The sequence below is a fragment of the Pseudomonas rhizozeae genome (genome assembly GCF_031583775.1).
GTDB lineage: Bacteria > Pseudomonadota > Gammaproteobacteria > Pseudomonadales > Pseudomonadaceae > Aquipseudomonas.
Genome location: NZ_JAVLSB010000047.1, coordinates 169,521 through 226,479, shown reverse-complemented (window position 1 = coordinate 226,479; position 56,959 = coordinate 169,521). Strand labels below are relative to the sequence as shown.

Annotated in this window: 52 protein-coding genes (2 of these 52 only partly in view); 20 read left to right on the top strand and 32 right to left on the bottom strand. The window is 61.0% G+C overall.

What is annotated here, in order from left to right; genetic code table 11:
- Positions 1-122, bottom strand: the beginning of a protein-coding gene (locus RG836_RS16595; RefSeq protein ID WP_310847518.1) for a TIGR00645 family protein. It extends 367 nt beyond the left edge of the window; only the first 122 of its 489 coding nucleotides appear in the window; the start codon lies at positions 120-122; the stop codon falls past the left edge of the window.
- Positions 123-280: 158 nt separating this feature from the next.
- Between RG836_RS16595 and RG836_RS16590 the strand changes: the two genes are divergently transcribed.
- Positions 281-2,107, top strand: coding sequence for a hypothetical protein (locus RG836_RS16590; RefSeq protein WP_310847515.1), 1,827 nt, complete (start codon positions 281-283; stop codon positions 2,105-2,107).
- Positions 2,108-2,119: 12 nt separating this feature from the next.
- Here RG836_RS16590 and RG836_RS16585 read toward each other — a convergent pair whose 3' ends face one another.
- From RG836_RS16585 to RG836_RS16575, 3 genes are all read right to left on the bottom strand, one after another.
- The gene (locus RG836_RS16585; RefSeq protein ID WP_310847512.1) at positions 2,120-2,449 is read right to left on the bottom strand and encodes a PA4575 family protein; all 330 of its coding nucleotides are present in this window, start codon (positions 2,447-2,449) and stop codon (positions 2,120-2,122) included.
- A gap of 34 nt (positions 2,450-2,483) precedes the next feature.
- On the bottom strand, positions 2,484-2,633 hold the full coding sequence (locus RG836_RS16580; RefSeq protein ID WP_310847509.1) for a hypothetical protein: 150 nt from the start codon (positions 2,631-2,633) through the stop codon (positions 2,484-2,486).
- A 112-nt stretch (positions 2,634-2,745) separates the two neighbouring features.
- Positions 2,746-5,184 (bottom strand): Lon protease family protein, encoded by a 2,439-nt coding sequence (locus RG836_RS16575; RefSeq protein ID WP_310847507.1) that lies wholly within the window; start codon positions 5,182-5,184, stop codon positions 2,746-2,748.
- A 276-nt stretch (positions 5,185-5,460) separates the two neighbouring features.
- Between RG836_RS16575 and RG836_RS16570 the strand changes: the two genes are divergently transcribed.
- The 3 genes from RG836_RS16570 (at position 5,461) to RG836_RS16560 (ending at position 8,481) form a co-directional block, all read left to right on the top strand.
- The gene (locus RG836_RS16570; protein WP_310847506.1) at positions 5,461-5,949 is read left to right on the top strand and encodes a DUF3015 domain-containing protein; all 489 of its coding nucleotides are present in this window, start codon (positions 5,461-5,463) and stop codon (positions 5,947-5,949) included.
- Positions 5,950-6,042: 93 nt separating this feature from the next.
- On the top strand, positions 6,043-7,896 hold the full coding sequence (locus RG836_RS16565; RefSeq protein WP_310847504.1) for an Lnb N-terminal periplasmic domain-containing protein: 1,854 nt from the start codon (positions 6,043-6,045) through the stop codon (positions 7,894-7,896).
- 90 nt (positions 7,897-7,986) lie between these two features.
- On the top strand, positions 7,987-8,481 hold the full coding sequence (locus RG836_RS16560) for a GreA/GreB family elongation factor (protein ID WP_310847502.1): 495 nt from the start codon (positions 7,987-7,989) through the stop codon (positions 8,479-8,481).
- A 242-nt stretch (positions 8,482-8,723) separates the two neighbouring features.
- Here RG836_RS16560 and RG836_RS16555 read toward each other — a convergent pair whose 3' ends face one another.
- Together RG836_RS16555 and ettA are read right to left on the bottom strand one after the other, a co-directional pair.
- The gene (locus RG836_RS16555) at positions 8,724-9,182 is read right to left on the bottom strand and encodes an REP-associated tyrosine transposase (RefSeq protein ID WP_310847738.1); all 459 of its coding nucleotides are present in this window, start codon (positions 9,180-9,182) and stop codon (positions 8,724-8,726) included.
- A 388-nt stretch (positions 9,183-9,570) separates the two neighbouring features.
- Positions 9,571-11,235, bottom strand: a complete 1,665-nt coding sequence (gene ettA / locus RG836_RS16550; RefSeq protein ID WP_310847501.1) for an energy-dependent translational throttle protein EttA — start codon at positions 11,233-11,235, stop codon at positions 9,571-9,573.
- Between the two features lie 284 nt (positions 11,236-11,519).
- Between ettA and RG836_RS16545 the strand changes: the two genes are divergently transcribed.
- Both RG836_RS16545 and glyA read left to right on the top strand, forming a co-directional pair.
- Positions 11,520-15,368, top strand: a complete 3,849-nt coding sequence (locus RG836_RS16545; protein ID WP_310847500.1) for a sensor domain-containing protein — start codon at positions 11,520-11,522, stop codon at positions 15,366-15,368.
- A 248-nt stretch (positions 15,369-15,616) separates the two neighbouring features.
- Positions 15,617-16,870 carry a serine hydroxymethyltransferase gene (gene glyA, locus RG836_RS16540; protein ID WP_310847499.1) on the top strand — a complete coding sequence of 418 codons (1,254 nt, stop codon included), beginning with the start codon at positions 15,617-15,619 and terminating at the stop codon, positions 16,868-16,870.
- A 158-nt stretch (positions 16,871-17,028) separates the two neighbouring features.
- Here the strand turns inward: glyA and yjiA are convergent, their stop codons facing one another.
- The 3 genes from yjiA to RG836_RS16525 form a co-directional block, all read right to left on the bottom strand.
- Positions 17,029-18,000 carry a GTPase gene (gene yjiA / locus RG836_RS16535; RefSeq protein ID WP_310847497.1) on the bottom strand — a complete coding sequence of 324 codons (972 nt, stop codon included), beginning with the start codon at positions 17,998-18,000 and terminating at the stop codon, positions 17,029-17,031.
- A 158-nt stretch (positions 18,001-18,158) separates the two neighbouring features.
- Positions 18,159-18,356: a YbdD/YjiX family protein gene (locus RG836_RS16530; protein WP_042561171.1), complete on the bottom strand. Its 198-nt coding sequence runs from the start codon at positions 18,354-18,356 to the stop codon at positions 18,159-18,161.
- 14 nt (positions 18,357-18,370) lie between these two features.
- Positions 18,371-20,437, bottom strand: a complete 2,067-nt coding sequence (locus RG836_RS16525) for a carbon starvation CstA family protein (RefSeq protein WP_310847491.1) — start codon at positions 20,435-20,437, stop codon at positions 18,371-18,373.
- Between the two features lie 162 nt (positions 20,438-20,599).
- Here RG836_RS16525 and RG836_RS16520 point away from each other — a divergent pair, with 162 nt between their 5' ends.
- Positions 20,600-20,968, top strand: a complete 369-nt coding sequence (locus RG836_RS16520) for a PilZ domain-containing protein (protein ID WP_310847489.1) — start codon at positions 20,600-20,602, stop codon at positions 20,966-20,968.
- A 117-nt stretch (positions 20,969-21,085) separates the two neighbouring features.
- On the opposite strand, the gene radA is transcribed toward RG836_RS16520, so the two are convergent.
- Positions 21,086-22,453, bottom strand: a complete 1,368-nt coding sequence (gene radA, locus RG836_RS16515; RefSeq protein WP_310847487.1) for a DNA repair protein RadA — start codon at positions 22,451-22,453, stop codon at positions 21,086-21,088.
- 559 nt (positions 22,454-23,012) lie between these two features.
- Between radA and mscL the strand changes: the two genes are divergently transcribed.
- Positions 23,013-23,432: a large-conductance mechanosensitive channel protein MscL gene (mscL, locus tag RG836_RS16510; protein WP_310847484.1), complete on the top strand. Its 420-nt coding sequence runs from the start codon at positions 23,013-23,015 to the stop codon at positions 23,430-23,432.
- A 36-nt stretch (positions 23,433-23,468) separates the two neighbouring features.
- On the opposite strand, the gene RG836_RS16505 is transcribed toward mscL, so the two are convergent.
- Positions 23,469-24,245, bottom strand: coding sequence for a ferredoxin--NADP reductase (locus RG836_RS16505; protein WP_310847481.1), 777 nt, complete (start codon positions 24,243-24,245; stop codon positions 23,469-23,471).
- A 306-nt stretch (positions 24,246-24,551) separates the two neighbouring features.
- On the opposite strand from RG836_RS16505, the gene RG836_RS16500 reads away from it, so the two are divergent.
- Positions 24,552-25,268 carry an autoinducer binding domain-containing protein gene (locus RG836_RS16500; RefSeq protein ID WP_310847479.1) on the top strand — a complete coding sequence of 239 codons (717 nt, stop codon included), beginning with the start codon at positions 24,552-24,554 and terminating at the stop codon, positions 25,266-25,268.
- 141 nt (positions 25,269-25,409) lie between these two features.
- Positions 25,410-26,534, top strand: coding sequence for a methyltransferase (locus RG836_RS16495; RefSeq protein WP_310847477.1), 1,125 nt, complete (start codon positions 25,410-25,412; stop codon positions 26,532-26,534).
- 48 nt (positions 26,535-26,582) lie between these two features.
- Here RG836_RS16495 and RG836_RS16490 read toward each other — a convergent pair whose 3' ends face one another.
- The 3 genes from RG836_RS16490 to RG836_RS16480 are packed head-to-tail and all read right to left on the bottom strand — an operon-like array spanning position 26,583 to position 29,222.
- On the bottom strand, positions 26,583-26,750 hold the full coding sequence (locus tag RG836_RS16490; protein WP_310847474.1) for a DUF2474 domain-containing protein: 168 nt from the start codon (positions 26,748-26,750) through the stop codon (positions 26,583-26,585).
- Positions 26,751-26,771: 21 nt separating this feature from the next.
- Positions 26,772-27,779: a cytochrome d ubiquinol oxidase subunit II gene (gene cydB, locus RG836_RS16485; protein WP_310847472.1), complete on the bottom strand. Its 1,008-nt coding sequence runs from the start codon at positions 27,777-27,779 to the stop codon at positions 26,772-26,774.
- Positions 27,780-27,782: 3 nt separating this feature from the next.
- Positions 27,783-29,222: a cytochrome ubiquinol oxidase subunit I gene (locus RG836_RS16480; protein ID WP_310847470.1), complete on the bottom strand. Its 1,440-nt coding sequence runs from the start codon at positions 29,220-29,222 to the stop codon at positions 27,783-27,785.
- Between the two features lie 373 nt (positions 29,223-29,595).
- Here RG836_RS16480 and RG836_RS16475 point away from each other — a divergent pair, with 373 nt between their 5' ends.
- Complete coding sequence (locus RG836_RS16475; protein ID WP_310847468.1) at positions 29,596-30,834, top strand: MFS transporter; 1,239 nt, start codon at positions 29,596-29,598, stop codon at positions 30,832-30,834.
- On the opposite strand, the gene RG836_RS16470 is transcribed toward RG836_RS16475, so the two are convergent.
- The 5 genes from RG836_RS16470 to RG836_RS16450 form a co-directional block, all read right to left on the bottom strand.
- Positions 30,831-33,032 carry a xanthine dehydrogenase family protein molybdopterin-binding subunit gene (locus RG836_RS16470; RefSeq protein WP_310847466.1) on the bottom strand — a complete coding sequence of 734 codons (2,202 nt, stop codon included), beginning with the start codon at positions 33,030-33,032 and terminating at the stop codon, positions 30,831-30,833. The two genes, RG836_RS16475 and RG836_RS16470, sit on opposite strands and share 4 nt — an antisense overlap.
- Entirely contained in the window at positions 33,032-34,018 is a 987-nt protein-coding gene (locus RG836_RS16465) for an FAD binding domain-containing protein (protein WP_310847465.1), read from the bottom strand. Before RG836_RS16465 ends, RG836_RS16470 begins: the two co-directional genes overlap by 1 nt.
- A complete protein-coding gene (locus RG836_RS16460) occupies positions 34,015-34,548 on the bottom strand; it encodes a (2Fe-2S)-binding protein (RefSeq protein WP_310847462.1) in 534 nt (177 codons plus the stop codon). The genes RG836_RS16465 and RG836_RS16460 overlap by 4 nt, the downstream gene beginning before the upstream one ends.
- Before the next feature lie 157 nt (positions 34,549-34,705).
- A complete protein-coding gene (locus RG836_RS16455) occupies positions 34,706-35,257 on the bottom strand; it encodes a DJ-1 family glyoxalase III (RefSeq protein WP_310847459.1) in 552 nt (183 codons plus the stop codon).
- 67 nt (positions 35,258-35,324) lie between these two features.
- The gene (locus tag RG836_RS16450; RefSeq protein WP_310847457.1) at positions 35,325-35,759 is read right to left on the bottom strand and encodes a DUF4879 domain-containing protein; all 435 of its coding nucleotides are present in this window, start codon (positions 35,757-35,759) and stop codon (positions 35,325-35,327) included.
- A gap of 223 nt (positions 35,760-35,982) precedes the next feature.
- Here RG836_RS16450 and RG836_RS16445 point away from each other — a divergent pair, with 223 nt between their 5' ends.
- Both RG836_RS16445 and trmA read left to right on the top strand, forming a co-directional pair.
- On the top strand, positions 35,983-37,278 hold the full coding sequence (locus RG836_RS16445) for an NCS2 family permease (RefSeq protein ID WP_310847455.1): 1,296 nt from the start codon (positions 35,983-35,985) through the stop codon (positions 37,276-37,278).
- Positions 37,275-38,354 (top strand): tRNA (uridine(54)-C5)-methyltransferase TrmA, encoded by a 1,080-nt coding sequence (trmA, locus tag RG836_RS16440; protein ID WP_310847453.1) that lies wholly within the window; start codon positions 37,275-37,277, stop codon positions 38,352-38,354. The genes RG836_RS16445 and trmA overlap by 4 nt, the downstream gene beginning before the upstream one ends.
- Positions 38,355-38,514: 160 nt before the next feature.
- Here the strand turns inward: trmA and RG836_RS16435 are convergent, their stop codons facing one another.
- Both RG836_RS16435 and RG836_RS16430 read right to left on the bottom strand, forming a co-directional pair.
- Positions 38,515-38,958: a DUF2442 domain-containing protein gene (locus tag RG836_RS16435; RefSeq protein ID WP_310847451.1), complete on the bottom strand. Its 444-nt coding sequence runs from the start codon at positions 38,956-38,958 to the stop codon at positions 38,515-38,517.
- Positions 38,955-39,383, bottom strand: coding sequence for a DUF4160 domain-containing protein (locus tag RG836_RS16430; protein WP_310847449.1), 429 nt, complete (start codon positions 39,381-39,383; stop codon positions 38,955-38,957). The genes RG836_RS16435 and RG836_RS16430 overlap by 4 nt, the downstream gene beginning before the upstream one ends.
- A gap of 278 nt (positions 39,384-39,661) precedes the next feature.
- Here RG836_RS16430 and RG836_RS16425 point away from each other — a divergent pair, with 278 nt between their 5' ends.
- Positions 39,662-40,585, top strand: a complete 924-nt coding sequence (locus RG836_RS16425) for a LysR family transcriptional regulator (protein WP_310847447.1) — start codon at positions 39,662-39,664, stop codon at positions 40,583-40,585.
- Between the two features lie 6 nt (positions 40,586-40,591).
- Here the strand turns inward: RG836_RS16425 and RG836_RS16420 are convergent, their stop codons facing one another.
- Both RG836_RS16420 and RG836_RS16415 read right to left on the bottom strand, forming a co-directional pair.
- Entirely contained in the window at positions 40,592-41,269 is a 678-nt protein-coding gene (locus tag RG836_RS16420; protein ID WP_310847445.1) for a TetR/AcrR family transcriptional regulator, read from the bottom strand.
- 111 nt (positions 41,270-41,380) lie between these two features.
- Positions 41,381-42,259 (bottom strand): DMT family transporter, encoded by an 879-nt coding sequence (locus tag RG836_RS16415; protein WP_310847443.1) that lies wholly within the window; start codon positions 42,257-42,259, stop codon positions 41,381-41,383.
- 292 nt (positions 42,260-42,551) lie between these two features.
- Here RG836_RS16415 and ypfJ point away from each other — a divergent pair, with 292 nt between their 5' ends.
- Together ypfJ and RG836_RS16405 are read left to right on the top strand one after the other, a co-directional pair.
- The gene (gene ypfJ, locus RG836_RS16410; protein ID WP_310847441.1) at positions 42,552-43,442 is read left to right on the top strand and encodes a KPN_02809 family neutral zinc metallopeptidase; all 891 of its coding nucleotides are present in this window, start codon (positions 42,552-42,554) and stop codon (positions 43,440-43,442) included.
- Positions 43,443-43,458: 16 nt separating this feature from the next.
- On the top strand, positions 43,459-44,418 hold the full coding sequence (locus tag RG836_RS16405; RefSeq protein ID WP_310847437.1) for an alpha/beta hydrolase: 960 nt from the start codon (positions 43,459-43,461) through the stop codon (positions 44,416-44,418).
- 34 nt (positions 44,419-44,452) lie between these two features.
- Here the strand turns inward: RG836_RS16405 and RG836_RS16400 are convergent, their stop codons facing one another.
- From RG836_RS16400 to RG836_RS16390, 3 genes are all read right to left on the bottom strand, one after another.
- Positions 44,453-45,046: an HAD family hydrolase gene (locus tag RG836_RS16400; RefSeq protein WP_310847434.1), complete on the bottom strand. Its 594-nt coding sequence runs from the start codon at positions 45,044-45,046 to the stop codon at positions 44,453-44,455.
- A complete protein-coding gene (gene tesB, locus RG836_RS16395) occupies positions 45,043-45,912 on the bottom strand; it encodes an acyl-CoA thioesterase II (RefSeq protein ID WP_310847431.1) in 870 nt (289 codons plus the stop codon). The genes RG836_RS16400 and tesB overlap by 4 nt, the downstream gene beginning before the upstream one ends.
- A 106-nt stretch (positions 45,913-46,018) precedes the next feature.
- The gene (locus RG836_RS16390; protein WP_310847429.1) at positions 46,019-46,588 is read right to left on the bottom strand and encodes a GNAT family N-acetyltransferase; all 570 of its coding nucleotides are present in this window, start codon (positions 46,586-46,588) and stop codon (positions 46,019-46,021) included.
- Between the two features lie 88 nt (positions 46,589-46,676).
- On the opposite strand from RG836_RS16390, the gene RG836_RS16385 reads away from it, so the two are divergent.
- Both RG836_RS16385 and RG836_RS16380 read left to right on the top strand, forming a co-directional pair.
- A complete protein-coding gene (locus tag RG836_RS16385) occupies positions 46,677-47,597 on the top strand; it encodes a histone deacetylase family protein (protein ID WP_310847427.1) in 921 nt (306 codons plus the stop codon).
- Between the two features lie 299 nt (positions 47,598-47,896).
- Positions 47,897-49,138 (top strand): TIGR03862 family flavoprotein, encoded by a 1,242-nt coding sequence (locus RG836_RS16380; protein WP_310847424.1) that lies wholly within the window; start codon positions 47,897-47,899, stop codon positions 49,136-49,138.
- A gap of 75 nt (positions 49,139-49,213) precedes the next feature.
- Here RG836_RS16380 and RG836_RS16375 read toward each other — a convergent pair whose 3' ends face one another.
- The 5 genes from RG836_RS16375 to RG836_RS16355 all read right to left on the bottom strand — a co-directional run bounded on the left by RG836_RS16375 (position 49,214) and on the right by RG836_RS16355 (position 53,691).
- Positions 49,214-50,548 carry a DEAD/DEAH box helicase gene (locus RG836_RS16375; RefSeq protein WP_310847420.1) on the bottom strand — a complete coding sequence of 445 codons (1,335 nt, stop codon included), beginning with the start codon at positions 50,546-50,548 and terminating at the stop codon, positions 49,214-49,216.
- 52 nt (positions 50,549-50,600) lie between these two features.
- Positions 50,601-51,530, bottom strand: a complete 930-nt coding sequence (gene yedA / locus RG836_RS16370) for a drug/metabolite exporter YedA (protein ID WP_310847418.1) — start codon at positions 51,528-51,530, stop codon at positions 50,601-50,603.
- A 125-nt stretch (positions 51,531-51,655) separates the two neighbouring features.
- A complete protein-coding gene (locus tag RG836_RS16365) occupies positions 51,656-52,267 on the bottom strand; it encodes a 3'-5' exonuclease (RefSeq protein WP_310847416.1) in 612 nt (203 codons plus the stop codon).
- A 23-nt stretch (positions 52,268-52,290) separates the two neighbouring features.
- On the bottom strand, positions 52,291-52,770 hold the full coding sequence (locus tag RG836_RS16360) for an NYN domain-containing protein (RefSeq protein WP_310847414.1): 480 nt from the start codon (positions 52,768-52,770) through the stop codon (positions 52,291-52,293).
- A 159-nt stretch (positions 52,771-52,929) separates the two neighbouring features.
- On the bottom strand, positions 52,930-53,691 hold the full coding sequence (locus RG836_RS16355) for a DUF2076 domain-containing protein (RefSeq protein WP_310847411.1): 762 nt from the start codon (positions 53,689-53,691) through the stop codon (positions 52,930-52,932).
- 178 nt (positions 53,692-53,869) lie between these two features.
- On the opposite strand from RG836_RS16355, the gene RG836_RS16350 reads away from it, so the two are divergent.
- Both RG836_RS16350 and RG836_RS16345 read left to right on the top strand, forming a co-directional pair.
- A complete protein-coding gene (locus tag RG836_RS16350) occupies positions 53,870-54,544 on the top strand; it encodes a YciC family protein (RefSeq protein WP_310847409.1) in 675 nt (224 codons plus the stop codon).
- Positions 54,545-54,619: 75 nt separating this feature from the next.
- On the top strand, positions 54,620-55,699 hold the full coding sequence (locus RG836_RS16345) for an endonuclease/exonuclease/phosphatase family protein (RefSeq protein WP_310847408.1): 1,080 nt from the start codon (positions 54,620-54,622) through the stop codon (positions 55,697-55,699).
- 169 nt (positions 55,700-55,868) lie between these two features.
- On the opposite strand, the gene hrpB is transcribed toward RG836_RS16345, so the two are convergent.
- A protein-coding gene (gene hrpB, locus RG836_RS16340; RefSeq protein ID WP_310847405.1) for an ATP-dependent helicase HrpB crosses the window boundary here: on the bottom strand, positions 55,869-56,959 show its 3' portion. It continues 1,426 nt past the right edge of the window; the window shows 1,091 of its 2,517 coding nt (coding positions 1,427-2,517); the start codon falls outside the window, past its right edge; it ends in the stop codon at positions 55,869-55,871.

Below are 56,959 nucleotides of genomic sequence, written 5' to 3'. Positions count from 1 at the left end.
ATATGAAAAACTTCCTGGAAGAATTTCAGCGCCAACGCCAACAAGCCCAGCGACAGACCGAAATAAATCGGTGCCAGCAGCCAGCGGGAGGCGTACATCGCGTTTTCGATAAAGCGTTCCATGAAATCTCACACAAGGGTCGGAAATGGCGGCGAGTATAACAGCCGCTTTCCTACACCCGAAACCGCTGGGAAATCCACAACCTGCGCGTATGTCACAAGGTTTTTCTGCTAGTGTCGAAGCCATTGACAGGTCAGCGACGTCGGACGGGAAGACTGGAATGGATGTGCGATTACCGTTTATGGGTGTGAGTCTGGGTGTGATGCTGCTGGTGGGCTGCTCACCCAGCGAAGAAAAAAAACAAGTCAGCCTCGAAGATAAAACAACACGATTCGAACAATCACTGGATGCAATCAAGGACGAAAAACTCAAGGACGCCGTGGCCGAGCTCGGCGGCTCGCTGCTGTTGCTCGAGCGCGCGCAGTTGAAACTGCAGAGCAAACCACTGGAAACCGAGTACGGCAGCGACGCCATGGCGCTGCTCAAGCACTACCCGACGCCGCAGGCCTTGGTCGACACCTATATCGGCGGGTTGTTTGTGCTGCGCAAGACTTCCAGCTCCGATTACCTGACCGATCTGTCGCCGGTGTTCCCGTTCAACTTCAACACGCCGACTCAGTTTCCGTTCCCCCATGGTTTGGAGTGGCAGTCGGTCACGCTGAGCAACAAACGGGTGATCCCGTTCCAGCCGGAATGGTCCGAGACCGACCCCGGCATCCAACTCAGCCCGTCGAGCGCGAATGTCGAGAGCCCTGACGACCTGACGGTGACCTACCCCTACATCGATGGCCTGGACGTCGACCCCAAGACCCAGCCGCAACCCGTCCTGCTACAGGGCAAAGTCGAGGTGATTGCCCCGCGCAGGATCGCTTCCTTCAACCTGAGCAAGGGCGACATCGGCCAGACGCGCTCGGACGACAACATCAGCGTGAAACTGCTGGGCCTGGAAAAAAACATTGCCGAAATCGAGGTCAGCAATAGCGCACCATTGGCGGACGAGGTGGCTGGCACCGCGCTTAATCCGCTGATCGTCCAGGCCAAGGACAGCACCGGGCAGTGGCTGAGCCGCGCCGGTTCGATCAACGAAAACGCCGCGCAAGTCGCGTTCTACGAAAAACAATTGGCCAAGATGCAGGCGCAAACCGTTTGGAGCGACGCGTTCGAACAGCAGCTCAAGGCCGAACAACTGGCCTTCGACCAGCAGCAGGGCCGGCATTACAGCAAGGTGTACTTCAACGGCACCCTGGAATCGGTGGAGGTCAACGTGCTCGACTTCTCCCAGGCCACGGTGACGCGCAAAGACCTGCAACTCCCGGTGCGGCACTTCGACCCCAACACTACCGAAAAAACCATCGAGCCCTTGCCGATGCCCGTGGTGGTATACGACGACCAGGCGCCCGCCTGGCTCAAAGGCGCAACGCTCAGCGAAGACCAACTGAAGGGTAACGTCAGCATCAGCCAATCAGTGGAGGACGCCACCGCCGCGCGCATAGAGTTCGATCATCTCAAGACGTTCAACGACGAATTGCTCGGCACCTCGTTCAATCCTGGCGCGGCGCCCCTGACTTTCTTCACCGCAAATGATCAGGGCAAGCGGGGCGAACCCATTGAGCTGCCGCCGGAAGCCTATGAGATCGACCCATTGCAGGGCACCATCACCTACGATTTGACGCTGTTTCCGGAAACCCCGGCCTTCGCGGTGGGTTCGATGCCGCTGTTTCTGGCACGGATTGCCCGTCAGGACCTCGACCTGCAGCAGTTACCCAAGGGCCTGGAGCTCAAGGGCAATGCGCTGGTGGTCGATGAGAAAGAGTTTCCCGCGCAGGAATGGCGCTTTTTTGCCAAGGACGACAGCGGTAATTACCTGAAGGAAGTGCTGTCAGTCAGCCACGATGCCGAATTGCACGGGCCGTCGCTGTTCAACGTGCATTATTTCTACGGCCAGCCAACCCGCCTGGAAAGTTATCAACGCACCGACCTCGACACTGTGCAATACGGCTTCCAGGTCAAGCTGGACAAGGCTGACACCGCCAACCTGGTCCAGTGAAACGCACTGATCTCAGTGTTCGACACCGCCCAGGCTGCGCCCGCGCCCGCCGTTGATCTCCCGCAACTGGGCTTGCAGGTGCAGGCTCCAGATCTGCGGGTCATCGGCCAGCTCATAGCCGTGCAGCGTCAGGCTTTCAACAATGGTGTCGAGAATTGACTCGGCCACGAACGGCCCGTGAAACGGTCCTTGGGCCTTGATGGCGGAAGGTTGCTCACCGGCCATCCCGGCGGCGAACAGCAGGGTCCACATGCCTGTATCGCCGGCCAGTGGCTTGATGGCACATTCGATACGGGTCACGAGACCCAGGCATTGACGGGTGAGGCAGAGGTTGCGCGACATGGCGGCGACCCTCGATTTACCGGTTATTCAACCTTCACGGGAAGGCTGTTTCGATCCAGTGATTCTGTCGATCCTTGAGCTGAGGATAGAAGAAAAGTCGGTAGCGCAACGCCATCAGCACCAGAATGCGCCGAATGGTCATTGTGTGAATATTGACGTCAGGGTGATGGCGTTTGCGGGTCATGCCATAGAACAATTGTGGGAACGAGCCTGCTCGCGAAGGCGATGTACCAGGCAGACTGAGGGACCGCTTTCGCGAGCAGGCTCGCTCCCACAAGGTGTTGCGTCATGGCGGATTACGCGGGTTTAGCCTCCACCAACGCCTCTTGTGCCAATTCCTTTTCCGCTTCTTTCAAATCTTCCTCGCTGATCATTTCCGCAATCACTCGCAGGCGTTCGACCACGCGAGCGTTGACGCTGCCCTCGGGAAACTCGCCGTTTTCGTCCGGCGCGCCGGCCGGCTCACCGACCAACAAACTCAGCGCTTCGTCAGCCTGGCGCACGGCGTAGACGTGGAACTGCCCGGCGCGCACGGCGGCCAGCACTTTCTCGTCGAGCATCAGGGTCGCGACGTTGGCGTGGGGGATGATCGCCCCTTGCTCGCCGGTCAGCCCGCGCGCTTCGCAGAGGCGGAAAAAGCCTTCGATCTTCTCGTTGACCCCGCCCACCGCTTGCACTTCGCCGAACTGGTTGATCGAGCCGGTGATCGCAAAGCATTGCTTGAGCGGGGTTTTGGACAGCGCGGAAATCAGCGTGCATGCCTCGCCCAGCGACGCACTGTCGCCGTCGACATAACCGTAGGATTGCTCCAAAGCGATGCTCGCGGAAATCGCCAACGGGAATTCCTGGGCGTAACGGCTGCCGAGGTAACCGGTGAGGATCATCACGCCCTTGGAGTGAATCGGCTGGCCGAGGTTGACCTCACGCTCGATGTCGACGATGCCACTCCCGCCAGGGTAGACCGTGGCGGAAATCCGCGCCGGCACGCCGAACGCCGAGTCGCCGACTTCCAGCACGGTGAGGCCATTGCACTTGCCGACGGCGGCACCATCGGTATCGATCAAGATGATCCCGGCCAGCATGTCGTCGAGAATCCGCGCCGACACGCGCCCGGTGCGCGTGGCCTTAGCCTTGAGCGCGCGTTCGATGTGGCCGGCATCGGTCATGTCGTCGCTGGCCAGGTGACGGATGAAATCCGCCTCGCTGACCAACTGGAACAGGTCGCCGATCCGCGCCGACAACCGCCCCTGGTGTTCCGCCAAGCGCGCACTGTAGGTCGCCAGGCGCGCGACAGCGTCGGCAGTCAACGGCGCCATGCCTTCTTCCGAAGTGCGGGTTTTGAGCAACTGAGCGAACTGCTCGAGGCTCTCGTCGACCATCGGGATGTCTTCGTCGAAGTCGACCAAGACGCGGAACATCTCCTGGAAGTCCGGATCGAGGTCTTGCAGCGTGTAATACAGTGAACGGGCGCCAATGATGATGACTTTCACCTGCAGCGGAATATGCTGCGGTGTGAGCGTCACCGTCGCCAAGCGGCCCATCTCGCCCAGCGGCGATTCCATTTTCAGTTTGCGCGATTGCAGGGCGCGTTTCAGCGCATCCCACACAAACGGCTCGCTGAGCATTTTGTCCGCTTCAAGGATCAGGAAGCCGCCGTTGGCGCGGTGCAAGGCGCCGGGACGCAACTGGCGGTAGGTGGTGTAGAGCGCGCCCTGGTCAGTGCTGTATTCGATGCGGCCGAACAGGTTGTCGTAGGTCGGATGCGGCTCGAACACCACCGGCGCACCGCCGCTGGCCGGATGCCCGACCACCAGGCTCGGCAGGTATTGCTCCTCGAGCAATTTGCGGGCGACGGCGTCGGTCTTGCTGTCGTCGACCAGTTGCTCCACCACGGTTTTCAGCAGGTACACCTGCATAGCTTGCAGATACCCGCAGACCGCAGCATTCTCGGCGTACTTCTCCGACAACGGAGCAAGCAATGGCTGCAGCGCCAGGGTGATGGTTTCTTCGTTGAGCTGGCGCATCTGGTTGCTGGACTCGCGCTTCCACTGCGGCAGGCTGGCGAGTTCTTCGTTGAGGCGTTCTTCCAGCCCGGAAATGTCTTCGTGGAAGCGTTCGCGTTCGGACTCCGGCAATTGCGCGAATTCCGCTTCGTCCAGCGCCTTGCCTTCGCTCATCGGGGTGAAGGCGATGTTGCTGCTGTCGCGGTACAGCGCGACGTCTTTTTCCAGGGCCAGGCGCTCGATCACATCGAGGGCACGGTCATAGCGCTGGTTGAAGGCGCGGTCGATGGCACTTTTTTTCTGCTGGTAGGACGGATGCTCGAACACTGCCGGAAAAGTCGCCAGCAGGTTGTCGATCAGGCCGTTGATGTCGTCGGTAAACGCACCGGCGCTGCCTGATGGCAACTCCAGGGCGCGGGGCTCGCGCGGTTCGTCGTAGTTATTGACGTAGACCCAGTCCGCCGGGGTTTGCAGGCGTTTGCCTTCAGCCTTGAGGTAGCGTTTGACGAACGAGAACCGGCCGGTGCCGGGTTCACCCATGACAAATACGTTGTAACCGGGGCGCGGCATTGCCACGCCGAACTGCAGCGCTTCGACAGCGCGTTCCTGGCCAAGCACGCCGCGAAAAGGCTCCAGATCATTGGTGGTAGAGAAGCTGAACTGTTCAGCGGAAAACGGACGGGTCAGCGCTTCAGGCGCTAGACGCAAGCTGGCAGCAACAGGATCAGGCATCGGGCTTCCTTACATCAGGCGGGGCAGTTGACGGCATTCTGGCGCCGGCCAAGGCGAACTGGCAAGGCGCACCGCAGGTAAAAGCATAGCCAAGCGCTCAGACCCCGGCCGGGCAGGGCGAAAACAGCGTCGCAGACAAATGTTTCGCAAAAAATCACGGAACCCTTGGAACGTGCCTAAACTCCAAACTGCGCGGCTGGAACTAATAACCGGCCCACTGGCGCCATTAGGGGCCAGACCCTTGTCCATTGGTATGCACATAAAGAGAACAAAGCTATGAAACGGATTCTTCTCGGTACTCTCTTCACCGCTGTATCCATCAACGCTATGGCTCAAGCGCCAGGCGGCCCGGATTGCGGTTGGGGCAACATGCTGTTCGAAGGTCAGCGTGGCACCCCGGCTCACTTCCTGGCATCCACCACCAACGGCACTTCCGGTAACGCAACCTTCGGTATGACCTCTGGTACCAACGGTTGCTCGACCAACGCGTCGCTGACCTATGGCGGCAAATCGTGGTTTGCCATGAATGGCATGATGAACGAGCTGTCCGAAGACATGGCTAAAGGTAACGGCGAAGCGCTGACCACCTATGCCGTGGTACTGGGCGTGGCGCCGGAAGACCGTGCGCATTTCGCTGCTGTCACGCATGAGCACTTCCAGCAGATCTTCAGCAAGGCTGACGTGACCGCTGAAGACGTGCATACCAACACCATCGCTGTTCTGAAAGGTGATGCTCGTCTGGCCAAGTACGCCACTCAAGCATAAGCTCGACCACCCGCTCCTTTCGGGGGGCGGGTTTTTGTTTTTTGGACCTAACCCTTCCTGGGTCTTTGTTTTCCCCGACTTAAGTTGCCCACTATGCTCAAACGCCTTGCCTGGCTGGCGCTCTGTGTCTGCGCGCCGCTGTCTGCCGCACCGCATCTCGACCCTCAACGTTTGCAGCAACTGGCCAACGATCCGTTCTGGATTTCCCTGGGCCATTACGAAACCGCCAAGCTCGGTGGCTGGCGCAGCTATGTCAGCGACAAGAAATTCTTCCTCGCGGCCGACGGCAACGAGCACCCCGACCGCGAACTCGCCGCCACCGTGCAAGCGTTGTATGCCCCGGCCAGCGCTGGTCAGCAGCACGCGCAGTGCGTTTACCCGGCGCGCAGCCGCTGGCTCTCGGCGCAACTCAACCTCAGCGACCTGCCCGCGGTGGATTGCAGCGAATTCAAGCAATGGTTCAAGGATGTTTCGCCGCACAGCGCGGTGATGATCTTCCCGGCGGCCTACCTCAACAGCCCGTCCTCGATGTTTGGCCACACCCTGTTGCGCATTGACCAGGCCGGGGTACAGAGCGACAAAACCTCGCTACTCAGTTACGCGATCAACTTCGGCGCCTACATCGAGGGCTCCGACAACAGCATCCTCTATGCCTGGAAAGGCTTGATGGGCGGCTATCCCGGGCTGTTCGCGCTGGTGCCCTACCAGGAAAAACTCTCCGAGTACCGTAGCCTGGAGAACCGCGACCTGTGGGAATACCGCCTCAATCTGACCCAGGCCGAGACCGAACGCATGGTCGAGCACGTCTGGGAACTCAAGCAGATCCAGTTCGACTATTTCTTCTTTGACGAAAACTGTTCGTATCGCTTGCTGGAATTGCTCCAAGTGGCGCGACCGAGCCTGCGCCTGACCGAGCAATTCCCGCTGACGGCGATCCCCACCGACACCGTCAAAGCGGTGAAAGAGGCCGGATTGGTCGAGTCCATCGAGTATCGCCCGTCTCGCGAACGTGAATTGCTGAGCCGTGCCGAACCACTGGACAGTGACGAGCAGCAGTGGGTGCTGAAGGTCAGCGCCGATCAGAAACAATTGCAGGAACCGGCGTTCAAGGCGCAACCCAAGGACCGCCAGGCGTTGATTATCGACGCGGCCTATCGGCTTGAGCGTTACCGCGCCAACGGCCAGGAGCGCGATCCCGCGCGGGCCCAGCGCAGTTTCGAACTGCTGCGGGCAATCAACCAGAACCCGGCGCCGAACCTCGACATTGCGCAGCCTGGCCTGCCCGAGGACGGCCACGAATCGCGCACCTGGCAGGCTGGCATCGGCACCCGGGGCGACAAGGCGTTCGGCGAATACGGCCTGCGCATGGCTTATCACGATCTCAACGACAACATGGAAAGCTTCCCGCTGGGCGCGCAGATCGAAATCCTGCAAATGAAACTGCGTCAGTACGAAGGCAATCACTGGCAGTTCCAGCAATTGGACCTGGCGACCATTCGCTCGCTGACCCCGCGCAACGAGCTGCTGCAACCGCTCTCGTGGCAGGTCACCGGCGGACTGGAGCGCGTGCCGGGCAAGCATGACGACGAAACCCTGGTCAGCCACGTCAATGGTGGCGGCGGTGGCACTTGGCAATTGGGCGACGACATGCTGGGCTTTGCCCTCGGCACGGTACGCATTGAGCACAACAATGACTTCGCTGGCTTCATCGCCCCGGCGGCCGGCTTCAACACCGGGCTGCTGTGGAAAAACCCGGTGGGCAACCTCAGCCTCGAAGCCAAGGGCGACTACTTCACCAACGGCGAAGTGCGCCGTAGCCTGAGCCTGAATCAGCAGTGGGAATTGTCGCGCAACGTTGGTCTGCGCCTCACCGCCCAGCGCGAATTCAGCCAGTTGGCCACCCCGGAAACCGAAGTGATGCTTGAAGTGAAGTGGTATCACTACTAACACCCGCGCCCGCAGAGACAGTCGAAAACAGACATTCACCGAAACTAATTCCCTGCGAGCATGGCCCAAACTCCATAACGGGAGAACGTCATGAGTCGCGCCTTCGTCAACGAAGACAATGCTGCCGCCCAAGCCGACACACCAGTGGAACGGCAGGTGAGCGCGCAGCCCAATTACGTCACACCAACGGGCCTGGCCCAATTGCAGGCAAAGGTCGCCAAGTTGCAGCAGTTGCACAGCGCCGAAAGCAAGAAGGCCGACCAGGCCGACAAGCAGCGCCAAGCCGACCTTGAGCGCGACTTGCGCTATTTCAACCAGCGGCTGCAAAGCGCTCAGGTGGTGGCGGTATCGGCATCCGGGGACAAGGTGCAGATCGGCAGCCGCGTAACCTTTGCCGACGAGCACGACAATGAACAGCAGGTGTGCCTGGTGGGTGAGGATCAAGCCGATGCGGCGGCGGGACTGATCAACTGGGGTTCGCCACTGGGGCGAGCATTGCTGGGTGCCAGGGTGGGCGACGAAGTGCTGTGGAAGCGGCCGATGGGAGATGTGTTGATTGAGGTTATCGCCGTAGATGTCGGGTGAACTCCAAGGCCTCATCGCTGGCAAGCCAGCTCCCACAGGGTTTTGCGTTGGTCGTGGGTCTTGTCCACAGCACTAATACCTGTTGGAGCTGGCACAGGTTTTTGTGCTGGCCACAGGTGTTGTTCATAACCCTGATACCCGTCGGCGCTTGCAAAGGTTTTTGTGCTGAACACAGATTCTTTGGACGACAGTGATCCCTGTGGGAGCTGGCTTGCCAGCGATGAAGGCGACGCGGTGTCAGCTCAAATCCAGATAGCATCCCACAGCGGATAGTCGCCAAGCTTTTCGACAAGCCCGGCCCGCAGTGGGTTTGCCACGACATATCTAGCCAATTTCACTAAATCCTCCTCTCGCCTCAGTGCCCGGTCGTGATAACCCTGCTGCCAAAGCGGCCCGGTCCTGCCACTCGAAAGATTCACCTCTCTGGCGATCAGGGATTTGGTCTGGCGCATCAGCTTTCTGAGCGAACAGTTTTCCAGCTCGATTAGCCAGTGAAAGTGATCAGGCATAACGACCCAAGCCAGTGAAGTCGCCAATCCAAGGTCCTGTGCCCGGCGAAATTGATGAACCACCCTTCTGCCCAACGCGAAGTCGCTGAAAATCGGTTCACGATCCAGTGTGTTGGTGGTTAGCAAATAGATGCGGTTGGGCTCGGCATAGCGTCCCGTTCGTAAACGGCACGATGCGGGGAAATCAGGCATTCCTTTGCCTCTCATGATGGACTCATGAAAAGGCTAGACCTCAAAATGCCAAGAGGTCTGACACACGTTTAGCTGGATGTGTCTGGCAGAAAAGCAATCGCTGGCAAGCCAGCTCCCACAGGGTTTTGTGTTGGCCACAGGTCTTGTACGTAACACTAAGACCCCCGTTCGAGCTAGCACAGGTTTTGTGTTGGCCACAGGTCTTGTCCATAACCCTGATACCTGTCGGCTCTTGCATAGGTTTTTGAGTTGAACACGCATTTTCTAGACGACAGCGATCCCTGTGGGAGCTGGCTTGCCAGCGATTGCCGCGCAACGGTGTAACTGACCCCCCATAAAAAAACGGAGCCCCAAAGGCTCCGTTTTTTAAAACCAACCGGCCGAAAGATCAGGCCAGTTTTTTGTGGCGTACCCGGTGTGGCTGGGCCGCTGCTTCGCCGAGGCGTTTTTTGCGGTCGGCTTCGTACTCGGTGTAGTTGCCTTCGAAGAACACCGCTTGCGAGTCATCTTCATACGCGAGGATGTGAGTGGCCACGCGGTCCAGGAACCACCGATCGTGAGAGATCACAATCGCAGCGCCCGGGAAGTCCAGCAGGGCTTCTTCCAGGGAACGCAGGGTTTCGACGTCGAGGTCGTTGGACGGTTCGTCGAGCAGCAGGACGTTGCCGCCCTCCTTCAGGGTCAGAGCCAAGTGCAAGCGACCGCGCTCACCACCGGACAGATCCTTGACGAACTTCTGCTGATCGCCGCCCTTGAAGTTGAAGCGACCGACGTAGGTACGCGACGGGATCTCGTAGTTACCGATGCGGATCTGGTCGGAGCCGTCGGAAATCTGCTGGAACACGGTTTTGCTGCCATCGAGGTCTTCGCGACTCTGGTCGACGCACGCCAGTTGCACGGTTTCGCCGACTTCGATGCTGCCCGAATCCGGTTGTTCCTTGCCCATCAGCATACGGAACAGCGTGGACTTACCCGCACCGTTACCACCGATCACGCCGACGATCGCACCTTTGGGCATGGAGAACGACAGGTTGTCGATCAACACGCGATCGCCATAGCCCTTGGACACGTTCTTGAATTCGATGACTTTGTCGCCCAGGCGCGGGCCGGCCGGGATGTAGATCTCGTTGGTTTCGCTGCGCTTCTGGAATTCCTGCGATTGCATTTCTTCGAAGCGTTGCAGGCGGGCCTTGGATTTCGACTGGCGGGCCTTCGCGCCTTTGCGCACCCACTCCAGTTCTTCCTTCATGGCTTTTTCGTGGGCCGACTGCTGCTTGGATTCGGCGGCCAGACGATCAGACTTGGCTTCAAGCCAGCCCGAGTAGTTGCCTTCGTACGGGATACCGGCGCCGCGGTCGAGTTCGAGGATCCAGCCAGCGACGTTGTCGAGGAAGTAACGGTCGTGCGTGATCGCTACCACGGTGCCCGGGAAATCGTGCAGGAAATGCTCCAGCCAGGCGACGGAATCGGCGTCCAGGTGGTTGGTCGGTTCGTCGAGCAGCAGCATGTCCGGGGCGGACAGCAGCAAGCGGCACAGGGCCACCCGACGTTTTTCACCGCCGGAGAGAAATTCTACCTTGGCGTCCCAGGCCGGCAGGCGCAGCGCATCGGCGGCGACTTCCAGTTGGCGCTCAAGGTTGTGGCCGTCGCCCGCCTGCAGGATGGCTTCGAGCTTGGCCTGTTCGGCGGCCAGTTTGTCGAAGTCGGCATCCGGTTCAGCGTAGGCAGCGTAGACCTCGTCGAGACGCGCCTGGGCATCCTTGATCACGCTGACCGCTTCCTCGACCACTTCACGCACGGTCTTGGTCGGGTCGAGGATCGGTTCCTGCGGCAGGTAGCCGATGTTCAGCTCAGGCATCGGGCGCGCTTCGCCCTCAAACTCGGTGTCGACGCCAGCCATGATTTTGAGCAGCGTGGACTTGCCCGAACCGTTGAGGCCGAGCACGCCGATCTTCGCGCCGGGGAAGAACGACAGCGAAATGTTTTTCAGGATTTCCCGCTTCGGCGGAACAACTTTGCCCAGCCGATGCATGGTGAAGACGTATTGAGCCATGGAGAACCTAGGGTCAGTGACGGATGAATGATGAGGGCGCAGGCAGAGCCTGGCCAGGCCGTGCGCGGCGTTCGCCGGACGGGGCCAGGGCGGGCGCGCTGAAAAAGCCTGATTGTAGGAGCTGGAACGCTCTTATGTAACCGGCAAAGCTACCTCAATGACCGAAGGCCGTCCAGCCGCGAAAGGCTGGCACTTTGCCACAACTCAAGGCATGCTAGCCGCCCTTCGGGCGTCCGGCTTATAGTGCACGTCGCGCCAGTCCAGCCAAACCGCAGGATTTCAGTTTGCTCAATGTGACCCCGCCTCCTCCCGCCAGTGCTTCGGCTGTTGCGCCCGGCACGCCCTTGCGCGGCACTTTGAAAGGTGCACTGGCCACTCTGGTCCTGCTGTTGCTCGCGCTATTGTTCTGGCAGTTGCTCGACCAATTGCGCGAAACCCAGAAAACCCAGCGCCAATACACCATCGACTACACCGCCGACCTGGCCGCGCAAGTCAGCCTGAACATGGCGCTGAATGCGCAGATCGCCCTCAACTTGCTGCCGATCGTCGAACATCCGCAAAGCGCTGACGAACAGCAGGCGTTGCTGCGCAAACTGCAACAGTCGCTACCGGAGTTGCGCAGCCTGGCGCTGCTCAGCCCTTCGGGCAAAGTCCTCAGTGACACCGCCAGTGCCAGCAACGACGCTGATTTCCTAGGTGACTTGGTGCGCCGCAGCCATGCCCAGGCCCACTACTTCAGCAACGCCACCGACGGCTCGGTGGTGCATTTGCTGCTGCGTCAGGCCAGCGGCGGCAGTCGCGGCTACTGGGCGCTACGCCTGGCGCCGACGTTTTTCTCTTCGCTGACCAAACAGGGCGACATGGGCATTCGCCCGCTGTGGCTGGTGGAGAATCGGGTCAATAAACAGATCATCAGCCGTGACGAGGCGATGCCCACGGCCCGCCCTGGCCTGCTGACCGAGGATGACTTGGCCAACAGCGTGCTGACCGTACCCTTGAGCAGCAGCGACTGGCAGATGCGCGGTCTGTTCGACCGCAAGCGCGTCATCGAAGAGTTGCTTCCGGCGTTTATCGGCAAATGCCTGCTCGGCCTGGCGTTTTCGCTGCTGCCGTTTATTGCCCTGCTGAACATCCGCCGCCGCCAGCGCCAACTCACTGAGGGCCGCCGGCGCTATCAAGATATCTTTGAAGGCACCGGCGTCGCCCTGTGTGTGCTTGACCTGTCCGGGCTCCGCGGCCATTTCGAACGTGCCCAGGTGTTCAGCAGCGAAACCCTGCAGCATTGGCTGGCGGACCCGGCGCAGCGGCATGAATTGCTTGAGCAACTACGCGTCACCGAAGTCAACCAGGTCGCCCTGCGCCTGCTCAACGTCGACTCCACCGAACAGGCGTGGAAGCTGTTGATTGCAGGCCAGGCACAAGATGGCATCGCCATAGGCGGGCAGATTCTGGAAGCGGTGTTCCATCAGCAAAAACAACTTGAGCTGGAAATCAAGCTGCCGGACCGCAATGGCCGCGACCAGCACCTGTGGCTGGTGCTGCGCCTGCCGGAGGAACAGCACGACTTCAAAGCGGTAATCCTCAGCATCAGCGACATCACCAGCCGCAAACTGGTGGAACTGTCGTTGCTCGAGCGCGAAGGCTTCTGGTCGGACGTAGTACGCACCGTGCCGGACCATCTGTATGTGCAGGACGTGATCAGCCAGCGGATGATCTTCAGCAACCATCACCTCGGCCAGACCCTGGGCTACAACCGTACCGAGTTGCATCAAATGGGCGAATACTTCTGGGAGCTGCTGCTGCACCCTGACGACGCCGAGCAGTACCACGGCCTGCGTCATGCCCAGCGCCAGGCCGGTTATAGCCAGTTATTGCAATGCCAGTTGCGCTTCCGCCATCGGGATGGCCTGTGGCGCCGTTTTGAAGTGCGCGAACAAGCCCTGGCCCGCGACCGCAACGATCACGTCACGCGGATTATCGGCGTGGCCAAAGACATCACCGACCAGATCGAAGCCAGCGAATCGTTGCGTGACAGCGAACAACGCTACCGCATGCTGGCGGAAAGCATCAGCGACGTGATTTTTTCCACCGACAGCGCTTTGTCGCTGAACTACGTCAGCCCCTCGGTGCAAGCGGTGCTGGGCTACAACGCCGACTGGATCTTCCAGAACGGCTGGCAGTCAACCATCGCCAACCCGCAGCAATTGACCGGCATCTATAGCCTGATGGAGCGCGTCAGCCGAGCCTTGAATAAACCCGAACAACTGGCCGAGCTGCGCAGCCAGGTGCAGACGCAGTTGTTCCTGTTCGACTGCCTGCGCGCCGACGGGCGCAAGATTCCCATCGAATTGCGCCTGGTGCTGGTGTGGGACGCGCACGGCGCCTTCGAAGGCGTACTCGGCGTGGGCCGCGACATCAGCCAGCAACGGCGCGCCGAGAAAGACCTGCGCATGGCCGCCACGGTGTTCGAGCACTCGACCTCGGCGATCCTGATCACCGACCCCGCCGGCTACATCGTGCAGGCCAACGAGGCCTTCAGTCGGGTCAGCGGCTACGCAGTGTCGCAAGTGCTTGACCAGTTGCCCAATCTGCTGACCGTCGATGACCAGCAGGAAGCGCATCTGCGCTACGTGCTCAAGCAGTTGCACCAGCACAGCACCTGGGAAGGCGAAGTCTGGCTCAAGCGCCGCAACGGCGAACACTATCCGGCGTGGGTCGGCATCACCGCCGTGTTCGATGACGAAGGCGACCTGGCCAGTTACGTGTGTTTCTTCAGCGATATCAGCGAACGCAAGGCCAGCGAGCAGCGCATTCATCGCCTGGCTTACTACGACGCCCTGACCCACCTGCCCAACCGCACGCTGTTCCAGGACCGCCTGCACACTGCGCTGCAATCGGCAGAACGGCAGAAGTCGTGGGTGGTGCTGATGTTCCTCGACCTCGACCGCTTCAAACCGATCAACGACTCTCTGGGCCACGCCGCGGGCGACCGCATGCTCAAGGAAATGGCCACGCGCCTGCTCGGTTGTGTCGACGATGACGACACCGTGGCGCGGATGGGCGGCGATGAGTTCACCTTGTTGTTGCAACCGCGATCCAGCCGCGACATGGCGCTGAACCGGGCGATCCATGTCGCGGAACAGATCCTCGCCAGCCTGGTGCGGCCATTCGTGCTCGAAGGACGCGAGTTTTTTGTCACCGCCAGTATCGGCATCGCCCTCAGCCCGCAGGACGGCAACGAGTTGAGCCAGTTGATGAAAAACGCCGATACCGCGATGTACCACGCCAAGGAACGCGGCAAAAACAACTTCCAGTTCTACCAGGCGGACATGAACGCCAGCGCCCTGGAACGCCTGGAGCTGGAAAGCGACCTGCGCCACGCGCTTGAGCAGGATGAATTCGTGTTGTATTACCAGCCGCAGTTCAGCGGTGACGGCAAGCGCCTGACCGGTGCCGAGGCGCTACTACGCTGGCGTCACCCGCGTCGCGGCCTGGTGCCACCGGGGGATTTCATTCCGGTGCTGGAAGAACTGGGCCTGGTGGTCGACGTCGGCGACTGGGTGATCAGCGAGGCCTGTCGCCAACTCAAGACATGGCACCAGGCCAAGGTGCGCGTGCCAAAGGTCTCGGTGAACATCTCGGCCCGACAGTTCTCCGATGGCCAGCTCGGCGAGCGCATCGCCACCATCCTCAAGGACACCGGCCTGCCGCCGGCCTGCCTGGAGCTGGAGCTGACCGAAAGTATCCTGATGCGCGAAGTCAGCGAAGCGATGCAGATTCTTGCCAGCCTGAAAAATCTCGGCCTGAGCATCGCGGTCGACGACTTTGGCACCGGTTACTCGTCACTCAACTACCTCAAGCAGTTCCCGATCGACGTGTTGAAAATCGACCGTACCTTCGTTGACGGCTTGCCGTCCGGCGAACAGGACGCGCAGATCGCCCGGGCGATCATCGCCATGGCCCACAGCCTCAACCTCGCGGTGATCGCCGAGGGCGTGGAAACCCACGAGCAACTCGACTTCCTGCGCGAGCACGGCTGCGATGAAGTGCAAGGCTACCTGTTCGGCCGCCCGATGCCGGCCAGCCGGTTCGAAGCGCAATTCAGCAATGATGCGTTGTTCGTGTTCGACTGAAGCTTGCGTGAGGTCCACTGGCCTCATCGCTGGCGAGCCAGCTCCCTCAGGGATTCTGGTTGTTCTCAATACGTGCAGACACCCTTGTCCACTGTGGGAGCTGGCTTGCCAGCGATAGGGCCTGCAAGAACTCCGCTGATCCCGTCATGAAGCCCACTTGTCTGCGACATGACGTCCTTTCATATGCCATCTAAAACCCGTTGGGTTAGAATGCCCCCCTTTTCTGCCCCCGATCCTTGAGGACCGCCATGTTCAGCCGTGATTTGACTATTGCCAAGTACGACGCCGATCTCTTTGCCGCCATGGAGCAAGAAGCTCAGCGCCAGGAAGAGCACATTGAGCTGATCGCTTCGGAAAACTACACCAGCCCCGCGGTGATGGAAGCTCAAGGCTCGGTACTGACTAACAAGTACGCCGAAGGTTATCCGGGCAAGCGTTACTACGGCGGTTGCGAGTACGTCGACATCGTTGAACAACTGGCGATCGATCGCGCCAAGCAACTGTTCGGCGCGGATTACGCCAACGTCCAGCCGCACGCCGGTTCGCAAGCCAACAGCGCCGTTTACCTGGCCTTGCTGTCCGCTGGCGATACCATCCTCGGCATGAGCCTGGCCCACGGCGGTCACCTGACCCACGGCGCCAGCGTTTCCTCCTCCGGCAAACTGTACAACGCCGTGCAGTACGGCATCGACGCCAATGGCCTGATCGACTACGAAGAAGTCGAGCGCCTGGCGGTCGAGCACAAGCCGAAAATGATCGTGGCCGGTTTCTCCGCCTACTCGCAGATCCTCGACTTCCCGCGTTTCCGCGAAATCGCAGACAAAGTGGGCGCTTACCTGTTCGTCGACATGGCCCACGTGGCCGGTCTGGTCGCCGCTGGCATCTACCCTAACCCGGTGCCGTTCGCCGACGTGGTCACCACCACCACGCACAAAACCCTCCGCGGCCCACGGGGCGGCCTGATCCTGGCGCGCGCCAACGCCGACATCGAGAAGAAGCTCAACTCCGCCGTATTCCCGGGCGCCCAGGGTGGCCCGCTGGAACATGTGATCGCGGCCAAGGCAATCTGCTTCAAAGAAGCACTGCAACCTGAGTTCAAGACTTACCAGGAACAAGTGGTGAAAAACGCCCAGGCCATGGCCAGCGTGTTCATCGAGCGCGGTTTCGACGTGGTGTCCGGCGGAACCAAGAACCACCTGTTCCTGCTGTCGCTGATCAAGCAGGAAATCTCCGGTAAAGACGCCGATGCCGCACTGGGCAAAGCCTTCATCACCGTGAACAAGAACTCCGTACCCAACGATCCACGCTCGCCGTTCGTCACTTCCGGCCTGCGCTTCGGCACCCCGGCCGTGACCACTCGCGGCTTTAAGGAAGCCGAGTGCAAGCAACTGGCTGGCTGGATCTGCGACATCCTGGCCGACCTGAACAATGAAGCGGTGATCGACGCCGTTCGTGAGAAAGTCAAAGCCATCTGCAAGAAACTGCCGGTGTACGGCGCTTAATCAGCCCGTTCAACCGCAACAAAAAACCGGCCCACAGTGGCCGGTTTTTTGTTGCCTGTCCTTCTCGCGTCGCGCTGCCTCACTCCAGACAACCCCAGCACCTGTAAAAGCGAGCTGGCTGGCGGCGGCGAGCGCAACAACGCGACGGAATCCGGGGCCTATTCAGCCGCCACCCGCGCGAACCCTTCGCGAATCTTCTCTTCCGGCAAATCATCGGCAATGAACACGATCACGCTCTCCCGCGCCTCGCCCTCGGCCCACTCGGTGTCCCAGTCGAAGCCATACAGCTTCAGAACACCTTGAAACACCATGCGCCGTGGTTCGCCGACAATATTCAGCACGCCCTTGTAGCGCAGCAATTGCTTGCCGTGATCTTCCAGCAGTTCGTTCATGAACTCGCTGAGCTTATCGATATCCAGCGGTTTATCGGTGCGCAGCACCAGGCTGGAAATACGGTCGATGGACGGCGCCTGGCTGACCGGCCGCAGGCTGACGCCACCGCCCAGATCGGCGTTCAGGTTGAAGCCGCGCACATCGAGCAATTCGGCGAGGTCGATTTTGCCGTGTTCGACCACGCGGATCGGCGCGCGGCGGTTGATTCGGGTGAGACGCTCGCTGAGGGCTTCGAACGCCGCAGCGTCCACTAGATCGGTCTTGCTCACCAGCAAGCGGTCGGCAAAACCGATCTGCGCCTGGGCGATGGTCTGGGTCAGGTGCTGCTCGGCATGGGCGGCGTCCACCAGGGTGATGATGCCGTCCAGGATATAACGCTCGCGCAGTTCTTCATCGATGAAGAAGGTTTGCGCCACCGGCGCCGGGTCGGCCAGGCCGGTGCACTCAATCACCAGACGATCGAAGGCGATCTCGCCGCTGTCGAGGCGTTCCAGCAGCAGGTACAGGGCCTTGGTCAGGTCGGTGTGAATGGTGCAGCAGACGCAGCCGTTGGACAGCGTCATCACTTGCACCGGCTCGGCGCCCAAGAGTTGGGTGTCGATGCCGGCGTCACTGAATTCGTTTTCGATCACGGCGATCTTCAAGCCGTGCTCGGCCTTGAGAATGTGCCGCAGCAAAGTGGTCTTGCCAGCGCCGAGGAAGCCGCTGAGGACGGTTACTGGAATGGGAGAGGACAACTCAAACCTCCTGTTTCACACAATAAAGGAGCAACACAAAAATAAATGTGGGAGCGAGCCTGCTCGCGAAAGCGGTGTGCCAGTCAACTGCTGGCTGACACATTGCCTTCGCGAGCAAGCCCGCTCCCACAGGGGGATTGCATCAAGCCGAAGTCAGGCTAACAGCACTTCGGCCCACCTTTGCCACCGTAACGGGCTTCCTGACGCTCCCGAAAGAACATTTCGTAGCTCATTACCGGTTTGTCCGGGTGTTTGTTTTGCATGTGCTCGACGTAAGTGTCGTAGTCGGGCATGCCGACCATCAGGCGCGCGGCCTGACCGAGGTATTTACCGAGGCGACTCAGGTCATTGAACATGCTGCATTCCTCGGTTACGCATCAGGCTGGGCCTGGAACGGTGCTTCTTTATCCGTGCGTTCCTTGCTGCCCCAGGCGGCGATACCGACTTTGAGCGCGTAGAACAGGATGCTGAACACCACGAACAGGAACAGCGTGGTCAGCGTTGCGTTGGTGTAGGCGTTGAAGATCACGTGGTTCATTTGCTCGACACTCTTGGCTGGCGCGAGGATCTGGTTGTTGGCCAGGGCATCGCTGTACTTCTTCGCCAGGGACAGGAAGCCGATCGCCGGGTTGGCGTCGAACAGCTTGATGAAGCCTGCAGTCGTGGTGCAAATCAGCAGCCAAACGGCTGGCAGCATGGTGACCCAGATGTAGCGCTGGCGCTTCATTTTGATCAACACGACGGTGGCGAGCATCAGCGCGATACCGGCCAGCATTTGGTTGGAGATGCCGAACAGCGGCCACAAGGTGTTGATACCGCCCAACGGATCGACCACGCCCTGATACAACAACCAGCCCCACATCGCCACACATCCGGCGGTGGCGATCAGGTTGGCGGTCCAGGACTCGGTGCGTTTGAGCGAAGGCACGAAAGTACCGAGCAAATCCTGGAGCATGAAGCGACCGGCACGGGTACCGGCATCGACTGCGGTAAGGATGAACAGCGCCTCAAACAGAATCGCGAAGTGGTACCAGAACGCCATGGTGTTTTCACCTGGCAACACGCTGTGCAGAATCTGCGCGATACCCACCGCGAGGGTCGGCGCACCGCCGGCACGGGCCAGGATGGTGGTTTCACCAATGTCGTGAGCCACCGCTTGCAGGGCTTCCGGGGTGATTGCAAAACCCCAGCTGCTGACGACCTGGGCCACAGAAACCACGTCACTGCCCACCACGGCAGCCGGGCTGTTCATAGCGAAGTACACGCCTGGCTCGATCACCGAAGCGGCAACCATGGCCATGATCGCCACGAAGGACTCCATCAGCATTGCGCCGTAACCGATGTAACGGGCGTTGACTTCGTTATCCAACAGCTTCGGCGTAGTGCCAGAGGAGATCAGTGCGTGGAAACCCGACACCGCGCCACAGGCAATGGTGATGAACAGGAATGGGAACAGACCGCCCTTCCACACCGGCCCGGTACCGTCGACGAACTGGGTCAGCGCCGGCATTTTCAGCTCGGGCATGGTCACCAGGATGCCGATCGCCAAGGCGATGATGGTGCCGATTTTGAGAAAGGTGGACAGGTAGTCGCGAGGGGCAAGGATCAGCCACACCGGCAACACCGCAGCGACGAAGCCGTAGCCGACCAGCATCCAGGTGATCTGGATCCCGGTGAAGGTGAAGGCCTTGGCCCAGACCGGATCAGCGGCAATCTGCCCGCCCAGCCAGATCGAACCCAGCAGCAGCAACACGCCAATCACCGAGATCTCACCGATGCGGCCCGGGCGGATGTAGCGCATGTAGATGCCCATGAACATCGCGATCGGGATGGTCGCCATCACCGTGAAAATACCCCAAGGGCTTTCGGCCAGGGCTTTCACCACGATCAGCGCCAGCACCGCGAGGATGATGATCATGATCAGGAAGCAGCCGAACAGCGCGATGGTCCCGGGGATGCGGCCCATTTCTTCACGGACCATGTCGCCCAGCGAGCGGCCGTTACGGCGTGTGGAGAGGAACAGGACCATAAAGTCTTGAACCGCACCCGCCAGGACGACACCGGCGATCAGCCAGAGCGTGCCGGGCAAGTAGCCCATCTGCGCGGCCAAAACCGGACCGACCAGAGGCCCCGCGCCAGCGATGGCCGCGAAGTGGTGACCGAAGAGGATGTGTTTGTTGGTCGGAACGTAATCCAGACCGTCATTGTTGAGCACGGCGGGGGTGGCCCGTCGCGGGTCGAGCTGCATCACATGAGTAGCAATGAACAGACTGTAGTAACGGTAAGCGACCAAATAAATGGCCACTGCGGCAACTACGATCCACAAGGCGTTGATCGCCTCGCCGCGGCGCAAGGCCACTACGCCCAGGGCGCACGCTCCTACGATTGCCAGCACCAGCCAGGGTAAGTGGCGTAGCAGGCTATTATTATTTTTCATTTTTTATTATTCCAGCCAGAGTGGACAAGAAAGACAGCCACCCCGAGTTTAGCGCTGTTAGCGATAAAGGCCATACCCGACATTGGTATAGCTGCGCCCGGACCGGGTGGCGGCCGTTGTAAAGGGCGGTCTATAGTCAGCGGACATCAAGAGGATTGCGCCATGAGCGAGCACCCGGCCGAACGCCGTCGTTTCAAACGTATCGCCTTCGACGCCCGCACCGAGTTGAGCCAGGGCGAGTACATCTGGCCGGTCAAACTGATCGATCTGTCACTCAAGGGCTTGTTGATCGAGCGGCCGGAGCCGTGGCTGGGCGATCCGGCCGAGGATTTTTTCGTCGACATTCACCTGAGTGACGACATCGACATCACCATGGACGTCCACCTGACTCACGAAGATCACGGTCAACTGGGTTTCGTCTGCCGGCACATCAGCCTCGAATCGATCCAGCGCCTGCGACGGCTGATCGAGCTCAACCTCGGGGATGAGGCTGAGCTGGAGCGGGAGTTGGGGGCGTTGATCGAGCTTTAGCTGATCGAGTTTTAGAAGCAGGAGCGAGCCTGCTCGCGAACGCGTCAGCACATCCAGCACTGATGTTCGCCGGTCTGCCGCTTTCGCGAGCAGGCTCGCCCCCACCGGGATGGATGTTTATTCGAAGAGGGCGTCGAGCGCCTGTTCCAGACGGGTCACCGCAATGATCTGCAACCCCGCTGGCGCCTCTTTCGGGGCATTGCCCTTGGGCACGATCGCCCGTTTGAAGCCGTGCTTGGCCGCTTCTTTCAAGCGCTCCTGGCCACTTGGCACCGGGCGCACTTCGCCGGACAACCCCACTTCGCCAAATACCAGCAAGTCATGGGGCAGCGGCCGATTGCGCAGGCTGGACATCACCGCGGCCATCAGTGCCAGGTCGGACGCGGTTTCCAGCACCTTGACCCCACCCACCACGTTAAGGAACACGTCCTGGTCGTGGGTCGGAATACCGCCATGCCGGTGCAACACCGCCAGCAACATGGCCAGGCGATTCTGGTCCAGGCCCAGGGTGACCCGGCGCGGGTTGGCCAGGTGACTGTCATCCACCAGCGCCTGGACTTCCACCAGCATCGGCCGGGTACCCTCCCACGTCGCCATCACCACGCTGCCCGGGACTTCTTCCTGAGCCCGTGTGAGAAAAATCGCCGATGGGTTGGAGACTTCCTTCAGCCCCTTGTCGGTCATGCCGAACACGCCCAACTCGTTGACCGCGCCAAAACGATTCTTCACCGCTCGCAACAGCCGCAAGCGGCCATCGGATTCACCTTCGAAATACAGCACGGTGTCGACCATGTGCTCGAGCACCCGCGGCCCCGCCAGCGCGCCTTCCTTGGTGACGTGGCCGACCAGGAAAATCGCCGTGCCGCTCTGTTTCGCGTAGCGCACCAGCAATGCCGCACTCTCGCGCACCTGAGACACGCCCCCCGGCGCCGATTGCAGTTGTTCGGTAAAAATCGTCTGAATCGAGTCGATCACCATGACCTTGGGTTTCTCCACCCGGGCCGTGGCGATGATGGTTTCGATGCAGGTTTCGGTCATCACCCGCAATTTGTCCTGCGGCAAGCCCAGGCGCCGAGCTCGCATGGCGACTTGCTGCTGCGATTCTTCGCCGGTGACGTACAGCGCTGGCATGCGCGTCGCCAGGTTGCACAAGGTTTGCAAGAGAATGGTCGATTTGCCGATGCCCGGATCGCCGCCAATCAGCACCACCGAACCGTCCACCAGACCGCCGCCGAGCACCCGATCGAGTTCGCTGGAGGCCGTGGAGAAACGCGGGATCTCTTCGACACTGACTTCGGCCAGGGTCTTGATCTGCGCCTGCTGCCCGGTCCAACCGGTACGGCCGCTGGGCGGTGCGGCGCCGCCGCTCTCGACCATGGTTTCGGTCAGGGTATTCCAGGCCCCGCATTCACCGCACTGGCCAGCCCATTTGGGAAAGGTGGAGCCGCACTCGGTGCAGCCATACATGCGCTTGGCCTTGGCCATCGGAACTCCCGGCAAAAGCGCGATGATAACGCAGCCGGCGGAAAACATTCGCGCGGTCATGCTCGAGGCTCGCTCCACGGCTTCAGTTCATCAAATAGCTGACTATTAAACCAACTAAAGACGGTTGAGCTTTAGCAAGCGTCGTCCCTACATCATTGAATGAAGTGTAATGACTGAAACAACTGTACGCAGTGCACTGCAGCAACCGAAGGTCGTATACATATTCCATGAAGAACACGCCTGAGTTGTTCAACAATTCATCGAGTTACAAAAAGTAATAAACTTAGAAGATTGTTTCGATCATATGGAACCCTGAATTGCATGCCACGCATACTTCTCTTCAACATGGTGTAGTTATCAACTGATAGTGCTGGAATTTCGTCTTTGACGCCGGTTGACCGCTGACGTCTTGCACTGCCCCGCGACGTCTTTTTTCGTAAACTTTTCGCGCCTACCTCGGTCGATACCTTCCGTGGAGTTGTAAACAGGCGTGTCAGGCACAATGCGCGATGCTGATTTACACTGCGATCACCAACCTCATCTGTACAAGGAATAACCAATGGGCGTGATAAGTGAATTCAAGGCCTTCGCGGTCAAAGGCAATGTGGTCGACATGGCCGTCGGTATCATCATCGGCGCGGCGTTCGGCAAAATCGTGTCGTCTTTCGTCGGCGACGTCATCATGCCGCCGCTGGGTCTGCTGATCGGCGGGGTCGACTTCAGTGACTTGGCGGTGACACTCAAGGCTGCCGAGGGCAACGTGCCGGCGGTGGTACTGGCTTACGGCAAATTCATCCAGACCGTAATTGACTTCATCATCGTCGCCTTCGCGATCTTCATGGGCGTGAAGGCCATCAACCGCCTCAAGCGCGAAGAAGCCGTGGCCCCCAAGCTGCCACCGGTGCCGACTAAAGAAGAAGAGTTGCTGGGCGAAATCCGCGACTTACTCAAGGCCCAGAACAGCCGGCCTGATGTTTGATCGCAACCAACAATGGCGCCCGCGGGCGCCGTTTGGTTACCAATAATTTTCCACCGCCACCTGGCCCGGCCGGCGTGCCAGACTCAAGCGCAAGTCGCGGGTCTTCAGCAGGGCGCGAGTGTCGTCGATCATTTGCGGGTTGCCGCAGATCATCACTCGAGAATGCTCCGGGCTCAGCGCCAGGCCGGCAGCGTGCTCCAGCTCGCCGTTCTCGATCAGTTGGGTGATCCGCCCGTTCAGCGCGCCTGGGTATGCCTCGCGGGTCACAGTGTTGATCAGTTGCAACTTGTGCGCGTGCTCGGCCAGGTAATCGCGCTGCGCCAGCCCCTCAATCAGCGCCTGATACGCCAACTCGCGGCCTTCGCGGACGCTGTAAACCAGGATGATCCGCTCGAATTTTTCCCAGACTTCGAAATCCTGCAGGATCGATAGAAATGGCGCCACGCCAGTCCCAGTCGACAGCATCCACAAGTCACGACCGTCGATAAAACGGTCCAGGGTCAGATAACCCACCGCCTGACGCTCAATTAGCAAGCTGTCGCCAATCTGCAACCTACTCAGTTCACTGGTGAATTCGCCACCCGGCACCACGATCGAAAAGAATTCCAGGAACTCGTCGTGAGGCGACGACACCATCGAGTACGCCCGCCAAACGACGCTGCCATCGGCCTTGGTTACGCCGAGACGAGCAAACTGCCCGGCCACAAACCGAAATCCAGGGTCACGTGTGGTTCGCAAGGTGAACAGGCTGGGGGTTAACGGTTGGACGTCGGTCAAGGTCTGGCGGGTGAATTTTTCTGCGCTGGCAGTCATGGGCGGCTCCACTGAACAGGTGGCCCAGTGTCCCGCAATGCGCGCCGCGAGAACACCGGCGGTTTGTAATGACATTCGACGCAGCGGTAGTCGCGTGCAACTAACCTTCCGGGACAAAACATTTGAATGACATATCCGCTATCTAAGCGAGTGTTGCACTGGCGTGACACCGATCAGAACTTCTAATACTTACCACCACCCAATCAAGATTAAAAAAATTTTTCACATCTGTAGGACCTGTCCTACACTGCAAATTCATCACTTTGGATCCAATCGTTAACCCAGCGCTTTACCTGGAGACAGGACATGGAAATCTGGAAGGAATCGCAATTCAAAAAATTATCAACGGCACAAGACATCAATGATGCCTATGCGCTATCACTTAATCTATTCAATAACTTAGGATTTGAATATTGCGCTTTCAGAACCAACCTGGGGATCGCAAGCCATGACACGCAATTTCTGGATTTCAATAACTACCCCCACGAATGGAACCATCAATATGCAGAGAAACATTTTGTCGAAATTGATCCAGTAGTAGCTCATTGCAATCAATCGTCTCTGCCCATTCTCTGGAATGAACAGACTTACGCCAAAACCCCGGATTTGTGGGAAGCGCTACTGGGACAAGGTTTACAGCATGGCTGGACGCAAGCGACCCACGATCCATCCACCAACGCCTACAGCATGTTCAGCCTGGCACGCAGTCACTGTGCGATTACCCCCTACGAGCTGTACGAACACCTCGGTTACGCCATTTTCGCCAGCCAGACCTTGCACAATCTGGTGGTGCAGAAAGGCGTTGACCCGCAACGCCTGCAAGAACCCACCGTGCACCTGTCCCCCCGCGAGATCGAAGTCTTGCGCTGGTCGGCCCGGGGCAAGACCGCCGCCGAAGCCGCGCGAATCCTCAACCTGTCGGAACGCACGGTGAATTTCCACATCAGCAGTGCGATCAAGAAACTGAAGGTGAACAACAAGATTTCCGCAGTGATCGCCGCCTCCAAGGTTGGCGCTATCTGAACGAGGCAAAAAAACGTAACCTTTGCGGTCCTTCCTGAGTGATGTTGCGTAGCCACGCAGCGCAGTCCATTCAGTGAGTCCCGCGTATCCACCCGAAGGTCCGGCTGCGCGAAACCTGTCGATTACCCAGAGTCTCGCCCGATGCCCCTGCTTGAAAGCCCCTTCGCCCAACTCGACCTGATTCGCCAGCCCGAACAGCAGAACGAACCGCTGCAGGCGTTCGATGCGGCCGACGAGTACTTGCTCAATCATCTGGCCGAGCAGCAACTGGCGACGGATTGCCGCGTGCTGGTGCTCAATGACAGCTTCGGCGCGTTGGCGGCCAGTCTGACGGGCAAGGTTAAGGTACGCAGCAGCGGCGATTCCTTTCTGGCCAGCCTGGGGCTGGAAAAAAACCTCACGCGCAATGGCCTGCCGTTCGACGCCGTGCCGTTTATCCCGGCCAGTGCCGAGCCACAAGGCCCGTTCGACCGAGTGCTGATCCGCGTGCCGAAGACCCTCGCGCTGCTCGAAGAGCAGTTGATTCGGCTGCATGGTCAACTGGCGCCGGGCGCGCAGGTGATCGCAGGTGCCATGATCAAGCACCTGCCGCGAGCCGCCGGTGATTTGCTCGAACGCTACATCGGCCCGGTGCAGGCCTCGCTGGCGGTGAAAAAGGCCCGCTTGCTGATCGCCACCGCTGAAACCAGAGCCCCGGTGGTATCGCCCTACCCTACCCGTTATCGCCTCGATGCCCCGGCCATCGAACTGCTTAACCACGCCAACGTGTTTTGCCGCGAAGGCCTGGACATCGGCACCCGCGCGTTCCTCCCACACTTGCCGGGCAACCTCGGCACAGCGCGGGTCGCCGATCTCGGTTGCGGCAACGGCGTGTTGGCGATCGCCAGTGCATTGCAGAACCCGCAAGCCCGTTACACCCTGGTCGACGAGTCGTACATGGCCGTGCAGTCGGCCGCAGAAAACTGGCGTGCGGCGCTGGGTGAGCGGGAGGTGCTGATCCGCGCCGACGATGGCCTGGCCGGCCAGGAAGCACAGTCGCTGGACGTAGTGCTGTGCAACCCACCGTTTCATCAGCAACAAGTGGTCGGCGACTTCCTCGCCTGGCGCATGTTCCAGCAGGCCCGCGAAGCGCTCGTGGTGGGCGGCGCGTTGTACATTGTCGGCAATCGCCATTTGGGCTATCACAGCAAACTGGCGCGGTTGTTCCGTGGCGTCGAGCAAGTGGCAGCCACGCCGAAATTCGTGATCCTGAAGGCACGTAAATAGCAGGCACAAAAAAGCCCCCACCAGGAGGGCTTGATTGACGGGTGGCGCTCAGTGAGTGGTCAGGCCTGCGGCGTTCATGAACATCCGCATCAGGCTGGCCACTACGAATAGTGCCAGCACACTGCCCACCCAGATCATCGCCAGCCAGCCGAGCCGCTGCCACAGCGGCTTTTTTTCGGCCTCTTCAAGGTCGCGCATCGAATCTTTGCCAGCCATCGCGGAGCACTCCTTCAGCCACTAGTGATAACCGTCGTCGTGGGTCACCTTGCCGCGGAACACGTAGTAGCTCCAGAAGGTGTAACCCAGGATGAACGGAATGATGAACAACGTGCCAACCAGCATGAAGCCCTGGCTCTGCGGCGGTGCTGCGGCGTCCCAGATCGAAATCGACGGCGGCACGATGTTCGGCCACAGGCTGATGCCCAAACCGCTATAACCCAGGAATATCAGCACCAGCGTCAGCAGGAACGGCGTGTAATTCGCGTTGCGGGCGACGGCGCGGAACAAGCCGTACATGGTCACCAGCACCAGGATCGGCACCGGCAGGAACCAGAACAGATTCGGCAAGGTGAACCAGCGTTCGGCAATGTCAGCGTGGGCCAGTGGGGTCCAGATACTGACGATGCCAATCACCGCCAGTACGACCATCGCCAACGGCCGCGCCAGGTCGTGCATCTGCTCCTGCAGCTTGCCTTCGGTCTTCATGATCAGCCAGGTGCAGCCGAGCAAGGCATAGGCGACGATCAGCGCCACGCCGCAAAACATGGTGAACGGGGTGGCCCAATCCAGCGAGCCGCCGGCAAACTGCCGATTGACCACCGGAAACCCATCAATGAAAGCCCCCAGCGCCACGCCCTGGAAGAACGTAGCGGCAACCGAGCCACCGATGAAGCATTTGTCCCAGATGTGGCGCTTGTGGTCCTTGGCCTTGAAGCGGAACTCAAACGCGACGCCCCGAAATATCAGCCCGATCAGCATGAAAATCAGCGGCAGGTACAGCGCCGAGAGCACCACCGAGTAGGCCAGCGGAAAGGCGCCGAACAACGCCGCGCCGCCAAGCACCAGCCAGGTTTCGTTACCGTCCCATACCGGCGCCACGGTGTTCATCATCACGTCACGGTCGCGGTGGCCCTTGATGAACGGAAAGAGAATCCCGATGCCGAGGTCGAAGCCGTCCATGACCACGTACATCATGATGCCGAAGATGATGATCACGGCCCAGATCAGCGGAAGATCAATACCCATGAGTCAAATCTCCTTGTGCGGGACGTTGCCCTGATCGGCTTCATCGCCGTCATCGGCCGCCGACAGCGGACGCGCCGGGGTACGTTTCTGGCCAGGGCCGCCGTGGGTCGGTTCGGTGACTTCAGTGGCGATCGGCCCTTTGCGCACCAGGCGCATCATGTAGCCCAGCCCGGTGCCGAACAGCGCGAAATACACCACCACGAACAGCACCAGGGTGATGCTCATCTGCGCGACGCTGTGCCCGGACGAGGCATCCGCCGTGCGCATCAGGCCGTAGACCACCCACGGCTGACGGCCGATTTCCGTGGTGAACCAGCCGGCGAGGATCGCGATCAGCCCGGACGGGCCCATCCATAACGCCAGGTACAGGAACGGTCGCGAGGTGTAGAGCGTATCGCGCTTACGTAGCCACAGGCTCCACAAACCGGTGAAGATCATCAGGAACCCCAAGCCGACCATGATCCGGAACGACCAGAACACGATGGTCGAATTCGGCCGGTCTTCTGGCGGGAATTCCTTGAGCGCCGGCACTTGCTTATCCAGGGAATGAGTGAGGATCAGGCTGCCAAGGTACGGAATCTCCACCGCGTATTTGGTTTTTTCGGCCTTCATGTCCGGCCAGCCGAATAGGATGAGCGGCGTCGGCTCGTCGCCCTTGTTTTCCCAGTGACCTTCGATAGCGGCGATTTTTGCCGGCTGATGTTCCAGGGTATTGAGGCCGTGGAAGTCGCCGATCACTGCCTGGATCGGCGCAACGATCAACGCCATCCACATCGCCATCGAGAGCATGGTGCGGATCGCCGGGCTGTCCTTGCCGCGCAACAGATGCCAGGCGGCCGAGGAACCGACGAAGAACGCCGTGGCGACAAACGCCGCAGTCGCCATGTGCATCAAGCGATAAGGGAACGACGGGTTGAAGATGATCGCGAACCAGTCCACCGGAATCACTTGGCCGTTGACGATTTCATAACCCTGCGGGGTTTGCATCCAACTGTTGGAGGCGAGAATCCAGAAGGTCGAGATCAGCGTGCCGACCGCGACCATGATGGTGGCGAAAAAGTGCAGGTTGCGCCCGACCTTGTTCCAGCCGAACAGCATCACCCCGAGGAACCCCGCTTCGAGGAAGAAGGCGGTCAGCACTTCATAGGTCAGCAGCGGCCCGGTGACCGAACCGGCAAAGTCCGAGAAGCGGCTCCAGTTGGTGCCGAACTGATAGGCCATGACCAGGCCCGAGACCACGCCCATGCCGAAGTTGACGGCGAAGATTTTCGACCAGAAGTGGTACAGGTCGCGGTAGGTGTCGTTGCGCGTTTTCAGCCACAAGCCTTCGAGCACCGCCAGGTAACTCGCCAGGCCAATGGTGATGGCCGGAAACAGGATGTGAAACGAAATGGTGAACGCGAACTGAATTCGGGCGAGATCAAGTGCCTCCAAACCGAACATATGTCTTCCTCTGTCAGTAATACCGGCTGCGGGCCAGGGCCTGCATCCACGGGCCCCACGGATATGGAGTGTGGCGAATTCCAATTCGTTCTTTTTGTCGATGCACCGTCACGCAGGGAGTCATCCAGGCAAAACCACGGGGGTTTTGATCTGGATCAAGCAACGCTCAAAGAGTAGTCCCAATTTCGCCGGTGCAAGCTGTGGCCTTTTGCCGCGTGACAGCTTGCCTCAGGAATGCGTCAGGTGCAGCAACACAAAACCGGGGCCTGCGCAGCTGATATCGATATCTTGCTAAGTAAATTTCAGCGCATGGCAACTTCTCGTTACATGTAGGTGCTAATCTCGCGTTTTCCCCGCTCAAGACTTGCTTCCGATGCCCAGCCAAGCGCCGTTGCTGTTACGTCACCATCGTCCGTTCCTCGCGTTCTGGCTGGCTCGGATTTTCACCGCCAGCGGTTTTCAGATGCTCACGGTGGCGATCGGCTGGAACCTCTACCAGTTGACTGGCAATGTCCTCGATCTGGGCTTGGTGGGTCTGGTGGAATTCGCCCCGCGGGTGCTGTTCATGCTGCACACCGGGCACGTGGCCGACCGCTACGACCGACGCCGCGTCGCCGCGATCTGCCAGTCGTTGCAGGCCTGCATCGCCTTGGCCCTGGCCATCGGCAGTGCCACCGATCATGTGACCCGCGAGATGATCTTTATCCTCGCCTTCCTGCTCGGTGCTGCTCGCTCATTCGAAATGCCCACCACCCAGGCGCTGCTGCCGAGCATCGTGCCCAGTGCGCTGTTTCCGCGAGCAGTGGCGGCAGCGCAGTCGGCGCAGCAATCGGCAACCATCGTCGCGCCGGCCCTCGGCGGTTTGCTCTATGCGTTCGGCAGCGTCTGGGTCTACGGACCGACGGTGATTCTGTACGTGATCGCCTGCTGCCTGATGCTCAACCTGCCAGCGCGGCAAACGCCGCTGAACAAAGGCAAAGCCACCCTCGATTCACTGCTGGCAGGCATCCGCTTTATCCGCAGCCGTCCGGACATCCTCGGGGCGATTTCCCTGGACTTGTTCGCCGTGCTGCTGGGCGGTGCGACGGCGTTGTTGCCGGTGTTCGCCAAAGACATTCTGCTCACCGGGCCGTGGGGCTTGGGTCTGCTGCGTTCGGCGCCAGCGGTGGGCGCGCTGCTGATGTCGCTGTACCTGGCGCGCTTTGCAGTGGATCGCCACGTCGGGCGAGTGATGTTTACCGCCGTAGGGGTTTTCGGCGTGGCGACCATCGCCTTCGGCCTGTCGACTTCGTTCTGGTTTTCCCTCGCGGTGCTGGTGGTGCTGGGCGCGGCGGACATGATCAGCATGGTAATCCGTGCATCCTTCGTGCAACTGGAAACGCCGGATGAAATGCGCGGCCGGGTCAGCGCGGTCAACGGATTGTTTATCGGCGCCTCTAACCAGTTGGGCGAATTCGAATCGGGCGTCACCGCCCACTGGCTCGGCACCGTGCCGGCCGTCGTGATGGGCGGGATCGGCACGCTGGTGGTGACCGGGGTCTGGATCAAGCTGTTCCCGACCCTGGCCAACCGCGACCGCATGCACGTCCCGGTGGAAGAAGCGAAGGTCTAGAGCAGCTTGTCGAGGGTGATCGGGAAATCCCGCACCCGTTTGCCGGTGGCGTGATAAATCGCGTTGGCCACCGCCGCCGCGACTCCGACAATGCCGATTTCACCCACGCCCTTGGATCCCAGCGCATTGACGATCGGGTCGTGTTCTTCGACGAACAGCACGTCTATCTCGCCGATATCAGCGTTCACCGGAATGTGATATTCGGCCAGGCTGTGGTTCATGGTGCGGCCCAATGCGTGGTCGACTTGCGCCTCCTCATGCAGCGCCATGCCAACGCCCCACACCACCCCGCCGAGAATCTGGCTGCGAGCCATTTTCGGGTTGACCACACGGCCGGCGGCAATCGCGCTGACCACACGATTGACTTTGACCGTGCCCAGGTCCTCATCCACCAACACTTCAACGAACACCGCGGAATGGGTGGCGGTCGCGTAGGCGTTGCGCTTTTCATCCGGCTTGGCGTCCACCGTCACTTGCAGTGGCTCCTCACCACTGTGACGGGCCAGGTCAGCGATGCTGACCTCGGCGTCGTCGACATACAGCATGCCATTTTCGAAACGCGCCTGTTCCAGGGTTGCGCCGCTGAACGCCGGGCAGGTCTGCCGCGCCACCGTCAGCAGTTTTTCGCGCAAGGCTTCGCAGGCTTGTTGCACCGCGGTGCCAACCGACGACACGGTGAACGAGCCACCCTGCAAAGGCGCCGTGGGCAACGACGAATCGCCAAGGACGAATCTGACGTTCTCCACGGAAATGCCTGACGCCTCGGCGGCAATTTGCGTCATCACGGTGTAGGTGCCAGTGCCAATATCGGTGGTGGCGCTGCTCACGGTCAGCTTGCCGTCGCGATCAAGACTGGCGCGCGCACTGGCCTTCTGCTGCATGGCCTCCCAGACACCGCCGGCCATGCCCCAGCCGATCAGTTGCCGGTCGTGGCGCATGCTGCGCGGTTCCGGATTGCGTTTGCTCCAGCCGAAACGTTCCGCGCCCTGGGCATAACAGGCGCGCAGTTCCTTGCTGGAATAGGGTTTGTCTTCGTTCTGGTTGCGCTCCGCGTAGTTGAGCAGGCGCAGCTGCACCGGGTCGATGGCCAGGGCACAGGCCAGTTCATCCATTGCGCACTCCAGGCCGATCAAACCCAGTGCGGCGCCGGGGGCACGCATATCCAGTGGAGTGAAGACGTCCAGCGGCAGCAATTTGTAAGTCAACTGCACGTGGTCGCAGTGATAGAGCATGCCGCTCCACTCAACCACGTGCTCGGTAAAGTCTTCAAATCGCGAAGTCTGGCCAATTGCCGTGTGCCCGACCGCCAGCAAGCGACCGTTAGCCGCAGCGCCCAGCTGCAAGCGCTGCAAAGTGCGCGGCCGATAGCCAAAGGTGAACATCTGCTGACGGGTCAGGTTCACGCGAACCGAGCGCTTGAGTGCCAGCGCCGCCATCACCGCCAGCGGCAATTGGTACTGCGGACGCAGGCCAGAGCCGAACGCGCCACCGACATATGCGGCGAAAATTCGTACCTGATCTTTCTCAAGGCCAAATACTTTTCGCACATAGCTCTGGCAGTTTTGCGGGCCTTGGGTCTTGTCATGGATGTGCAGGCTGCCATCGGCCTGATACAGCACGGTGCTGGCGTGCGGCTCCATCGGGTTGTGATGCTCGTTTGGCGTGCTGTAGTGCAGATCCAGGCTCATGGCGGCGCCGGCCAGTTCAGCCTGAAAATTCCCACGGGGTTCGGGCAACTCCGCCGGGGCCGGATGCGCTTCGCCCTGCAGGCTCAGTAGATCGGTCTGATGCGCATCCTCTTCATAGTCGATATGCACCAGCGAACCGGCATAACGCGCCAGCTCCAGATTCTCCGCCAGCACCAGCGCCAGCGGCTGACCGCTGTACAGCACGACGTCGTTGTACAGCGGCCGGAACGGCGAGCCTTCGGCGGAGTCGGCGTCGTCGTAGTCCTCATCGTAACTGGCGACTTTCGGCCGGTTAGTGTGATCGAGCACCATCAGCACGCCCGGTAACGCGAGGGCTTTAGAGGCATCGATGCGCACCACGCGGCCCTTGGCAATCCGGCTGGACACTACGCTGCCATGCAGCAAACCGTCCTCCGGGTATTCGCCGGCGTAGCGCGCCTGACCGGTGACCTTGAGGTGACCGTCGACGCGGTCCAGCGGTTGGCCAATGGCCTTGGCAAAGGTATTCATCAGGCTTTCCCTCCCAGCGCGGCGTCACTCAGCGCGCGGACAATCGCCCGGCGCGCGAGTTTGACCTTGAACGCGTTGTGCTCCAGCGGCTCGGCGTTTTGCAGCAGCGCGTCTGCAGCGGCAGTGAAGGTTTCGCGGCTGACCGGCTTGCCCGCCAGCCAGGTTTCCACGGCTTTATCGCGCCACGGTTTATGCGCTACGCCACCCAGCGCCAATCGTGCTTCACGAATCACCGGGCCGGACATCTCCAGCGCCGCCGCCACTGAAACCAGGGCAAAGGCATAAGACGCGCGATCGCGCACTTTCAGGTAGTGGCTATGATCGGCGAAACCGGCAGGCGGCAGTTCGATGGCGGTGATCAGTTCATCGTCAGCCAATTGATTGTCGCGCTGCGGCGCGTCGCCGGGCAGGCGATGGAAATCGGCAAACTCAATACTCCGCTCACCGCCACGCCCCTGCACGTGCACCACCGCATCCAGCGCCGCGAGGGCTACGCACAGGTCCGAGGGATGAGTCGCCACGCACTGCTCACTGGCGCCGAAAATCGCATGGATCCGGTTCAAGCCGTCACGGGCCGGGCAGCCGCTACCGGGCTCGCGCTTATTGCACGGCACTTGCGCGTCATAGAAGTAATAGCAGCGGGTGCGTTGCAGCAGATTGCCGCCGGTGCTGGCCATGTTGCGTAACTGCGGCGAGGCGCCCGCGAGGATCGCTTGGGACACCAGTGGGTAGCGCTGTTCGATCAATGGGTGCCAGGCCAGGTCGGCGTTGCTCACCAGGGCGCCGATCAGCAGCCCGCCCTTGGCGGTTTCGCTGATGCTGTTAAGCGGCAGGCCGGTGATGTCGATCAAGTGCTCGGGCCGGGTCAGGTTTTCCTTCATCAGGTCGAGCAGATTGGTGCCACCGGCGATAAAGCGCGAGGCCGGCCCGGCAAGGTTGATTGCGTCAAGCACCGATTCAGGCTTGCTGTACTGAAAGGGATTCATTGGCCACCCCCTTGCCCGGCGCGCTCGCGGCTGGCCGGCAGCGCCTCTTCGATGGCCTCGCGAATGTTGTTGTAGGCGCCGCAGCGGCACAGGTTGCCGCTCATCAATTCCTGGATCTCGGCGCTGCTCTGCGCCCGGCCTTCATTGGCCAGCCCCACCGCCGAGCAAATTTGCCCCGGCGTGCAATACCCGCACTGAAAGGCGTCGTGCTTGATAAACGCCTGCTGCATCGGGTGCAGTTCTTCACCGTCGGCCAAGCCTTCGATGGTGGTCAGCTCGGCGCCTTCGCACATCACCGCCAGGGTCAGGCAGGCATTGATGCGCTTGCCGTCACGCAACACCGTGCACGCGCCGCATTGCCCGTGATCGCAGCCTTTCTTGCTGCCCACCAGGTCCAGTTGCTCGCGCAGCAGATCGAGCAACGTGGTCCATGGCAACACCTGCAACTCCCGCACCTGACCGTTGAGCGTCAGACGCAACGGATGACGGACAAAGGCCGGCTGCGCCGCCCCGGACATGTTCACACTCATAGACACCTCACGGTTGGTCATACATTCGCGGCGTTTTGCCAAACCGCCGTCATAAGGGGTACGACTTCGAGGGGTGGTGAGCGTTCAAGGGAATTGATGGGCGTGCTCTGCGCCTGAGGCAGCGGCTGGCTGCGTAGGATTTTTCCTGATTTGCGGACTATCCCCCCAACTCACCCGCCACCGCCGCGCGTGCCGGTTTGCCGCAGAGTTGCTCGACCAGTGTCAGGCCAAAGGCCAGGGCCGCGGCGGAGTTTTGCGCGGTGATGCAGTTGCCATCCACCACCACCGGTTGGTCGATGAAGTTGCAGCCGGACAATTGATGGCTGGCGGAGGGCAGGCAGGTCATGCGGCGCTGGCGCAATACGCCGAAGGTTTGCAGGGCCACGGCGGGGGCTTCGGCGATGGCGGCGAACAGGCGGCCGGCGGCGGCCTGGTCCTTGACCAACTGCTGCAACGGCTGATGCGCCGCCAGGTGCCGGGCGCCCACCGCGCCTCCGGGCAGGACAATCAGGTCGAAAGGTTGTGCCAGCAGGTCAACCAACATCGCATCGGCGGTCAGGCGGGTGCCGCGAGCGCAGGTCAGCATGCGCCTCCCCTCGATGCTCGCCACCACCACCTCGACCTGGGCGCGGCGCAATACATCGATCAAGGTCACGGCTTGCAGATCGTCGATGCCTTCGGCGAGGGTAATCAGGGCTCTAAAGGTCATGGGTGCGTTCCACAGGATGATCTTTAAAGCGTAGTCAGGTTTACCGGCCCTGACTCCTTAACCCCCATTACTTGATGTAAAGCTGCGCCGACAGCGTATTACCCGGCGCATTGATCGACGTGTTGCTGAAGGTAAAGATTCCGCTTTGTTTGCCCGCCAGGCCGAAGGTGTACAGATAGCCGACCACCCGTGACTGCCGGGAGCAATCGGTCAGTGCGCCATTGCTGAAGGCACAGACCTGGGTTCGCGTGCCATCCACTTCAAAACCGTCCAGTTCCACATGCGGTTCGCGACCATAGCCGATCTCCAGCACATAGACCTTGATGTCCGGCCCGTGATCACACCGGGTCTGGGCCTGGCCTTCGGTAATGTTTTCCGAACCACAAGCGGTCGATTCAACCCTGACCACGTTGACTTGGGTCAGCGGCGCCGCCGACGCGGCCGTCGCGCTTTGCATCCCCGCCAAAAGGCTGCCGAGCAACCCCACTGTTAATAACGTCATGCGCACCATAGTGACCCCCCAAACGTGCGCGCAGTATGGCTGACTTCCGTTTGGCGCAAAACATCGCCGACGATCGCCGCCATAAGCCCCCGCCACCCTGCATGGCTGGTATGATGCGCGGCTTTTTCCGACCCCTCGAAAATTCCCAGGCGCGTTCATCGGTCTGTGCTTTGCTGTTGAGGTCGATACATTCACGGCGCCGGGCGCGCCACGGGGAGCAGACATGCTGGAAAGGCTGTTTCAACTCAAGGCACACAACACCAACGTACGCACCGAGATCCTCGCGGGCGTCACGACCTTTTTGGCCATGGCCTACATTCTGTTCGTCAACCCCAGCATCCTCGGCGAGACCGGCATGGACAAGGGCGCGGTGTTTGTCGCCACTTGCCTGGCAGCGGCCATCGGCTCGGCGGTGATGGGCCTGATCGCCAACTACCCGATCGCCCTGGCGCCGGGCATGGGCCTGAACGCCTTCTTCACCTACACCGTGGTCCTGCACATGGGCCACACGTGGCAAGTGGCGCTGGGCGCGGTGTTTATCTCAGCGATTCTATTCTTCCTGCTGTCGATCTTCCGTATCCGCGAATGGATCATCAACAGCATTCCCCTGCCCCTGCGCTCGGCAATTGCCGCCGGTATCGGCCTGTTCCTGGCGCTGATCGCCCTGCACAACGCCGGCATCGTGGTCAGCAACCCGGCGACCATGGTCGGCCTCGGTGACTTGAAGCAACCGGCGCCGATCCTCGCCACCCTCGGCTTCGCCCTGATCGTCGCCCTCGAAGCGCTGGCGGTACGCGGCGCGGTATTGATCGGCATTCTCGCGGTGACCGTGGTCTCGATCCTGATGGGCTTCACCCCGTTTGCCGGCGTGATGTCGATGCCGCCGTCCCTGGCGCCGACCTTTCTGCAACTGGACATTAAAGGCGCGCTGGACATCGGTCTGGTCAGCGTGATTTTCGCCTTCCTGTTCGTCGACCTGTTCGACAACTCCGGCACGCTGATCGGCGTCGCCAAGCGCGCCGGGCTGATGGGCAAGGACGGCCATATGCCGAAAATGGGCCGCGCACTGATCGCTGACAGCACCGCAGCCATGGCCGGTTCGCTGCTGGGCACCTCGACCACCACCAGTTACATCGAATCAGCGGCGGGCGTCAGCGCCGGTGGCCGCACCGGTCTGACCGCAATCGTGGTGGCCGTGCTGTTCTTGCTGGCGCTGTTCTTCGCGCCACTGGCCAGCAGCGTTCCAGCCTTCGCCACCGCGCCGGCGCTGCTGTTCGTCGCGGTGTTGATGACCTCCGGTCTGGCGGAAATAGACTGGGACGACATCACCGTCGCCGCGCCGGTTGTTGTTACCGCGCTGGCCATGCCGTTCACCTATTCCATCGCCAACGGCATCGCTTTCGGCTTCATTGCCTGGACCACGATCAAATTGCTCTCGGGCCGTGGCCGTGAGCTGAACCCGGCACTGGTGATTCTGTCGATTCTGTTCGTGATCAAGTTGGGTTGGTTTAACGCATGACTTTTGATTCCCAGGCTTACGCCACGCAACTCGAAGACAAAGTCACGCGCCTGCGTGACCTGTTGGCGCCGTTCGATGCTCCCGAGCCGAGCGTTTTCGACTCACCGTTGCAGCACTTCCGTCTGCGCGCCGAATTCCGCCTGTGGCGCGAGGCCGGCGAGCGGCACTATGCGATGTTCTCTCAGGACGACAAACGCACGCCGATCCTGATCGAGCAATTCCCGATCGCCAGCCAACGCATCAACCAGTTGATGCCGCAGCTCAAGGCTGCGTGGCAAGCCAGCTCGGCCCTGAGCCACAAGCTGTTCCAGGTGGAATTCCTCACCACCCTGGCCGGCGACGCGATGATTACCCTGTGCTATCACCGTCCGCTGGACGAGCACTGGCACAACGCCGCGACACAATTGGCGAGCGACCTTAATGTGAGCATCATCGGTCGCTCCAAGGGCAAGCGCGAAGTGATCGGCCGCGACTACGTCGTCGAGCAACTGGACGTCGGCGGCCGCACGTTCAGTTATCGCCAGCCCGAAGGTGCCTTCACCCAGCCCAACGGCACGGTGAACCAGAAGATGCTGAACTGGGCCTTCGACGCCCTCGGCGATCGCCGCGACGACTTGCTGGAACTGTATTGCGGCAACGGCAACTTCACCCTGCCGCTCGCCACCCGCGTCGGCAAAGTGCTGGCCACCGAAATCAGCAAGACCTCGGTCAACGCGGCGCTGAGCAACCTCAGCGAAAATGCTGTGGACAACGTCACTCTGGTGCGCCTGTCCGCCGAGGAATTGACTGAGGCGCTCAACGAAGTCCGCCCGTTCCGTCGCCTGCACGGCATCGACCTCAAGAGCTACCAGTTCGGCAGCGTGTTCGTCGACCCGCCCCGCGCCGGCATGGACCCGGACACCTGCGAACTGACCCGGCGCTTCGACAACATTCTGTACATCTCCTGCAACCCGGACACCCTCGCGGCCAACATCGCCCAACTGCACGACACCCACCGCATCACCCAATGCGCGCTGTTCGACCAGTTCCCGTGGACCCACCACATGGAATCGGGCGTGTTGCTGACACGCCGCTGACAACACATTGTGGCGAGGGAGCTTGCTCCCGCTGGACTGCGGAACAGGCCCTATCAATGGGTCGCTTCGCGCCTCGACGGGAGCAAGCTCCCTCGCCACACCATATGGGGATAACGTCCGCATAAGAAAGCCGTCGTGAAGACGGCTTTTTTGTGTCAGCTCACTGGGGAGTATCGACCTTGCGTGGGCGTCCGCCTTTCTTGCCATTGACCCGAGCAGCCTGAGATTTCGCGGCACTGTTTTGGCGTCCGTTACGGCTTGCACTTACCGAGGCCGCCATATTCATCAGCGGCTCACTGGCAGAAATCATACCGGCGATCGACACCTGCAGATCCTTGCCTTCGTGGCAAAGCGCAGTGCCTGCGAACCCCAGGGTGAGCGCAGCGAAATCCTCAGCCTCGAAGCCGTCAAACTCCCGGTAGTTCGCAACCGGTAACAGCACGCCACTGCCGTCTGCAAAACCAATCAGCAGGCAGGACGCCTGAAAGCTCACGCTGCTCGCCGCCAATCCACCGCGCCTGATCTCACCGCGCTCGATGGCTTCTTTCAACCCGACTTCAGTGACGGGACGATCCAATTGCTCCTTTGCGGGAACCACTTTCATAACTGTATCTCCACGCCGTCTGGGGCTCCCTTGAGCTCCAGCAGGGTTGTATTGTTTTGGGTGTCATAGCGAGCGGCGCCTATCGCATAAGTCGTACTCGCACTCCTCTTCATGATCACCACTTCGTTCGCTTGCCAATCCCAGAGCTGGTGGTCGAGGCATACCGTCTGCAACTTCTCCCACCAGATGCTTCGGGCACGCCACAAGTGCTCAGGGCATTTCAATGTCCGGCGCAGTCCTTCCAATACCCCCAACGGCGGCTGGCGTGCCATCGGCATTACGTCCCACAACTCGACGCCGTTGTGCCAGAAACTAAAGAGGAAACGCGCATTCCATGTCCCCCCATCGACGTGCACATGCGGGGGACAGTGTTCATCGCGCAACATCACCACCAATGACAATCCTTTGTAGCGGCATATTTTCATGCTAACCCATCCGTTAGGTTAATAAGAGTCAAGCTTCGGCCGTTGCGAGTTGTTTTCCGATAACCGGCTAAAATCGGCCGTGAATTCAGCCTAGCGCCGTCGATTCGTAGCATTCGAAAAATGCGTCGCGAAAATGGTAAGCAATCCTTTCTATGCGTCGCCCACGACCCGGCCCCGCCAATGAGGCACAAAACCTCAATTTTTCCCGCTGTATTTATGCCCCCACATTTGATAGATAAACACCCAGGCCCTTCATTTGATCCTTGGCGTAATCAATCATGCAGCGACAATTCGACGATCTTCAGCTCGGCAGTATCGAGCTGTTTTGCCTGGCGGCTGAAGCAGGGAGTTTTACCGCGGCGGCGTTGATTGCCGGGGTGACGCCGGCGGCGGTCAGCCGTTCGGTGTCGCGCATGGAGGAGCGCCTGGGCGTGCGGCTGTTTGCCCGCACCACCCGCAGCGTCAAGCTGACCGACAGCGGGCGGCGCTATTTCGAAGAATGCCGCGAGGCCCTGGCGCAGTTGGTCGAGGCCCAGCGCGAGATCATGGGCCAGCAGCAAACGCCCTCGGGCACTTTGCGCATCAGCGTGCCGACCACCTATGGCCATCACCGCATCCTGCCGTTGCTGCCGGCGTTCCGCGCGCGCTTTCCCGACGTCAACGTCGAAGTCAACATCAGCAATCGCAACATCGATTTCGTCGGCGAAGGCTATGACATGGCCATCCGCGTCCGGGCGATTCCGGATTCCGGCTTGATCGCCCGTTTGCTGGAGGATGCGGCGCTGGTACTGGTGGCCACTCCGGATTATCTGAAGCGCGCCGGCACGCCGCAGTCGGTGGACGAACTCACGCAGTACGAGTGCATTCAGTACGAGTTGCCCAGCAGCGGCCGGCGCATTCCTTGGCTGTTTCATGAACACGGCAAGGACCGCGAGTTGCTCGGCACCAGCGGCTTTACCTGTTCCGACGACGTGCTCGGCGGCGTGACCCTGGCCAAGCATGGCGCGGGACTGTTCCAGACCTACCGCTTTATCGTTGAACAGGAACTGGCAGACGGCTCGCTGGTGGAAGTCATGCCCGCGTGCGGCGGACGTTCGCGGCCGTTCTCATTGCTTTACCCGCAGAGCCGCCACGTGCCGCTGCGCCTGCGGGCGTTTATCGACTTCCTGATGGAAGCCCAGAAAGGCTGGCGCCGCGCCTGACCTGATTCAGTCCTGCAAATAACGCAGCACCGATTCGCAAATCATCTGCCGATGACGCTGCTTGATGGCTTCATCCGGCAGGTCAATCTGAAACATCTCGCCGAAAGTATGGCGGTTCGAAACCCGGTAGAAACAGAACGAGTTGATCAGTAGGTGCACGTCCAGTGGCAGCAGGTCATGGCGGAATACGCCCTCCTCCGCGCCACGGCGCAACAGCTCACCAAGGGCATCGAGGATGGTGTTGTTCATCGCCCGGATCGCCTCGGACTGCTTCACGTATTCGGCGTTGTGAATGTTCTCGACGGCGACGATGCGCACGAAATCAACGTTGCGGTCGTGGTGGTCGAAGGTGAACTCCACCAGCCGACGAATCGCCTCCACCGGCGACAGCGCCTCCAGGTTCAGGCTTCGCTCAGTGTGGCGAATATCACCGTAGAGTTTTTCCAGTACCTCGATGTACAGCTGCTCTTTACTGCCGAAGTAGTAATAGATCATGCGTTTTGAGGTGTGGATGCGCTCGGCGATGGCGTCGACGCGGGCACCGGACAACCCCTGCTGGACGAACTCGACAATGGCCTCTTGAAGAATGTTCTCGCGGGTTTTTTCCGGATTGTTCTTGCGACTCTTGCGCGGCTCGACCGGCAGTTCGTCGGCGTCTACAGGAAGCTCTGAAGTCATTGTCATTGCGGGCTCACGGCCATCACTGCACAAGCGGGCGATTATGGGCCGCACGGCACAGTGAAGGAAGCCACGGGGCGGCGCTTTCTGCCCGTGGTTACGAATTCCCTACAACTTTCACTGACGCCGTTGCTGCCACGCTGCCGCCAACCCGCTCAGGCAAATAATGACGATGCCAAGGATGGTGGTTGACGTCGGCGTATGGGAGAAAACCAGCCAGCCCAGCAGGCCGGCGAATACGATCTGGCAATAACCGAACGGCGCCAGCAAGGCCGGCGCGGCATGGCGGAACGCCTGGGTCAGGAACAGGTGCGCGGTCATGCCGCAGGAACCCAGCGCCAGCATCATCGCGCCGTGCCACAGGGTCGGCACTTGCCAGAAGAACGGCACCAGTGCGCTCATCACCAGGGTATTGCACAAACCGGCGAAAAAATTGCTGGTGGTGGGGCTGTCGATCGAGCTGAGCTTGCGTGTGAGCAACTGGTAGAAACAGAAAAACATCGCCGAGCAAAACGGCAACAGCACCGCCGGGGTGAAGAGGTCGCCGCCGGGGTGGACGATGATCAGCACCCCGATAAATCCGCAAATCACCGCCAGCCATTGGCCACGGGTGACGTGCTCGCCGAGCAACGGCACCGACAATGCAGTAACCAGCACCGGCGCAAGAAAGTTGACCGCCGTGGCTTCAGCCAACGGGATGTACAGCAGGCCGGTGGTGAAGAACAGGCTGGTGCCCAACAGGCACAGTGCTCGCACCAACTGCAGCAGCGGGCGTTTGCTGCGCAACACCCGCAGGCCGGACTGCGGCAGGAAGATCCCGGCCATCAACAAGGTGTGCACCAGGTACCGCGCCCACACCACCATGATGATCGGGTAAAAACCCGAGAGGTATTTGGAGAAGGCATCGTGGCTGGCGAACAGGAACGTCGCCGTCACGATCAGCAGTATCCCCTTGAGGGGACGGTTGACGCCGGAGAGCGGAGTGCTGAGGGTCATGAAGATCTCGGCATGAAAAAAGACCAAAGGCAAAAACAGCGCCGCGGGGTGCTCAGCGTTGGGCAGTGTCGGCCGCGTGGCGCCCAGTGTATGCGCCTGAGCCAACTCGCCAACCATAAATTTAGCGGCTTGCGGCAAATTGTCCCAACGCGAAGGGTCATTGCCGGGGTGAACATCGCCCGCCATCGAACCTCTGCCCCACGCCAACGGTCTGACGATCGGACTGGCGCACCGCCCGCGCAGCAGCAACACTCACCCCATGACTTTTCCGGTCAACCCAGAGGAATGCCCCATGCTATGGAAAAAAGGCCGACGCAGTGACAACGTGGTCGACGCGCGCGGCGACAACATCGGCGGGGGCGGTGGCGGGATGCGTTTCGGCGGCGGCAAGGGCTTGAGCCTGACGGCGATCATCCTGATCGTCGGCATCGGCTGGATCACTGGCCAGGACCCGATGCAGATCCTCGGGCAACTCACCGGGCAGATGGACACCACGGCGCCCACCAGCAGCCAGACCCGCCAGGCACCGCCGGCCAACGACGAAGGCGCAGAGTTCGTGCGTTCGATCCTCGGCGACACCGAAGACACCTGGGGCCAGATTTTCCAGCAGTCCGGCCGCCAATATAAGGACCCGACCCTGGTGCTGTTCAGCAATCGGGTTAATTCCGCCTGCGGCCTGGCCACCTCTGCCACCGGCCCGTTCTATTGCCCGGCGGACCAGCAGGTGTACCTGGACATGAGTTTTTTCCGGGAAATGTCGCAACGTTTCTCCGCCGCCGGCGACTTCGCCCAGGCTTATGTGATTGCTCACGAAGTCGGGCATCACGTGCAGACGTTGCTCGGCGTTTCGGCGAAGATACAGGCCGCGCGCCAGCAGGGCCGGCAGATGGAGGGCGACGGAGGCTTGCTGGTGCGCCAGGAATTGCAGGCCGATTGCCTGGCCGGGGTCTGGGCCAACAATGCGCAAAAACGCCTGAACTGGCTGGAGCCCGGTGACATCGAGGAAGCGCTGAATGCGGCAAATGCCATCGGTGACGACCGCTTGCAACAGCAAAGCCAGGGCCGCGTCGTCCCGGACTCTTTCACCCATGGCACCTCGGCGCAACGCGTGCGCTGGTTCAAGACCGGGTTTGCTCAAGGTAATATCAGCCAGTGCGATACCTTCGCGGCGAAGAGCCTGTAAACCTAAGAGTCTGTCAATGAATAAGTGGCTGTTGGCGTTACTGATCTTCTGTACGAACACCTTTGCGGCCGAGCATGCAGTCAAGGAGATCAGCGCCGGGCGGCTGTTGCTCAAGGAAGGCGAGATGGCGGTAGGCATCAGCGCCGCGCCGGAGAAAATCGAACGGGTGCTGATCATCCTCCACGGTCGCCTGCGCAACGCCGAAACTTATCGCCGCAGCGCCGAACATGCGGCGCAATGGGCCGGGCAAACCGCAACCACCCTGGTCATCGCCCCGCAGTTCCTCAACGAAACCGACATCGCCCTGCACCCGCAGCCCGACAGCGTGCTGCGCTGGCAGGGCAACGAGTGGATGGCGGGGGGCGTGTCCACCGGACCGTTTCCGCTGAGCTCCTATGCGGCGCTGGACCAGATCATCGAGCGGGTCAGCGATCGTCGACAGTTTCCCGATGTGAAGCAAATCGTCATTGCCGGCCACTCCGGCGGCGCGCAAGTGGTGCAGCGCTACGCCCTGCTGGCCCGAGACATTCCGGCGGTGCCAGCCAACGGCATCAGCCTGCGCTATGTGGTAGCCAACCCGTCGTCCTACGCCTATTTCAATGAGCAACGGCCAGAGGCGTTCGATCATGCGGCGTGCCCCGGTTTCAATCGCTGGAAGTATGGCCTCAGCGATTTGCCGATCTACGCCGGCGGGCAGACCGCGCAGCAACTGGAAAGCCGCTACATCAAACGCAACGTCACCTATTTGCTGGGCCAGGAAGACACCGACCCGCAACACAAAGCCCTGGACAAGGGTTGCGAAGCACAGGCGCAGGGGCCGAATCGACTGGCGCGCGGGCGTAACTTCTTCAACTACCTGCTACGGCGCAACCCGCAAGGGGTGCATCAGCACTTGGTGGAAGTGCCCGGGGTCGGACACGACGGCGATGGGATGTTTATCTCGCCGGAAGGGGTGAAGGCGTTGTTCGCGCAATGAGTGCGAATGCAGACTTCTGACAGGCACCCAAGCCTCAAGCCAACAGCATCCGCCGCAACTCAACACAATCCTCAGCATGCCAATCCGTCAGCTCCGGCCACGGATTTTCCGGCAGATTCACCAGCACCGTCCGCGCCCCCGCCGCTCGCCCGCAATCGAGGTCAAAGCGGTAGTCGCCGACCATCACCATCTGTGCCGGCGACACGGCCCAGGCCTCGGCGAGTTTCAGCAAGCCGCCCGGGTGCGGTTTGGGCGGTGCTTCATCGCGGCCCAGCACATCCTCGACCGCGAAGCAGTCCGCCAGGCCGATGGCTTGCAACGTGACATGCGCCAGCTCCCGCGCATTGCGGGTCAGGATCCCCAGCCGCACGCCGCGCCCCGCCAGTTCGCGCACCAACTCCACCGCGCCCGGCGCGGCTTTCGACCCCAGCGCCAGATCTCGCTCGTGTTCCAGCAACCAGGCATGTTTGGCCGCTGCTTCCTCCGCCGGCAACGCCGCCAGGTGGGTGAGGATGTCGTCTTCGGGCGGAATCGACAGGGCCACGCGGATCGCCGCGAAATCGTGCACGGCGATGGTCAGGGTGCCGTCCATGTCGAACACCCAGTGCCGCACCTCGGCCAGGTTCATGCCCAATCCTGGCGATGGCGGATCAAGCCTTCCTGAGTCACCGACGCCACCAATTGCCCGGCGCGGTTGTACACACTGCCCCGGGAGAACCCGCGGGAATTACCCGCCCACGGGCTGTCCATGGCGTACAGCAACCAGTCATCGGCGCGCAGGTCGGCGTGGAACCACAGCGCATGGTCGAGGCTGGCGACTTGCATGTCCTTCTGCCACACCGACTTGCCATGGGGCAGCATCGAGGTGGTCAGCAAACCGAAGTCAGACGCGTAGGCCAGCAGGTATTTGTGCAGCGCCGGGCTGTCGATCAGCGCACCGTCGGCGCGGAACCACACGTACTTGACAGGATCCGCCGGCTGCGGGTTGTAGGGATCTTTTTCGGTGACCGGGCGCACTTCGATAGGCTTTGGGCACAACAGCTTCTCGCGCATGTGCTCGGGGATCAGGTGGGCGCGTTGCTGGAACAGTTCCAGTTCCGACGGCAGATTCTCCGGGCCGACTACCACAGGCATGGTGGTCTGGTGCTCGAAGCCTTTTTCGTCGTACTGGAACGACGCGCTGCAGGTGAAAATCGGATGGCCCTTCTGGATCGCCGTCACCCGGCGAGTGCTGAAACTGCCGCCATCGCGCACCCGATCCACCGAATACACCACCGGCAATGCCGCATCGCCCGGACGCAGGAAGTAGCCGTGCAGCGAATGTACGTGACGGGTTTCTTCCACGGTCTGACTGGCTGCCGACAACGACTGGCCGAGCACCTGGCCGCCGAACAACTGGCGGAAACCCAAATCCTGGCTGCGCCCGCGAAACAGGTTTTCTTCGATCGGTTCCAGGGTCAGCAGGTCGACCAGATCATCCAGTACGTGGCTCATTCGGGTGCTCCTCACACAAAGCAATGCCGGGCAATCTGTGCTGCCCCGGCGTGTTCAATGACTGGCCGCAGCCAAGATTGCCGCCATTGTAAACGTTGAAGGGCACTTAGCCATGCAAGGTTTGCAGCCATTGCTCGCGATTGATCCGGTACAGCACGTGATGGCGCAACGGGTGATCGACGGGGAGTTTGGGGTGTTGGAAGTCATCGGCGGGATCGTGTTGCATGCCAATCGCCTGCATGACTTTTTGCGACGGCAGGTTCGCGTCGGCGGTGAACGACACCACTTCCTTCAAACCCAAGCGATCAAAGCCGCAGCGCAGAGCGGTCCACGCCGCTTCGCTGGCAAAGCCCAGGCCCCAGTGTTCGCGGGCCAGGCGCCAGCCAATTTCGATGGCTGGGGTGAAAGGGGCGTCGAAACCGACCACGCCCAGGCCGGTAAAACCGATGAACGCGCCGTTATCCTTGCGCTCCAGCGCCCACAGGCCAAAACCGTGCTCGGCAAAGTGCCCGCGCACCCGGCCGATCAACGACGCACTTTCCAGCCGGCTCAAGGCTTCGGGGAAATAGCGCATCACCTGCGGGTCGGCGCACATTTCCGCAAACTTCGGCAAATCCTCATCGCGCCACTGTCGCAACAGCAGACGTGCGCTTTCGAGTTCGAGTATCGGCTCCATCGGTTCCCTCCTTTTCCATGCGAACCAGTCTACATCGCTGGTAGCATCCGTTACCTCATTCCTGTGCGCTGCCCTGTATAAATCAGCCATGCCCTTACCCTTGATCTACCACGAAGACTACAGCCCCGACTTTCCGGCGGAACACCGCTTCCCCATGGACAAGTTTCGCCTGCTGCGCGACCACCTGGTGGACAGCGGCCTGGTGCGGGACCAGGATTTGTTGCGCCCGGACCTGTGCCCGGTAGAAATACTCGCCCTGGCCCACGACCCCGGCTATATCGAGCGCTACCTCAATGGCGAATTGTCCCGGGAAGACCAACGGCGCCTCGGGCTGCCGTGGAATGAAGCGTTGGCGCGACGCACCGTGCGCGCAGTAGGCGGCTCGCTGCTGGCGGCAGAACAAGCGTTGCAGCATGGGCTGGCTTGCCATCTGGCCGGCGGCACGCACCACGCACACTACGACTACCCGGCGGGTTTCTGCATCTTCAATGACCTGGCGATCATCAGTCGCTACTTCCTCGCCAGTGGCCGAGTGAATCGGGTGTTGATCTTCGACTGCGACGTGCATCAGGGCGACGGTACCGCGCGCATTCTCCAAGACACGCCGGAGGCGATCACCGTTTCCCTGCACTGCGAAAAGAATTTTCCTGCACGCAAGGCGCAAAGCGACTGGGACATTCCGTTGCCGATGGGCATGGGCGATCACGACTACATGAAGGTGGTGGACGACGCGCTGAATTACTTATTGCCGCTGTACCAACCGGACCTGGTGCTGTACGACGCCGGGGTCGATGTGCATAAGGACGACGCCCTCGGCTACCTGAAGCTGACAGACGAAGGCGTGGCCGCCCGTGATGAAAGCGTGATGCGCCATTGCCTGGGTCGCGACATCCCGGTGGTCGGGGTGATCGGCGGCGGCTACAGCAAAGACCGCCAGGCCTTGGCCCGCCGCCACGGCATCCTGCACCACAGCGCGCAACGGGTATGGACGTCATCAGGTTGTCATTGAGCTGTGAGCCTTACCCACAATGTCTGTGGAACTGCCTGTGGATAACCTGAGCGAAAGACCCTGCGAGCCATAGGCTGCACGGTGTACAGAAGAGTGGTTGTTTTTTGATCAGCTTGGATGGCACCGCGCGCTAAATGTGGGAGCGGGCTTGCTCGCGAATGGGCCATGTCAGTCGACATAGATGCTGAATGACACACCGTTTTCGCGAGCAAGCCCGCTCCCACACGGGTGGTGCGAAGACCTGAGTGCCACGTACTGCTAGAATCCGCCGCTAAATTCGCCACGCCGCAGCCATCGCCATGACGTCACCCTCCACGTCCCACTCCCCTCGCGTCGCCATCATCGGCGGCGGCCCCGCCGGGCTGATGGCCGCCGAAGTGTTGAGCCTGGCCGGCGTTGGGGTGGACCTGTACGACGGCATGCCTTCGGTGGGTCGGAAATTTCTGCTGGCCGGGGTCGGCGGCATGAACATCACCCATTCCGAGGCCTACCCGGCGTTCCTCGCACGCTACGCCGAACGCGCGCCGCAGATCGCCCCGCTGCTGAGGGCCTTCGGTGCCGACGCGTTGTGCCGGTGGATTCACGACCTGGGCATTGAAACCTTTGTCGGCAGTTCCGGCCGGGTGTTTCCCACCGACATGAAAGCCGCGCCGCTGCTACGTGCCTGGCTTAAACGCCTGCGCGAGACCGGCGTGGCGATCCACACCCGGCACCGCTGGCTCGGTTGGGACTCACATGGCGCACTGCGCATAGCCTGCGCTGAAGGGGAAAAAATCGTACACGCCGACGCGACGTTGCTGGCCCTGGGCGGCGGCAGTTGGTCGCGGCTGGGTTCCGATGGCGCCTGGATGCTGCCCCTGGAGCAACGTGGCGTCGAACTGGCGCCATTGCAGCCAAGCAATTGCGGCTTCGAGGTGCAGGCCTGGAGCGATCTGATGGTGAGCAAATTCGCCGGCTCACCGCTGAAGAATATCGCCATCGGCCTCAACGACGATGTACCGCGACTGGGGGAATGTGTGATCACCGCCACCGGCATCGAAGGCAGCCTGATCTACGCGCTGTCGGCACCGATTCGCGAAGCCATTAACCAGCACGGCTCCGCGACCATCCACCTTGATCTGTTGCCGGGCAAGCCTGTGGATAAAATCACGGCGCTGCTGAGCAAACCGCGAGGCTCGCGCTCCATGGCCAAGCACCTGCACAGCCAACTGGGGCTGGACGGGGTGAAAGCCGCGCTATTGAGAGAACTGACGCCCGCCAGCAGCTTCGCCGATCCAGCCTTGTTGGCCCAGGCAATCAAAGCCTTGCCGCTGACGCTGGTGAAGACTCGTCCGCTGGACGAAGCCATCAGCAGTGCCGGCGGCGTGCGGTTCGAAGCACTGGATGAACGTTTGATGCTCAAGGTAATCCCCGGCGTGTTCTGCGCCGGGGAAATGCTCGATTGGGAAGCGCCGACGGGCGGTTATCTACTGACGGGTTGTTTCGCCAGTGGCCGCGCGGCGGGGCTGGGGATGCTGGAGTGGTTGCGGCGCAAAGACTGAAGGCCAAGTCGCGTCTTTCGCGAGCAGGCTCGCTCCCAAAAAGGAATTACCACTCTCCAGTGTGGGAGTGACTCATCAAGGTTTCCGCTTACGCGGCCCGGTATTGAACACCGGCACTTTTCGTACAGGCTTGATCGAAGGTTCCGGCGTCGAAGCGTCGCCGCTTTCCACCCACTTGCCCAGGTTGCGTTTACCGCCACCGGAGGTCTTGGGCTTCTTCGGTTTTTTCGGTTTCTTCACCACTTGGCCGCTGGCATCGGTATCGGGCACCCGGTGTTCCGGTTCGAAATCCTGCTCCATCTGCCGGCTCAAGGTCTGACGCGTCAGGGTCTCGATGGCTGACAGCAGATTCACCTCATCGGCGCACACCAGGGAAATGGCCTCGCCCGTGGCACCCGCGCGACCGGTACGACCGATGCGATGGATGTAATCCTCGGCCACGATCGGCAGGTCAAAGTTGACCACCAACGGCAAATCTTCGATATCCAGGCCACGGGCCGCAACATCAGTGGCCACCAGGATCTGCACTTCACTGGCCTTGAAACGGTCCAGCGCCCGCTGCCGGGTCGCCTGCGGTTTGTCGCCGTGGATGCCGTCGGCGTTGACGCCCAGGCCCTGGAGTTTTTCCACCAGTGCGTCGACGCCGTTGCGGGTCTTGGCGAACACCAGCACCTGCTTCCATTTGTTTTTGCGCAGCAAGTGCACGAACAGCTCCGGCTTGCGCTTCTTGTCCACGGTCACCACCCACTGCTTGACAGTGTTGGCCGCGACGTTGCGCGGGCTGACCTCAATGCTCAGCGGGTCGTTGAGCATCTGCTCGGCCAGCAGGCGAATTGCGTCGGAGAAGGTTGCGGAGAACAGCAGCGTCTGACGTTTCTTCGGCAGCGCTTTATAGATGTTTGCCAGTTCCTCGGAGAACCCCAGGTCGAGCATGCGATCGGCTTCGTCCAGCACCAGGGTTTGCAACTGGTTGAACTTGAGTGCGTTCTGCCGGAACAAGTCAAGCAAACGCCCCGGCGTGGCCACCAGCAGGTCGACGCCTTTGCGCAGCTTCATCATTTGCGGGTTGATGCTGACGCCGCCATACACCGCGTAAGTGCTCAACGGCAGGTTTTCCGCGTACTGACGCACCGCTTCGTGGACCTGCTCGGCCAACTCGCGGGTTGGCACCAGAATCAGCGCGCGCACCGAATTGGCGCTGACTTTCGGCCCTTCGGTGGTCAGCAACTGCAGCAGCGGCACGGCGAAACCGGCGGTCTTGCCGGTGCCGGTCTGGGCCGCAGCCATCAGGTCACGGCCGGCCAGCACTGCCGGAATAGCTTGCGCCTGGACCGGCGTCGGGGTCTGGTAGCCGAGCGCCTCAAGGGCGCGCAGCAAGGGTTCGATCAGGCCAAGGGTGGCGAAAGTCATGGGGGTACCGTAGGAAGATTCAGCGCAAGACTGCAATGGCGCGCAGTTTACCCTAATTCACACGGGATTCTGTCGGCGCCACCGCCGCCGCCGGCTGCAGGGGCTTGCGTCGCCACTGCGGCAAACCGATCAACACCACCGCGCTGATGATCACCAGCATGGCCAGCGCTTCCTCGACGCCGATGGTTTCGCCCACGAACACGATGCCCAGCAACACCGCCACCGCCGGGTTGACGTAGGCATAACTGGTCGCGGCGGCCGGACGAACGCTTTTCAGCAGGTACATGTACGCGTTGAAGGCGATGATCGAGCCAAAGAAAGTCAGGTACGCCAGCGCCCCCCAGCCTTCGAGGGGCGGCATCGCCTCCAGGCGTTCACCGCTGAGGAAGCTGCCGATCAACAAGGCCGCGCCACCCACCAGCATTTCCACGGCACTGGCCATCGCGCCCTGGGGCAGCGGCAAATGTTTGCTCCACACCGAACCGAACGCCCAGGCCGCCGCCGCGAACACCAGCAAAGCCGCGCCGAGCGGGCTCGACTGCAAGTTGGAACCGAGGTTGAGCATGCCGATGCCGATCAGCCCAAGGACAATCCCCGCCCACTCCAGGCGCGTATTACGCGCGCCCCAGAAATAACCGCAGAGCAAGGTGAACAGCGGCACCGTCGCCACTGCCAGCGCCGCGACCCCGGACGCCACGCCAATGTGCTCGGCGATACTCACCGCGCCATTGCCGCAGGTCAGCAACAGAATCCCGATGATGCCTGCCGCTTTCCACTGCGCCCAGGTCGGTGCCGGGGCCCCGCGCCAGCGTAGGAATGCGTACATCAGGGTGCCGGCAATCACGAAACGAATCCCGCCCAGCAACAACGGCGGCCAGTACGCCACGCCGATACGGATCACCAAGTAAGTCGAGCCCCAGATCACATACAGCGCGAAGAAGGCAGCAATCAACGGTAATGGGAAACGGCGCAGGCCAGGCATGGGATGGCTCATCGGCAGGAAGAAAATTGAAGGGTCATTCTAGAAAAGCCGCGGACGGGAGATAAGTTACAAAACGTGTTTTTTAGTACCGGTACACTTTTGCGTGGCGGCGAACAACGTGGAGGTCAGAACCCACGATGCCGCTTCAGGTGTTCGGTGATTTTCGCCGCCGGCACTTTCTGCAAGCTGACCAGCAAATCGTGGGACAACTCACGCAAACCGTGTGTCTGGCGCAGTTCCTGGGCCAGGTGCGCGGTGAGGTTGGCGGCCATTTCGGCGTCGGCCATGGCCCGGTGCGCCTGGCCGGTGTGCGGCAGGCGGGCGAAAGTAGTAAGGGTGCCGAGTTTGTGGTTCGGCGCGGCGGGCATCAGGCGCCGGGCAAGCAGCAGTGAGCAGGCGAAATGCTGCAAGCGTGTGCGTTTGATCCGGCCCAGTTCGAAGTCCCAGAACTTCTGGTCGAACGCGGCGTTGTGCGCCAGCAGCGGCGTGGTGCCGACGAACTCGTTGACCTCGTTCATCACCCGCTCCGCCGGCGGCGCGGTGCGCAGCATGGCATTGCTGATGCCGGTCAGTTGCTCGATAAACGCCGGCACGCGCACACCGGCGTTCATCAGGCTCTGGTAACGCTCGACGATGCGCCCCTGTTCGAGGATCACCACGGCGATTTCCGTGGCCCGGCAACTGCTGCTCGGCGAGATGCCGGTGGTTTCAAAGTCGATGACTGCGATGCGTTCCAAGCTTCTTCCTACCTCGTAAACGTTTAATGCTTAAGCAGCAGCGCGCCTTCGATCGGCACATATCGGCTGGCCGCGCGAATCAGCGAATTGGCAGTCAGGCCCGGCACGCCGTAGGCAACCGCCTGCACCCCGTGCTTGCTGATGATGCGCTCGAGCAACATGTCGAAATCGCCATCACCGGAGGCCAGCACCACTTCGTCAACGTGGTCGGCGGCGTCCATGATGTCGAGGGTAATCCCCACGTCCCAGTCGCCCTTGGCTGAGCCGTCGCTGCGCTGGATGTACGGCTTGAGTTTCACCACAAAGCCGAGGTTACGCAGGATCTGCTGGAACTGCTGCTGCTTGCTGTCGCCGCGATCGATCGCGTAGGCGTAGGCCTCGACAATCTGCCCCTGCTTGCTGACATCCGCCCACAGTGCGGCATAGTTGAAGTGGCAGCCATGGGCCTGGCGCACGGTGTAGTAGAGGTTCTGGACATCGGCGAACAGTGCGATTTTTTTCACCGGGTTTCCTCATGGCGCGCAGGGCTGCGGGCGTTTGGCGCACAGGCGCGCCAGCGGGATCAGGCACCAGGCCCGAAAAGTCGCCCAGTATGCCAGCCCGGAGGATTGTTCCGCGAATAATAGGTCCGGGGCGCGTTGGCGCCCCGGACGAATGGCGCGTCAGACGTAGGAATCGTCATCGCCGAAGAAGGACGAACTGTCGTCGCTGTCGACGAATCCGCCCTGATCGGCGTATGAATCGTTACCAGCGACGTTCTGATCATCGTTCCAGCCACCGCCGCTCTGGTCATCGACTTGCGCCGGCTCCTCCTTGATCACCTCGACGATTTCCTCGGGCTGCTGGTTGTGATGAAACAGACTGCTAATGCCTTGCGCCAGCATCACGCCACCGGCCACGCCGGCCGCGGTTTTCAGGGCACCACCAAGGAAGCCGCCGCCCATGCCCATGCCCGGTGCTTGCGGCGCAGGCGCGGCGTAGTTCTGCTGATTCTGCGGTGCGGTGCCGACGTTTTGCGGCGGCTGGCCACTGAAGGATGGCCGCGCCGGCTCACGCCAGCCACCGGTGGAGGCCGGTGCGCTCGGGGCCGGTTGCGATTCACGGGGACCGCCGCCGAAGATGCTCGAAAGGAAACCGCCGCCACTGCTCGGCGCCGGCTGACTGTTTTGCGCCTTGGCCTGCTGCAATTCGGCCTGCAATTGCTGGATCTGTGCCGCGAGCTGCTTGTTCTGCTCGTCGAGGCTTTTGATCGCCGCTTCCTGGACCAGAATCGCCTGGGTCATGAAATAACCGGCGGCCGGTTGGCGCGTCTGATGCTCCTTGATCCGCGCCTCGGCCTGGGCGTCGCGCGGGGCTGAATCCTTCTCGGCTTGTTGCAACCGGGAAAACAGTCCATCGATCAGGGTTTGTTCTTCGCTGTTCATGGCGACCTCGTTAGATTGCCGGTAAAAAACTGCCCGCGCCCGACTCGAGCGAGGTGCCTTCCAGTAATGGGGCAGTTACTTGATGTTTCAATGGCCTTTACCGAACGTTTACGTTTGCTTGCCGCACCGCATCATCGGTTAAAGTGTGTGACCGCTTTTTTCCACTGCGATGCGCCCGATGAATCCGTTCGATGTACTGCGTGACTCTCTGTATTTCTTCAAACGCAATCTGCTGCAGATCGCGCAACTGTGCCTGCCGCTGGTGATCCTTGAGGCCCTGCTGCAACAGGTGGTCGACCACTCCACCGAGCCGGACAGTTTCCCGGGCATCAGTGTGATGGTCGGCCTGCTGGTCTATCCGCTGTACACCGCCGCGCTGATCCTGTTTCTCGACGCCCGCAGCCGTGGCGAATCGCCGCGCACCCGCGACCTGCTGGCGATGGCCGCGACCCTCTGGCCACGCTTCGCCCTGCTCACCGCACTCAATACCTTGCTGATTCTGCTGGGGCTGTCGCTGTATTTCCTGCCTGGACTGTGGCTGATGGTGACCCTGGCCTTTGGCGAATACCTGCTGGTGCTGCGCGGTTTCGCGCCACTGGCGGCGATGAAGGAAAGCCTGCGCCTGACCCGCGGGCATTTCCTGCGGATTCTGCTGTGCATCCTCTGCGTGATGGGCCCGCTGTGGATCCTCAAGGGCGCGAGCCTGGCGATCTATCCGGAGCCGCAGAACGCGCTGCTTTCGCTGCTGATCGACAGCGCCCACAGCTTTCTTCAGCTGTTCACGACCGTGGTGATCTTCCGCCTGTTTATGCTGATCAGCGAATCGCCTGACAAAACAGACAGAGCCGTCTGAGATGCCTGCCCATGGGCTCGGCGCCCGCGCTCGGTTATGCTCGGGATCCATTCTGTATCGCAGACAAGCCGAGCCATGACCCGAGTCCTGCGCTACACCTTGCTAACCCTGCTATTGATCGCCGGGCTGGCGGGTGTGTTGATCTACAGCCTGACCTGGCGGCCTGACGCCAAGGAGACCCTGCAGGTCGCCTGCACCGCCAAGGCCCCGACGTTGCTGGCGGGCCAGGCGCTGAAAGTCATGACCTGGAACGTCCAGTACCTGGCGGGCAAACGTTATGTGTTCTGGAATGACCTGGCCCGAGGTGACGACGTGGGTCCGACCGCCGAAGACATGGCGTTCAGCCTGGATGAAGTGGCGCGAGTGATCCGCGATGAACAGCCAGACCTCGTGCTATTGCAGGAACTCGACGATGGCGCCAAGGCCAGCGACTATCAGAATCAACTGAAACTGCTCCAGGAACGCCTGGCCGACCTGTACCCGTGCAGCACTGCGGCCTTCGATTGGAAGGCCGATTTCGTTCCCGAGCCACCGATTTACGGCAGCGTCGGCCGGCAACTGGCAACCCTCAGCCGCTACCAGATCGAACACGCCGAACGCCTGCAATTGCCGGTGCCAGCGGCGAACTTGATCAGCCGTCAGTTCCAGCCGAAAAACGCCTTGCTGGTGAGCTACCTGCCGCTGAGCGATGGCGGGCAACTGGCGGTGCTCAACACTCATCTGGATCGGGTGATCGCGCCGGATGACAGTGTCTCGGCTCAGGTGGCGGCCATCGGCAACGTGCTCGACCGCTATGAAAGCCGCGGCACACCCTGGTTGATCGGCGGTGATTTCAACCTGCTGCCGCTGGGCCAGTATCAACGCCTGCCCAAGGAGCAACGCACGCCCTACTCGGCCGACAGCGCGTTGCACCTGCTGTGGGACAAATACCCGATGATCCCCACCAACAACGAAGCCAGCGGCATCGACCGCGCCCATTGGCTGACCCACTACCCTAACGACCCTGGCCTCAACGGCCCCGACCGCACCGTCGACTACCTGTTTTACAGCCCTCGGATCAAAAGGGTTGAGGCCACGGTGCGACAGGACGATACGTTACGGATTTCCGATCACTTGCCGGTGATTGCACGGTTTTTATTGCCAGCGGCGCCGTAGTTATCGGCTCGGGGCTTTTTGGCTTTTGTGGCGAGGGAGCTTGCTCCCGCTGGACTGCGAAGCAGCCCCAAAACAGCTGACCCCAGTGTGCCAGGCAAAACTGGGTGGAAGGGTCAGGGGCGGCTTCGCCACCCAGCGGGAGCAAGCTCCCTCGCCACAGTAGAGTTGGTCACTTCCTCGGCTTGATCCGCGCCGTCGCTTCGGCCACCAATGGATCATCCGGCCAATAGTGTTTGGGATACCGCCCCTTCAAATCCTTCTTCACCTCGGCATACGTGCTGCGCCAGAAGTTGGCCAAATCCTGGGTCACCTGCACTGGACGCCGCGCCGGCGACAGCAAGTGCAGCTTGACCACTTGCCGGCCGCCAGCGATTCGCGGGGTTTCTGCCAAGCCGAACAGCTCTTGCAGGCGCACCGCGAGGATCGGCGGGTGCTCGCTGTAGTCCAAGCGAATCGACGACCCCGACGGCACGCTCAAATGATGCGGCGCCAGTTCGTCCAGCCGTTGCGGTAACGGCCAGGGCAGCAGATTGTGGATAATGCTGCTCAGGTCCAGATTGGCGAAGTGGCTGAGCCGCGACACCTTGCCCAGATACGGCATCAGCCAGTGCTCGAGGGTTTTCAACAATGCCGCGTCGCTGACGTCCGGCCACTGGCTTTTATCCTGGCTGGCCAGGTCGAGCTGACGCAACAAGCCGACCCGCGCCTGCCACTGGCGCAACTCCGGGGTCCACGGCAGCAGCTCCAGCCCCTTGCGCCGCACCAGATTGACCAACGCTTGGCTGCGCGCGTTGTCGTCGAGACCGGTCAGCGGTTCGCGACTCAACACCAGCTCACCGACCTTGCGCTGACGCTCTGCGCGCAACACGCCCTCGCGCTCGTCCCAGTCCAGTTGATCGACCACACGCACCTGTTCGGCCAGCACCAAATCAAACAGCGTCGGATCAAAATCCGCCGCCAGGTAAATCCGCTCCTCGCGCTGGCCCTGGCGGCTGCCGAGATCGGCGATCACCAACCAAGGCTGTTTCATCAGGCTGTCGGCCTCGGCGAACAACGCCGCGCGGCCATTGGCCAAGCGGTATTCGGCGCCACCGGCCCGGCGCTGTTGCGCCACTCGGTCCGGGTAGGCCAGCGCCAGAAGTGCACCGAGCCAGCGCGGATGATCGGGATCGCTGACCGGTTCCGACGGCTTGCCGCGCAGGTAACCGCGATACTGCCGCGCCAGTTGCCGCGCGCGCTGCACGCCGCCCTGCGCACCGC

Coding starts and splice junctions, on each gene's coding strand:
- RG836_RS16375 (WP_310847420.1), bottom strand. CDS start 50,548: ATGACTTTCGCCACCCTTGGCCTGATCGAACCCTTGCTGCGCGCCCTT.
- ypfJ (WP_310847441.1), top strand. CDS start 42,552: ATGCTATGGAAAAAAGGCCGACGCAGTGACAACGTGGTCGACGCGCGC.
- RG836_RS16390 (WP_310847429.1), bottom strand. CDS start 46,588: ATGGAGCCGATACTCGAACTCGAAAGCGCACGTCTGCTGTTGCGACAG.
- RG836_RS16355 (WP_310847411.1), bottom strand. CDS start 53,691: ATGAACAGCGAAGAACAAACCCTGATCGATGGACTGTTTTCCCGGTTG.
- RG836_RS16520 (WP_310847489.1), top strand. CDS start 20,600: ATGAGCGAGCACCCGGCCGAACGCCGTCGTTTCAAACGTATCGCCTTC.
- RG836_RS16475 (WP_310847468.1), top strand. CDS start 29,596: ATGCCCAGCCAAGCGCCGTTGCTGTTACGTCACCATCGTCCGTTCCTC.
- RG836_RS16450 (WP_310847457.1), bottom strand. CDS start 35,759: ATGACGTTATTAACAGTGGGGTTGCTCGGCAGCCTTTTGGCGGGGATG.
- RG836_RS16480 (WP_310847470.1), bottom strand. CDS start 29,222: ATGTTCGGTTTGGAGGCACTTGATCTCGCCCGAATTCAGTTCGCGTTC.
- RG836_RS16525 (WP_310847491.1), bottom strand. CDS start 20,437: ATGAAAAATAATAATAGCCTGCTACGCCACTTACCCTGGCTGGTGCTG.
- RG836_RS16500 (WP_310847479.1), top strand. CDS start 24,552: ATGGAAATCTGGAAGGAATCGCAATTCAAAAAATTATCAACGGCACAA.
- RG836_RS16570 (WP_310847506.1), top strand. CDS start 5,461: ATGAAACGGATTCTTCTCGGTACTCTCTTCACCGCTGTATCCATCAAC.
- RG836_RS16470 (WP_310847466.1), bottom strand. CDS start 33,032: ATGAATACCTTTGCCAAGGCCATTGGCCAACCGCTGGACCGCGTCGAC.
- yedA (WP_310847418.1), bottom strand. CDS start 51,530: ATGCCTGGCCTGCGCCGTTTCCCATTACCGTTGATTGCTGCCTTCTTC.
- RG836_RS16505 (WP_310847481.1), bottom strand. CDS start 24,245: ATGACTGCCAGCGCAGAAAAATTCACCCGCCAGACCTTGACCGACGTC.
- RG836_RS16380 (WP_310847424.1), top strand. CDS start 47,897: ATGACGTCACCCTCCACGTCCCACTCCCCTCGCGTCGCCATCATCGGC.
- RG836_RS16405 (WP_310847437.1), top strand. CDS start 43,459: ATGAATAAGTGGCTGTTGGCGTTACTGATCTTCTGTACGAACACCTTT.
- RG836_RS16455 (WP_310847459.1), bottom strand. CDS start 35,257: ATGACCTTTAGAGCCCTGATTACCCTCGCCGAAGGCATCGACGATCTG.
- RG836_RS16460 (WP_310847462.1), bottom strand. CDS start 34,548: ATGAGTGTGAACATGTCCGGGGCGGCGCAGCCGGCCTTTGTCCGTCAT.
- RG836_RS16420 (WP_310847445.1), bottom strand. CDS start 41,269: ATGACAATGACTTCAGAGCTTCCTGTAGACGCCGACGAACTGCCGGTC.
- RG836_RS16435 (WP_310847451.1), bottom strand. CDS start 38,958: ATGAAAGTGGTTCCCGCAAAGGAGCAATTGGATCGTCCCGTCACTGAA.
- RG836_RS16415 (WP_310847443.1), bottom strand. CDS start 42,259: ATGACCCTCAGCACTCCGCTCTCCGGCGTCAACCGTCCCCTCAAGGGG.
- RG836_RS16465 (WP_310847465.1), bottom strand. CDS start 34,018: ATGAATCCCTTTCAGTACAGCAAGCCTGAATCGGTGCTTGACGCAATC.
- RG836_RS16580 (WP_310847509.1), bottom strand. CDS start 2,633: ATGACCCGCAAACGCCATCACCCTGACGTCAATATTCACACAATGACC.
- RG836_RS16555 (WP_310847738.1), bottom strand. CDS start 9,182: ATGCCTGATTTCCCCGCATCGTGCCGTTTACGAACGGGACGCTATGCC.
- RG836_RS16590 (WP_310847515.1), top strand. CDS start 281: ATGGATGTGCGATTACCGTTTATGGGTGTGAGTCTGGGTGTGATGCTG.
- RG836_RS16560 (WP_310847502.1), top strand. CDS start 7,987: ATGAGTCGCGCCTTCGTCAACGAAGACAATGCTGCCGCCCAAGCCGAC.
- mscL (WP_310847484.1), top strand. CDS start 23,013: ATGGGCGTGATAAGTGAATTCAAGGCCTTCGCGGTCAAAGGCAATGTG.
- RG836_RS16530 (WP_042561171.1), bottom strand. CDS start 18,356: ATGTTCAATGACCTGAGTCGCCTCGGTAAATACCTCGGTCAGGCCGCG.
- RG836_RS16425 (WP_310847447.1), top strand. CDS start 39,662: ATGCAGCGACAATTCGACGATCTTCAGCTCGGCAGTATCGAGCTGTTT.
- RG836_RS16445 (WP_310847455.1), top strand. CDS start 35,983: ATGCTGGAAAGGCTGTTTCAACTCAAGGCACACAACACCAACGTACGC.
- tesB (WP_310847431.1), bottom strand. CDS start 45,912: ATGAGCCACGTACTGGATGATCTGGTCGACCTGCTGACCCTGGAACCG.
- RG836_RS16345 (WP_310847408.1), top strand. CDS start 54,620: ATGACCCGAGTCCTGCGCTACACCTTGCTAACCCTGCTATTGATCGCC.
- RG836_RS16430 (WP_310847449.1), bottom strand. CDS start 39,383: ATGAAAATATGCCGCTACAAAGGATTGTCATTGGTGGTGATGTTGCGC.
- RG836_RS16495 (WP_310847477.1), top strand. CDS start 25,410: ATGCCCCTGCTTGAAAGCCCCTTCGCCCAACTCGACCTGATTCGCCAG.
- RG836_RS16565 (WP_310847504.1), top strand. CDS start 6,043: ATGCTCAAACGCCTTGCCTGGCTGGCGCTCTGTGTCTGCGCGCCGCTG.
- radA (WP_310847487.1), bottom strand. CDS start 22,453: ATGGCCAAGGCCAAGCGCATGTATGGCTGCACCGAGTGCGGCTCCACC.
- RG836_RS16575 (WP_310847507.1), bottom strand. CDS start 5,184: ATGCCTGATCCTGTTGCTGCCAGCTTGCGTCTAGCGCCTGAAGCGCTG.
- RG836_RS16490 (WP_310847474.1), bottom strand. CDS start 26,750: ATGGCTGGCAAAGATTCGATGCGCGACCTTGAAGAGGCCGAAAAAAAG.
- RG836_RS16385 (WP_310847427.1), top strand. CDS start 46,677: ATGCCCTTACCCTTGATCTACCACGAAGACTACAGCCCCGACTTTCCG.
- cydB (WP_310847472.1), bottom strand. CDS start 27,779: ATGGGTATTGATCTTCCGCTGATCTGGGCCGTGATCATCATCTTCGGC.
- ettA (WP_310847501.1), bottom strand. CDS start 11,235: ATGGCTCAATACGTCTTCACCATGCATCGGCTGGGCAAAGTTGTTCCG.
- glyA (WP_310847499.1), top strand. CDS start 15,617: ATGTTCAGCCGTGATTTGACTATTGCCAAGTACGACGCCGATCTCTTT.
- RG836_RS16400 (WP_310847434.1), bottom strand. CDS start 45,046: ATGAACCTGGCCGAGGTGCGGCACTGGGTGTTCGACATGGACGGCACC.
- trmA (WP_310847453.1), top strand. CDS start 37,275: ATGACTTTTGATTCCCAGGCTTACGCCACGCAACTCGAAGACAAAGTC.
- RG836_RS16350 (WP_310847409.1), top strand. CDS start 53,870: ATGAATCCGTTCGATGTACTGCGTGACTCTCTGTATTTCTTCAAACGC.
- RG836_RS16585 (WP_310847512.1), bottom strand. CDS start 2,449: ATGTCGCGCAACCTCTGCCTCACCCGTCAATGCCTGGGTCTCGTGACC.